This window comes from Stenotrophomonas sp. STEN030, assembly GCF_056759995.1.
On the sequence record NZ_JBRREB010000029.1, the window covers coordinates 1 to 56,041 of the forward strand.

At 58.2% G+C, this 56,041-nt stretch carries 56 protein-coding genes, 1 tRNA gene and 1 pseudogene (1 of these 58 cut by a window edge); 34 read left to right on the plus strand and 24 right to left on the minus strand.

Annotation, left to right across the window (positions count from 1 at the left end):
- Window positions 1–110: 110 nt before the first annotated feature.
- Window positions 111–443, minus strand: coding sequence for an SMR family transporter (locus ACVOLR_RS11515; protein ID WP_481536533.1), 333 nt, complete (start codon window positions 441–443; stop codon window positions 111–113).
- 365 nt (window positions 444–808) lie between these two features.
- On the opposite strand from ACVOLR_RS11515, the gene ACVOLR_RS11520 reads away from it, so the two are divergent.
- The 5 genes from ACVOLR_RS11520 to ACVOLR_RS11540 all read left to right on the plus strand — a co-directional run bounded on the left by ACVOLR_RS11520 (window position 809) and on the right by ACVOLR_RS11540 (window position 5,145).
- Window positions 809–1,156: a DUF3307 domain-containing protein gene (locus ACVOLR_RS11520; RefSeq protein WP_481536534.1), complete on the plus strand. Its 348-nt coding sequence runs from the start codon at window positions 809–811 to the stop codon at window positions 1,154–1,156.
- A gap of 187 nt (window positions 1,157–1,343) precedes the next feature.
- Window positions 1,344–2,351: a tRNA dihydrouridine(20/20a) synthase DusA gene (dusA, locus tag ACVOLR_RS11525; protein WP_481536535.1), complete on the plus strand. Its 1,008-nt coding sequence runs from the start codon at window positions 1,344–1,346 to the stop codon at window positions 2,349–2,351.
- A 198-nt stretch (window positions 2,352–2,549) separates the two neighbouring features.
- Window positions 2,550–2,939, plus strand: a complete 390-nt coding sequence (locus tag ACVOLR_RS11530) for a PepSY domain-containing protein (RefSeq protein WP_481536536.1) — start codon at window positions 2,550–2,552, stop codon at window positions 2,937–2,939.
- Window positions 2,940–3,012: 73 nt separating this feature from the next.
- A complete protein-coding gene (locus ACVOLR_RS11535) occupies window positions 3,013–3,696 on the plus strand; it encodes a response regulator transcription factor (RefSeq protein ID WP_057627010.1) in 684 nt (227 codons plus the stop codon).
- 21 nt (window positions 3,697–3,717) lie between these two features.
- On the plus strand, window positions 3,718–5,145 hold the full coding sequence (locus ACVOLR_RS11540; protein WP_481536537.1) for an ATP-binding protein: 1,428 nt from the start codon (window positions 3,718–3,720) through the stop codon (window positions 5,143–5,145).
- 48 nt (window positions 5,146–5,193) lie between these two features.
- Here the strand turns inward: ACVOLR_RS11540 and ACVOLR_RS11545 are convergent, their stop codons facing one another.
- Complete coding sequence (locus ACVOLR_RS11545) at window positions 5,194–5,982, minus strand: M90 family metallopeptidase (protein ID WP_481536588.1); 789 nt, start codon at window positions 5,980–5,982, stop codon at window positions 5,194–5,196.
- The gene (locus ACVOLR_RS11550) at window positions 5,949–6,233 is read right to left on the minus strand and encodes a hypothetical protein (protein WP_481507829.1); all 285 of its coding nucleotides are present in this window, start codon (window positions 6,231–6,233) and stop codon (window positions 5,949–5,951) included. The genes ACVOLR_RS11545 and ACVOLR_RS11550 overlap by 34 nt, the downstream gene beginning before the upstream one ends.
- 125 nt (window positions 6,234–6,358) lie before the next feature.
- On the opposite strand from ACVOLR_RS11550, the gene birA reads away from it, so the two are divergent.
- The 5 genes from birA to ACVOLR_RS11575 all read left to right on the plus strand — a co-directional run bounded on the left by birA (window position 6,359) and on the right by ACVOLR_RS11575 (window position 10,448).
- On the plus strand, window positions 6,359–7,324 hold the full coding sequence (gene birA, locus ACVOLR_RS11555) for a bifunctional biotin--[acetyl-CoA-carboxylase] ligase/biotin operon repressor BirA (protein ID WP_481536538.1): 966 nt from the start codon (window positions 6,359–6,361) through the stop codon (window positions 7,322–7,324).
- Window positions 7,321–8,058 (plus strand): type III pantothenate kinase, encoded by a 738-nt coding sequence (locus tag ACVOLR_RS11560; protein WP_481536539.1) that lies wholly within the window; start codon window positions 7,321–7,323, stop codon window positions 8,056–8,058. Before birA ends, ACVOLR_RS11560 begins: the two co-directional genes overlap by 4 nt.
- Window positions 8,059–8,067: 9 nt before the next feature.
- Window positions 8,068–8,877 (plus strand): SPOR domain-containing protein, encoded by an 810-nt coding sequence (locus ACVOLR_RS11565; protein ID WP_481536540.1) that lies wholly within the window; start codon window positions 8,068–8,070, stop codon window positions 8,875–8,877.
- A 105-nt stretch (window positions 8,878–8,982) separates the two neighbouring features.
- A tRNA-Thr gene (locus tag ACVOLR_RS11570) sits at window positions 8,983–9,058 on the plus strand.
- A 172-nt stretch (window positions 9,059–9,230) separates the two neighbouring features.
- Window positions 9,231–10,448: a tyrosine-type recombinase/integrase gene (locus tag ACVOLR_RS11575; RefSeq protein ID WP_481536541.1), complete on the plus strand. Its 1,218-nt coding sequence runs from the start codon at window positions 9,231–9,233 to the stop codon at window positions 10,446–10,448.
- A 294-nt stretch (window positions 10,449–10,742) separates the two neighbouring features.
- Here the strand turns inward: ACVOLR_RS11575 and ACVOLR_RS11580 are convergent, their stop codons facing one another.
- The 3 genes from ACVOLR_RS11580 to ACVOLR_RS11590 form a co-directional block, all read right to left on the minus strand.
- Window positions 10,743–11,162, minus strand: a complete 420-nt coding sequence (locus tag ACVOLR_RS11580; RefSeq protein WP_481536542.1) for a hypothetical protein — start codon at window positions 11,160–11,162, stop codon at window positions 10,743–10,745.
- Between the two features lie 171 nt (window positions 11,163–11,333).
- Window positions 11,334–11,663: a hypothetical protein gene (locus ACVOLR_RS11585; protein WP_481536543.1), complete on the minus strand. Its 330-nt coding sequence runs from the start codon at window positions 11,661–11,663 to the stop codon at window positions 11,334–11,336.
- A 453-nt stretch (window positions 11,664–12,116) separates the two neighbouring features.
- Window positions 12,117–12,272, minus strand: a complete 156-nt coding sequence (locus tag ACVOLR_RS11590) for a hypothetical protein (protein ID WP_481536544.1) — start codon at window positions 12,270–12,272, stop codon at window positions 12,117–12,119.
- A 679-nt stretch (window positions 12,273–12,951) separates the two neighbouring features.
- Here ACVOLR_RS11590 and ACVOLR_RS11595 point away from each other — a divergent pair.
- Genes ACVOLR_RS11595 through ACVOLR_RS11605 form a run of 3 tightly spaced genes read left to right on the plus strand, consistent with a single transcriptional unit; the run spans window position 12,952 to window position 16,612 of the window.
- Window positions 12,952–14,175 (plus strand): ABC-three component system protein, encoded by a 1,224-nt coding sequence (locus ACVOLR_RS11595; RefSeq protein ID WP_481536545.1) that lies wholly within the window; start codon window positions 12,952–12,954, stop codon window positions 14,173–14,175.
- The gene (locus ACVOLR_RS11600) at window positions 14,172–14,660 is read left to right on the plus strand and encodes a three component ABC system middle component (protein WP_481536546.1); all 489 of its coding nucleotides are present in this window, start codon (window positions 14,172–14,174) and stop codon (window positions 14,658–14,660) included. The genes ACVOLR_RS11595 and ACVOLR_RS11600 overlap by 4 nt, the downstream gene beginning before the upstream one ends.
- Window positions 14,657–16,612 (plus strand): DUF3732 domain-containing protein, encoded by a 1,956-nt coding sequence (locus ACVOLR_RS11605; RefSeq protein ID WP_481536547.1) that lies wholly within the window; start codon window positions 14,657–14,659, stop codon window positions 16,610–16,612. The genes ACVOLR_RS11600 and ACVOLR_RS11605 overlap by 4 nt, the downstream gene beginning before the upstream one ends.
- A 217-nt stretch (window positions 16,613–16,829) precedes the next feature.
- Here ACVOLR_RS11605 and ACVOLR_RS11610 read toward each other — a convergent pair whose 3' ends face one another.
- Window positions 16,830–17,711 (minus strand): HNH endonuclease family protein, encoded by an 882-nt coding sequence (locus ACVOLR_RS11610; protein WP_481536548.1) that lies wholly within the window; start codon window positions 17,709–17,711, stop codon window positions 16,830–16,832.
- Window positions 17,711–18,979 carry an AAA family ATPase gene (locus ACVOLR_RS11615; RefSeq protein ID WP_481536549.1) on the minus strand — a complete coding sequence of 423 codons (1,269 nt, stop codon included), beginning with the start codon at window positions 18,977–18,979 and terminating at the stop codon, window positions 17,711–17,713. The genes ACVOLR_RS11610 and ACVOLR_RS11615 overlap by 1 nt, the downstream gene beginning before the upstream one ends.
- A 961-nt stretch (window positions 18,980–19,940) precedes the next feature.
- Between ACVOLR_RS11615 and ACVOLR_RS11620 the strand changes: the two genes are divergently transcribed.
- Both ACVOLR_RS11620 and ACVOLR_RS11625 read left to right on the plus strand, forming a co-directional pair.
- A complete protein-coding gene (locus ACVOLR_RS11620; protein WP_481536550.1) occupies window positions 19,941–20,897 on the plus strand; it encodes a DUF932 domain-containing protein in 957 nt (318 codons plus the stop codon).
- Window positions 20,894–21,388: a JAB domain-containing protein gene (locus ACVOLR_RS11625; RefSeq protein ID WP_481536551.1), complete on the plus strand. Its 495-nt coding sequence runs from the start codon at window positions 20,894–20,896 to the stop codon at window positions 21,386–21,388. The genes ACVOLR_RS11620 and ACVOLR_RS11625 overlap by 4 nt, the downstream gene beginning before the upstream one ends.
- 232 nt (window positions 21,389–21,620) lie before the next feature.
- On the opposite strand, the gene ACVOLR_RS11630 is transcribed toward ACVOLR_RS11625, so the two are convergent.
- Entirely contained in the window at window positions 21,621–22,004 is a 384-nt protein-coding gene (locus tag ACVOLR_RS11630) for a helix-turn-helix domain-containing protein (protein ID WP_481536552.1), read from the minus strand.
- A gap of 241 nt (window positions 22,005–22,245) precedes the next feature.
- Here ACVOLR_RS11630 and ACVOLR_RS11635 point away from each other — a divergent pair, with 241 nt between their 5' ends.
- From ACVOLR_RS11635 to ACVOLR_RS11660, 6 genes are all read left to right on the plus strand, one after another.
- Entirely contained in the window at window positions 22,246–22,953 is a 708-nt protein-coding gene (locus tag ACVOLR_RS11635) for a J domain-containing protein (protein WP_481536553.1), read from the plus strand.
- Window positions 22,954–22,975: 22 nt separating this feature from the next.
- A complete protein-coding gene (locus ACVOLR_RS11640) occupies window positions 22,976–23,191 on the plus strand; it encodes a hypothetical protein (RefSeq protein ID WP_481532059.1) in 216 nt (71 codons plus the stop codon).
- A 2-nt stretch (window positions 23,192–23,193) separates the two neighbouring features.
- Window positions 23,194–23,463 carry a hypothetical protein gene (locus ACVOLR_RS11645; protein WP_481536554.1) on the plus strand — a complete coding sequence of 90 codons (270 nt, stop codon included), beginning with the start codon at window positions 23,194–23,196 and terminating at the stop codon, window positions 23,461–23,463.
- 107 nt (window positions 23,464–23,570) lie between these two features.
- Window positions 23,571–24,521, plus strand: a complete 951-nt coding sequence (locus ACVOLR_RS11650) for a toxin-antitoxin system YwqK family antitoxin (RefSeq protein WP_481536555.1) — start codon at window positions 23,571–23,573, stop codon at window positions 24,519–24,521.
- Window positions 24,522–24,625: 104 nt separating this feature from the next.
- Complete coding sequence (locus ACVOLR_RS11655; RefSeq protein ID WP_481536556.1) at window positions 24,626–25,246, plus strand: hypothetical protein; 621 nt, start codon at window positions 24,626–24,628, stop codon at window positions 25,244–25,246.
- Window positions 25,247–25,484: 238 nt separating this feature from the next.
- Window positions 25,485–26,210, plus strand: a complete 726-nt coding sequence (locus tag ACVOLR_RS11660; protein ID WP_481536557.1) for a MobA/MobL family protein — start codon at window positions 25,485–25,487, stop codon at window positions 26,208–26,210.
- Window positions 26,211–26,524: 314 nt separating this feature from the next.
- Here ACVOLR_RS11660 and ACVOLR_RS11665 read toward each other — a convergent pair whose 3' ends face one another.
- The 11 genes from ACVOLR_RS11665 to ACVOLR_RS11715 form a co-directional block, all read right to left on the minus strand.
- Complete coding sequence (locus ACVOLR_RS11665; protein WP_481536558.1) at window positions 26,525–28,012, minus strand: DUF3987 domain-containing protein; 1,488 nt, start codon at window positions 28,010–28,012, stop codon at window positions 26,525–26,527.
- 113 nt (window positions 28,013–28,125) lie between these two features.
- Window positions 28,126–28,530 carry a hypothetical protein gene (locus tag ACVOLR_RS11670; protein WP_481536559.1) on the minus strand — a complete coding sequence of 135 codons (405 nt, stop codon included), beginning with the start codon at window positions 28,528–28,530 and terminating at the stop codon, window positions 28,126–28,128.
- Window positions 28,531–28,540: 10 nt separating this feature from the next.
- On the minus strand, window positions 28,541–28,897 hold the full coding sequence (locus tag ACVOLR_RS11675) for a hypothetical protein (RefSeq protein ID WP_481536560.1): 357 nt from the start codon (window positions 28,895–28,897) through the stop codon (window positions 28,541–28,543).
- A gap of 138 nt (window positions 28,898–29,035) precedes the next feature.
- Window positions 29,036–30,151, minus strand: a complete 1,116-nt coding sequence (locus ACVOLR_RS11680) for a hypothetical protein (RefSeq protein ID WP_481536561.1) — start codon at window positions 30,149–30,151, stop codon at window positions 29,036–29,038.
- A 381-nt stretch (window positions 30,152–30,532) separates the two neighbouring features.
- Window positions 30,533–30,889, minus strand: a complete 357-nt coding sequence (locus ACVOLR_RS11685) for a YkgJ family cysteine cluster protein (protein WP_481536562.1) — start codon at window positions 30,887–30,889, stop codon at window positions 30,533–30,535.
- Window positions 30,886–31,533: a class I SAM-dependent methyltransferase gene (locus ACVOLR_RS11690; RefSeq protein ID WP_481536563.1), complete on the minus strand. Its 648-nt coding sequence runs from the start codon at window positions 31,531–31,533 to the stop codon at window positions 30,886–30,888. The genes ACVOLR_RS11685 and ACVOLR_RS11690 overlap by 4 nt, the downstream gene beginning before the upstream one ends.
- Before the next feature lie 431 nt (window positions 31,534–31,964).
- Window positions 31,965–32,225: a hypothetical protein gene (locus ACVOLR_RS11695; RefSeq protein WP_481536564.1), complete on the minus strand. Its 261-nt coding sequence runs from the start codon at window positions 32,223–32,225 to the stop codon at window positions 31,965–31,967.
- A 1,084-nt stretch (window positions 32,226–33,309) separates the two neighbouring features.
- Window positions 33,310–33,543: an FAD-dependent oxidoreductase gene (locus tag ACVOLR_RS11700; protein WP_481536589.1), complete on the minus strand. Its 234-nt coding sequence runs from the start codon at window positions 33,541–33,543 to the stop codon at window positions 33,310–33,312.
- Between the two features lie 546 nt (window positions 33,544–34,089).
- On the minus strand, window positions 34,090–34,200 hold the full coding sequence (locus ACVOLR_RS11705; RefSeq protein WP_481536590.1) for an NAD(P)-binding protein: 111 nt from the start codon (window positions 34,198–34,200) through the stop codon (window positions 34,090–34,092).
- A 222-nt stretch (window positions 34,201–34,422) separates the two neighbouring features.
- Window positions 34,423–35,475 carry an ACR3 family arsenite efflux transporter gene (arsB, locus tag ACVOLR_RS11710; protein ID WP_481536565.1) on the minus strand — a complete coding sequence of 351 codons (1,053 nt, stop codon included), beginning with the start codon at window positions 35,473–35,475 and terminating at the stop codon, window positions 34,423–34,425.
- On the minus strand, window positions 35,472–35,789 hold the full coding sequence (locus ACVOLR_RS11715; RefSeq protein ID WP_481536566.1) for an ArsR/SmtB family transcription factor: 318 nt from the start codon (window positions 35,787–35,789) through the stop codon (window positions 35,472–35,474). Before ACVOLR_RS11715 ends, arsB begins: the two co-directional genes overlap by 4 nt.
- 37 nt (window positions 35,790–35,826) lie before the next feature.
- Here ACVOLR_RS11715 and arsH point away from each other — a divergent pair, with 37 nt between their 5' ends.
- The 9 genes and pseudogenes from arsH (at window position 35,827) to ACVOLR_RS11760 (ending at window position 42,690) form a co-directional block, all read left to right on the plus strand.
- Entirely contained in the window at window positions 35,827–36,567 is a 741-nt protein-coding gene (gene arsH / locus ACVOLR_RS11720) for an arsenical resistance protein ArsH (protein ID WP_481536567.1), read from the plus strand.
- A complete protein-coding gene (arsC, locus tag ACVOLR_RS11725; protein WP_481536568.1) occupies window positions 36,564–36,986 on the plus strand; it encodes an arsenate reductase (glutaredoxin) in 423 nt (140 codons plus the stop codon). Before arsH ends, arsC begins: the two co-directional genes overlap by 4 nt.
- Before the next feature lie 697 nt (window positions 36,987–37,683).
- A complete protein-coding gene (gene ku / locus ACVOLR_RS11730; RefSeq protein WP_481536569.1) occupies window positions 37,684–38,589 on the plus strand; it encodes a non-homologous end joining protein Ku in 906 nt (301 codons plus the stop codon).
- Window positions 38,590–38,595: 6 nt separating this feature from the next.
- A complete protein-coding gene (locus ACVOLR_RS11735; RefSeq protein ID WP_481536570.1) occupies window positions 38,596–39,219 on the plus strand; it encodes a GIY-YIG nuclease family protein in 624 nt (207 codons plus the stop codon).
- A 219-nt stretch (window positions 39,220–39,438) separates the two neighbouring features.
- Window positions 39,439–39,773, plus strand: a pseudogene (locus ACVOLR_RS11740) (ligase-associated DNA damage response exonuclease); the annotation flags it as partial.
- Between the two features lie 352 nt (window positions 39,774–40,125).
- Window positions 40,126–40,491, plus strand: a complete 366-nt coding sequence (locus ACVOLR_RS11745) for a hypothetical protein (RefSeq protein WP_481536571.1) — start codon at window positions 40,126–40,128, stop codon at window positions 40,489–40,491.
- 241 nt (window positions 40,492–40,732) lie between these two features.
- The gene (locus ACVOLR_RS11750) at window positions 40,733–40,978 is read left to right on the plus strand and encodes a hypothetical protein (RefSeq protein ID WP_481536572.1); all 246 of its coding nucleotides are present in this window, start codon (window positions 40,733–40,735) and stop codon (window positions 40,976–40,978) included.
- 288 nt (window positions 40,979–41,266) lie between these two features.
- On the plus strand, window positions 41,267–41,869 hold the full coding sequence (locus ACVOLR_RS11755; protein ID WP_481536573.1) for a hypothetical protein: 603 nt from the start codon (window positions 41,267–41,269) through the stop codon (window positions 41,867–41,869).
- Window positions 41,870–42,408: 539 nt separating this feature from the next.
- Entirely contained in the window at window positions 42,409–42,690 is a 282-nt protein-coding gene (locus ACVOLR_RS11760; RefSeq protein WP_481536574.1) for a DUF3247 family protein, read from the plus strand.
- A 190-nt stretch (window positions 42,691–42,880) separates the two neighbouring features.
- Here the strand turns inward: ACVOLR_RS11760 and ACVOLR_RS11765 are convergent, their stop codons facing one another.
- The 3 genes from ACVOLR_RS11765 to ACVOLR_RS11775 all read right to left on the minus strand — a co-directional run bounded on the left by ACVOLR_RS11765 (window position 42,881) and on the right by ACVOLR_RS11775 (window position 46,477).
- The gene (locus ACVOLR_RS11765) at window positions 42,881–43,168 is read right to left on the minus strand and encodes a hypothetical protein (RefSeq protein WP_481536575.1); all 288 of its coding nucleotides are present in this window, start codon (window positions 43,166–43,168) and stop codon (window positions 42,881–42,883) included.
- 6 nt (window positions 43,169–43,174) lie between these two features.
- Window positions 43,175–43,384: a hypothetical protein gene (locus tag ACVOLR_RS11770; protein WP_481536576.1), complete on the minus strand. Its 210-nt coding sequence runs from the start codon at window positions 43,382–43,384 to the stop codon at window positions 43,175–43,177.
- Between the two features lie 219 nt (window positions 43,385–43,603).
- Window positions 43,604–46,477: a bifunctional diguanylate cyclase/phosphodiesterase gene (locus ACVOLR_RS11775; RefSeq protein ID WP_481536577.1), complete on the minus strand. Its 2,874-nt coding sequence runs from the start codon at window positions 46,475–46,477 to the stop codon at window positions 43,604–43,606.
- 327 nt (window positions 46,478–46,804) lie between these two features.
- On the opposite strand from ACVOLR_RS11775, the gene ligD reads away from it, so the two are divergent.
- The 4 genes from ligD to ACVOLR_RS11795 all read left to right on the plus strand — a co-directional run bounded on the left by ligD (window position 46,805) and on the right by ACVOLR_RS11795 (window position 52,512).
- A complete protein-coding gene (gene ligD, locus ACVOLR_RS11780; protein ID WP_481536578.1) occupies window positions 46,805–49,333 on the plus strand; it encodes a DNA ligase D in 2,529 nt (842 codons plus the stop codon).
- A 103-nt stretch (window positions 49,334–49,436) separates the two neighbouring features.
- Complete coding sequence (locus ACVOLR_RS11785; RefSeq protein ID WP_481536579.1) at window positions 49,437–49,628, plus strand: hypothetical protein; 192 nt, start codon at window positions 49,437–49,439, stop codon at window positions 49,626–49,628.
- 215 nt (window positions 49,629–49,843) lie between these two features.
- On the plus strand, window positions 49,844–51,109 hold the full coding sequence (locus ACVOLR_RS11790) for a phospholipase D-like domain-containing protein (RefSeq protein WP_481536580.1): 1,266 nt from the start codon (window positions 49,844–49,846) through the stop codon (window positions 51,107–51,109).
- A gap of 347 nt (window positions 51,110–51,456) precedes the next feature.
- A complete protein-coding gene (locus ACVOLR_RS11795; protein WP_481536581.1) occupies window positions 51,457–52,512 on the plus strand; it encodes an SDR family oxidoreductase in 1,056 nt (351 codons plus the stop codon).
- Window positions 52,513–53,248: 736 nt separating this feature from the next.
- Here the strand turns inward: ACVOLR_RS11795 and ACVOLR_RS11800 are convergent.
- Window positions 53,249–56,041: the 3' portion of a TonB-dependent receptor domain-containing protein gene (locus ACVOLR_RS11800; RefSeq protein WP_481536582.1), read on the minus strand. Its footprint extends 72 nt past the window's final position; the window shows 2,793 of its 2,865 coding nt (coding positions 73–2,865); its start codon lies beyond the right edge, outside the window; its stop codon occupies window positions 53,249–53,251.

Sequence of the window (56,041 nt, forward strand, 5' to 3'; positions counted from 1 at the left end):
TCCCCAACCCTCCCCTTCGCTACGCAAAAGGGAGGGAGCGTAGAGCCGAGCCGTGCTCGGCAGGGGTGTTACCGGTAGAGCCTCAGCCGAGCATGGCTCGGCACTACGGTTCAATGCGCCGACGAGCGTGAGAACAGGTTGATCACCAGTACCCCGGCGCAGATCAGGCCGATGCCGACGATCGCCGCCGCATCAAGCTTCTGCTTGAACACGAACAGGCCGATCAAGGAGATCAGCACGATGCCGACACCGGACCAGATCGCATAAGCGATACCGGTAGGGATGGTTTTCATCACCAACGCCAGCAACCAGAAGCACACGCTGTAGCCGGCCAAGGCACCAACGGTTGGCCATAGTCGGCTCATTCCATCAGAAGCCTTGAGCAGGGAGGTGGCGAGCACTTCCAGAGCGATGGCACAGGCCAGTAGTGCGTAGGCGTTCATGACGGTGCTCGAAGAAGTGTCCGCCAATTCTAGCGGCGCAGTTCTTACGTCACCGAACTCTTACGTCATCGAATTAGACTGGGCCTGCCATATCGACCCAGGTCCGCATGGCAGGCGCCGAGACAACAAGCACAAGGAACGGGGAGCAAGGAGCCACGGAACGGTAGTGCCGCAGTGGGCTTGCAATGGGTGCGCAGGGGGCGTGCCGGCAAGCTGGTCTGGTGGCGGCCGTGAGCGGGCCATTGCTTGAGTGCCGGGTTTGCGCGTTGTCGGGTGTAATTTCCCCGGACGTTTGTGCAGCACAGATCGCGCCAGTGCCCCAAGTGGTGCCAGACTCCGATCCACAATCCCAATGCAAACGATAGATGGCCTACTACGCGCTGTTACAGATGTTTGGGTTGTTGATCGTCGCCCATGCCGTGGCCGACTACCCCTTGCAGGGTGAGTTTCTGTCGCGCGCCAAGAACCGGCATGCGCCGGTGGCCGACGTGCCGTGGTACCAGGCACTCGCAGCGCATGGAGTCATCCATGGCGGCGCGGTGGGCTGGATCACCGGCAGCATCGTGCTTGGGGTGCTGGAAACCCTGAGCCACATGCTGATCGACGATTTCAAGTGTGGTCACCGCATCAGCTACAACCTGGACCAGGCCCTGCACGTGGCCTGCAAGGTGCTGTGGCTGGCATTGTTGTTGCTGATGCCGGATCTGCCCTGATCAACGCCCCGGTGGCTGCCTGTCCGAGCTTCCGTGCTGCTGTGATCCACGGGCTTTGGGCGCCGTTTGCAGCCAAATGGCCGCACACAAACCCGGTCGCGAGCTGAAAGCCAGTACCGATATGCCAGCGTGAAGCCGGGACTTGGGCGAAAATAGCCGATCCACGCACCACAAGACCTCGCGCTGCATGCCTTCCCTGCCTCAAAACACCCGCTACGCCGACTCCCTGCGTCTGTCCGTTGCCCCGATGATGGATTGGACCGACAGGCATTGCCGGGTATTCCACCGGCTGCTGGCGCCGGGGGCGCGGCTGTATACCGAGATGGTGCATGCCAATGCGGTGATCCATGGCGACCGCGAGCGGCTGATTGGCTTCAATCCGGTCGAACAGCCGCTGGCCCTGCAGTTGGGTGGCAGCGATCCGGCGGCGTTGGCGCAGGCCGCACGGATTGCCGCCGACTGGGGCTATGACGAGGTCAATCTCAACTGTGGCTGCCCGTCCGATCGGGTCCAGGCCGGGCGTTTTGGCGCCTGCTTGATGCGCGAACCTGAATTGGTTGCTGAATGCGTCGCGGCGATGGTGGCGGCGGTGGATATCCCGATCACCGTGAAATGCCGCCTGGGTGTGGACGAGGACAAGGATTACGAGGTTTTTGCCGGTTTTGTGGACCGGCAGGTACAGGCCGGCGCTGCGATGGTGGTGGTGCATGCCCGTAATGCCTGGCTCAAGGGCCTGTCGCCCAAGGAGAACCGTGAGATCCCGCCGCTGCGCTATGAATGGGCTTATCAGCTCAAGCGTGAGCGCCCGACGCTGCCGTTGGTGATCAATGGCGGTATCGCCACGGTCGAGGCGGCGCAGCAGCATATGCAGCACCTGGACGGGGTAATGCTCGGCCGGGCGGCTTACCACGACCCCTACGTGCTGCATGCGTTGGACTGTGCCCAGACCGGGCAGCCGCTGCGTGGGCGTGAGGAACTGTTGGTCGCGCTGCGTCCGTATGTGGAAGCGCAGCTGGCCGCCGGGCTGGCCCTGAAGCACATCACCCGGCACCTGCTTGGCCTGTTCCATGGGCAGCCGGGTGGGCGCGGTTTCCGCCAGGTGCTGAGCGAGGGCGCACACCGGCCCGGCGCCGACTGGGCCTTGGTCGAGCAGGCGTTGCAGGTCACCCGTCGGCAGGCGGAACGGGTGGCGTGAAGCGTCCGCTGGGGCGGTTGTTCGGCATTTGTCCGGTCAGCTTGCTGAACGAGTGCACGGGGCAGGGGCCGGGTTCAGATCGGATTCACCCCTAAAAATCAAGAATTTGGCTCGATTTCGTAAGGTCTCGGGAAATTTTTCGCGGGCCGTGGTTTACGAATTTTGAACGTTGCCTCGCCGTCCGCTAGGATCTGTCCCATGCATTCGCTTTCCCGTCGTCGTCTGCTGGTCGCCCTGATTGCCACGTTGGTCGTGGCCGGTCCGTGCGTGGTCGTGGCGTCGGCGCAGCAGCCGCAGCAGTCGCGGGGAGATAACGCCCGTGGTGTTGAGGGTGGTGAGCGTGTTGCCCGTGCCGGCCGCCAGGCGGGTACAGACCGCTCGTTGTCCGACGCCGTGCGGCGCGTGCAACGCGAGACCGGTGGGCGCATTCTTGGTGCAGAACGCGTGCCGTATGACGGCCGCGACATCAATCGTGTCAAATACATGGATGACCGTGGGCGCGTACGCTACATGGACGACCCTGCGCCTTCACGAGACCACCCGCGCGAACAGCGGGCGGAGCTGCCACCACGCGGCGATAACTCCTGAACAGCGATAGTGGTTGTGGTTTTTGAATACACACGCTGGCCGCCAGGCCGGCCCAAAGTACTAGGGAGAGTTCATGCGTATCCTTCTGGTTGAAGACGAAGCCCCGCTGCGGGAAACCCTTGCGGCACGCCTCAAGCGCGAAGGTTTCGCCGTGGATGCCGCTCAGGATGGCGAAGAAGGCCTGTATATGGGCCGCGAAGTGCCGTTCGACGTGGGCATCATCGATCTGGGCCTGCCCAAGATGTCGGGCATGGAGCTGATCCGCGCGCTGCGTGACGAGGGCAAGAAATTCCCGGTGCTGATCCTGACCGCACGTTCCAGCTGGCAGGACAAGGTCGAGGGCCTGAAGCAGGGCGCCGACGACTACCTGGTCAAGCCGTTCCACGTCGAAGAGCTGCTGGCTCGCGTCAACGCGTTGCTGCGCCGCGCCGCTGGCTGGTCCAAGCCGACCCTGGAATGTGGCCCGGTGGCGCTGGATCTGGCCGCACAGACGGTGAGCGTGGCCGGCAGCAATGTCGACCTGACCAGCTACGAGTACAAGGTGCTGGAGTACCTGATGATGCATGCCGGTGAGTTGGTCTCCAAGGCCGACCTGACCGAACACATCTACCAGCAGGACTTCGACCGCGACTCCAACGTGCTGGAAGTGTTCATTGGCCGCCTGCGCAAGAAGCTCGATCCGGATGGCGAATTGAAGCCGATCGAAACCGTGCGTGGCCGCGGTTACCGTTTCGCGATTCCGCGCAACGAGGGCTGAGCCCCGTAGGGGCATAGCGTCATGACGGGCCGTCAGTGGCTATTGAAGCGTTGGCGGCCCCGCTCTTTGCAGGCCCGCCAGCTGCTGGCTGCCTCGGTGGGCCTGGTGGCCTTCCTGGCCTTGGCCGGTTACGCGCTGGATGCGGCCTTCGGCCAGACTGCGCGTGACAACCTCAGCGAACGCCTGAAGAACTACGCCACCGCCTATGCCGGTGGCATCGATTTCACCCGTGATGGCTCGCTGTACATCCGCGAACAGCCACCGGATCCGCGTTTTGATTTCCCCGGCAGCGGCCTGTACCTGCAGGTCGTCATGCCCGGCCATGTAGCGAACTCGATGTCGGCCGAAGGGCCGATGCTGCCGGACGTGAGCGAGCGTACGCTCAAGCCGCGTGAGGAAGTGTTCGAAGGCCCATTACCCATCACCCAGATCGACGGCACGCCCGGCGAGGTCTATCGCTATGGCATGGGCCTGGTTTGGGGTGGTGATGGCGCGCCCGAATCCGAATTTCCGTACACCATCTATGTACTCGAGGACTCGCGCGCACTGGGCATGCAGCTGCGCAGCTTCCGTGCGGCGGTGTGGTTCTGGCTGGGTGTTACCGGCCTGATCCTGCTGTTGCTGCAGACGCTGGTGCTGCAGTGGAGCCTGCGTCCACTCAAGCGCGTGATCAACGAATTGACTCGTGTGCAGCGCGGCGAACGCGAGCGCATGAGCGAACTGCATCCGCGCGAGCTGGAGCCGCTGACCGAAAGCATCAACGCCTTCATCGAAAGCGAGCGCGAAAACCTCGAGCGCCAACGCAACACTCTGGCTGACCTGGCGCACAGCCTGAAGACACCGCTGGCCGTGCTGCGCACCCAACTGGAAAGCGGCACCAGCAACGATGCCGAGCTGCGCGAAGAAGTAGGCGTGCAGCTGCAGCGCATGAACAACCTGGTGTCCTACCAGCTGGCGCGTGCGGCATCGTCCGGACACAAGCTGTTCTCGGCACCGGTGCCGATCGAAACCACCGCCGAAGAAATCGTGCGTGGATTGGAGAAGGTCTACGCGGCCAAGGGTGTGTTCTGCGAGTTCGAGGTAACGCCGGGGGTGAACTTCTACGGCGAGCCGGGCGACCTGCAGGAACTGCTGGGCAACCTGCTCGAGAACGCCTTCAAGTGGGCCAACCGCCGCGTCCTGCTGACTGCCAAGCCGATCACCGCAGGCAACGGCAAGCGCGCAGGCTTGGTGCTGGCGGTGGACGATGATGGCCCGGGTATTGCCGAGGACAACATCGCCAAGGTGCTGCAGCGTGGCGTGCGTGGCGATGAGCGCGTGCAGGGCCATGGCATCGGTCTGTCGATCGTGCAGGACCTGATCAAGGCCTATCGCGGTGAACTGCAGGTCAAGCGTTCCGAAGAACTGGGCGGTGCCCGTTTTGAAGTGACCTTGCCGCCGGGTATCTGATTCCGTGCTGGGTCATGGCTTCAGCAGGTCGGCTGCCTGTGCTCAGCCCTACCGCAGCCCAGCTTCAACCGGGCCATAAAACCGCCGCAGATGCTCCGCCACCGCCGGCATCGTCCGCACTAGCAGTTCCGGCGCCGAGAAGTGGTACTCACTGACCACCGCAAAAAATTCCTCCGGTGCTTCCGCCGCATACGGATCAATCACGGTCTCAACATCCGCATCCACCTGCGCGCAGAACGCGTCATAGGCCTGCTGGAAATCCAGCGCCCATTGCCGCTGCCATTCGCGCGGCAACGGCGGCGTGCCATCGATGGCGCCATCCAGCGCATCGATCTTGTGTGCCATCTCATGCACGGCGACACAGAAGCCGGCTTGCGGATCCGCAATGTCACCCTGCACATCGGCCCACGAAAGGATCAGCGGGCCGCTGCCCCATGCCTCGCCGATCAGCTCGTCGTCCCACTCGTGCAATACCCCGGCCGCGTCGGTATGGGTCTGGCGCACGCGAAACGCATCCGGGTACACCACCAGCTCCGACCAACCATGCAGGCCCTCGCGGCCGAACTCGATCAGCGGCAGGCAACACAAGGCAGCCAGCAACATGCGCTGGCCCTCGTCCAATTCCAGCCCGGCCACCGGGGTGATGGTTTTGCGTTGCAGGAACAGTTCCACCAGCGCCCGCAGCTTGCGCTCGCGTTCGGCGGACAATACGGACAGCCACAGGCATTGCCGGCAGGTTTGCTGCCAGAGATCGTCATCGAGCGGAGGCGGTGTGCGCTGCCACCAGCGCAACAACGACTGGATCAGCGGAACATCCCGGGCAGCAGGCGATGCCAGCGCGGTGCACGCAGGCGCGGCAGCAGATCATCGTCACTGCCGCCACCGGCACGCGGGGTGGCGGTCTTGGCCGGGACCGGAGTCGCCGGCGGGGCGTTGGCGATGCTGACGGCGGCGGCCGGGGCGGCTACGCGCTCCACTTCGGCCGGGGCGTAGCTGCACGCACTTTGGCCAGCGCCGCCGAGCGCATCCGAAGCCTGCGCTGCAACTGGCGCCAGCAACAGGATCAGGCAATGAGCGAGGTGGCGCATCGTCAACATCCAAAGGCGGGCTAATTCCCGATTCTAGCCTGCTTTTTCTCCAGAAAAGGGGAGCGGCGCTGGGCGGCCCTCGGGGCATGCCGCATAATTTCCGGGTCTGTTGTGAGGGAACTGTCGTGGATGACCGCCAACTGCTGGCCAAGCTGGGTACCGGAGCCTTGTCCGGTGACGCGCTGGCGCGTGAGCTTGGGCTGACCCGGGCGGCCGTCTGGAAGCGTATTCAAGGGCTGCGCGCCGCTGGCGTGGCGATCGAGGGCCGTGCCGGTGACGGTTATCGGCTGGCCCAGCCGCTTGAGTTGCTGGATCCGGCGCAGATCCGCACCGGCCTGCCGGCGGCGGTATTGCCGCTGCTGTCCGAGCTGGAAATAGCTTGGACATTGAGCTCAACCAACACGGAATTGCTGCAGCGCAGCGCGCCTGAGCGCGGAACCGCGGTGCTGTTGGCCGAACGCCAGACCGGCGGCCGTGGTCGCCGTGGCCGCCATTGGGCCTCGCCGCTGGCCGCGCATGTCTATCTTTCACTGTCGCGCGGCTTTGGCGGCGGCCTGTCGCGGATGGGCGGGCTGAGCCTGGCGGTCGGCGTGGCGGTGGTCGAAGCCCTGCACGGGCTGGGTTTTCGCAACGCCGGCTTGAAGTGGCCCAACGACGTGGTCGTGGACGGACACAAGCTCGGCGGCCTGCTGGTGGAGGGCGGTGGCGAATTTGCCGGGCCGGCACGGGCGGTGATCGGGCTGGGTTTGAACGTGCGCATGCCGCAGGCCAGTGCCGCCGATATCACCCAGCCGTGGACCGATCTGGATACGCTGGCCGGCGCCGAGGTCTCCCGCAATACCGTGGTGACGGCTTTGCTGGCGTCCCTGCTGCCGGCGTTGGAGCAATTCGAGCAGCACGGTCTGGCACCGTTCCTGCCGCGCTATGCGGGCATGGATGTGTTGCAGGGCCGCGCGGTTCGGGTGGAAGAGGCCGGTGTGCTGCACGATGGCGTGGCCTGCGGGCTGGCCGAGGACGGCGCATTGCGGGTGAATATTGATGGGCGGGAAACCTGTTTCCATGCCGGCGAAGTCAGCGTGAGGGCGGCATGAGCGATTGGTTGTTTGATCTGGGCAATTCGCGTTTCAAATTTGCGCCGCTGCACGGCAATCGCGCCGGCAGCGTGCAGGCCTGGGCGCATGGCGCCGAGGCGATCACCGCCAGCGCGCTGGAAGCCCTGCCGCAAGGCGACACCGCCTGGGTAGCCAGCGTTGCCTCGGCGGCGTTGACCGAAGAAGTCATGCAGATTCTGCAGGCCCGCTTCACCACGGTGCAGGTGGCAAAAACCCTGCCGCAGTGTGCGGGCGTAACCGTGGCCTATGCACGCCCGGAGAAGTTCGGCGTGGATCGCTTCCTCGGCTTGCTGGCGGTGGCACCAGCGCAGAAGTCGGTGCTGGTGGTCGGCGTCGGCACCGCGCTTACCATCGACCTGATCGATGCTGATGGCCTGCATCGTGGCGGCCGCATCGGCGCTTCGCCAACGGTGATGCGTGAAGCCCTGCATGCGCGCGCTGTGCAGTTGCCCGCCACCGGCGGCGACTACGCCGAGTTCGCCAACGACACCGCCGATGCGTTGGCTTCCGGCTGCGATGGCGCTGCGGTGGCACTGGTCGAACGCAGCCTGCGCCAAGCGCAGCTGTTGCTTGGCAGCGAGCCGGCACTTGTAGTGCATGGCGGCGGCGCATTGCCGTTGCTGCCGTTGCTGCCTGAGGCCGACTACCGGCCGGCACTGGTGCTGGATGGTCTGGCGCGCTGGGCAGTTCACCACGGCGCGTGCGCCCGGTAGGATCACCGCATGCTGACCCGTCTCCTTATCGTCCTGCTGGCCATCCTCAATGTTGGCGTCGCACTGTGGTGGATGGCGCCGCGTACCGAACCGGTGGCCGCAGCGCCACGTGCCGAGCCCGGCGTCGCCAGTCTGGAAGTGCTGCCGTCACCTGCGCCGGACAACGCCAGTCCCGCGGCCCCGTCTATTACTGAAACCCGGGTTGCAGCGGCAGCGGATGCTGCACCGCTCACCGCGGCGCCTGCGGTAGCTGCAGCTACAGAAGCCAAGCCGGCAGAGCTGCCGCCAACTGCCACTGCAGCGGTCGAAGCCATACCGGCCGAGATCAAGCCTGCCGAGATCAGGCCGCCAGCCGTCGTGCAATGCGCCAGTCTTGGCCCTTACGCCACACAGGCGCAGGCGCAGGCGGCATTGGCCGCGTTGGGTACTGATGCGGCGCGCCCGCGTCTGCGCGAAGTGCCCGGCAAGGCAGCCAACAGCTACCGGGTACTCATTGCCCCGGCCGCCACGCGCGAGGAAGCCCAGGCCACCGCCAAGCGCATCGTCGAGGCCGGTTTCAGCGATTACTTCATCGTCTCCCAGGGCGAGGAAGCCAACGCCGTCGCCCTGGGCCAGTACCGCAACCGCGAAGGCGCCGAGCGCCGTCTGGCCACCCTGACCGCAGCCGGCTTCCCGGCCAAACTGGCCGCCAGCGGCACCGAAATCGCCCCCAGCTGGTGGGTGGACGCTGCCACCGCTGGGACAGCTACCCCGGCCACGTTGAAGCAACGTGCCGCCGCCGCCCAACAACAGTCGTTGGATTGCGCGCGTCTGCGGTAGAATGACGCGCCCCGCCATGTGCGGGACTTGGAAGTGCCGGTTTCTGACCAGCTTTCCTCCGGTTGCAGCGCTACCATCGCGCAACCGCAGCACGTAACACACCTTGCCGCTTTAGCTCAGTTGGTAGAGCAACTGTCTTGTAAACAGTAGGTCATCCGTTCGATTCGGATAAGCGGCACCATCGCCTGATCCTATAGCGTCCGAGCAAGTCCAGAATTCATACTAAGCCCGCAGAAATGCGGGCTTTTTTGTGCGCTTTGGTCCGAGCTTGTCCACGTACATCCAGCGACTTTGGGGGTACAAGTGGGGGTACATTTTGGAAATTGTGGTTCAGCAAGGAGGATGTACCCCCAATGGGTGCTAAGCAACTGACAGATATGGCCGCGCGCAATGCGAAGGCTAAGGAGAAGCCGTACAAGCTGGCAGCAGGTGCAGGTCTTTACCTGCACGTGATGCCCAATGGGGCTAGGTACTGGCGGATGAAGTATCGCTGGGATGGAAAGGAGAAGCTGCTGGCCATCGGGGTCTACCCCGAGGTTTCGTTGAAGGAAGCTGGAGAAGCCCGGGATGAGGCTAGGGCGAAGCTTCGTGCTGGACGTGATCCCTCCGAGCACAAGCAATTGAGCAAGCTCACATCCAAGTTGTCAGTGGATACCCGCTTTCAGGCGATAGCCATGGAATGGCTCGAGTCCCGGGGGGACCTGGCGCAGTCAACGCGAGAGAAGGCGGCGTGGATGCTGGAGACTTATGCCTTTCCTTGGTTGGGTAAGCGGCAGATCCATGAGATCAGCACCGCTGAAGTACTGGCGGTCCTGCGTAGGTTGGAGGCTCAGGAGAAGATCGAGTCCACGCAGCGCCTTCGCCAAATCTGTGGGCAGGTATTTCGCTACGCCGTGGCCACCGGAAGGTTAGATCGCGACCCGACCAGTGCTCTTCGTGGTGCTTTGAAGACGGCGAAGAATAGGCACTACGCTTCAATAACCGATCCAGCGAAGGTCGGTGAGCTGATGCGGGCCATTGATGGGTACACGGGGCAACTTGTCACGCAATGTGCGCTCCGCTTTGCTCCTCTTGTCTTCACTCGTCCGGGTGAGTTGCGTAAGGCAGAGTGGGATGAGTTCGATCTTGCCGCGAAGCAATGGAACATTCCTGCGACGAAAATGAAGATGGGCGTAGCTCACGTTGTTCCGCTATCCAAGCAGGCTGTGGCTGTACTCGAGGAGCTGCGGCCTGTCACGGGAAATGGTCGCTACGTCTTTCCGTCTGTTCGGAGTTCGAGGGATCCAATGAGCGAGAACACTGTCAATGCAGCACTTCGTCGCCTGGGCTACGGGACAGATGACATGACCGGGCACGGGTTTCGAAGCATGGCCTCTACTTTGCTGCATGAGATGGGGTGGACATCAGACGCGATTGAAAGGCAGCTTGCGCATTCTGAGAGAAATCCTATTAAAGCGGCTTACAACCGAGCGGAACATTTGCCTGAACGTAGGAAGATGATGCAGGCATGGGCAGATTACTTGGATAAGTTGAAGGGAAAAGGCCAGCGGCCTCTAAGGTTGGCTGGCTGATTCTCCGCCTGGTGTTTAGATCGCTTTGCGCGACTACTGTCGCGCAGGGCGGCACACCACCCAAGGCGGTCATCTAATGTCCACGAAATGCTGGACAGTTCACTCGGCAGAGTTGGGATGGCCAAATGCTGACGCTATCCCATCGCCGATGGCCCGTGCCCTGCAATATGGACTGAATCAGACCAAAGAAAAGCCGCCAGCAGGCGCCTTTCATAGGAGCTTGTCTTTAGGTTGTGTCAGATGCCTGAGGTTGACGTAACTCCTTTCGCCCAGGCAGGAAGGTGACAGAGATGTCTACCCTGAATACCCGAGCTGCTGCATACCTACAGTCAGGTGTGGAACGGATGCCGGATGCTGAACTTTACTGATCTGCACTAACGCCGCCGTCAGATGCGCCCCTTGGAAAATCGTTTGGTTCTTTCCCCAATAGAGAGAGACCATCTTGATCATGCTGTTCGGCAAAGGAGTGATCTGTGCTTGCCCGGGTGATGTGTAGATATAGATCCAATCGCCAGCTGAAACGGTCAGATTACCTAGCCACAGTGCATTATCGGGCAGAGGTATCGCACTCTGGCCATTTCCTCGTAGTGCCGCGACGATCATGTAGTTGGCGAGACTTGCTGAGCGATTTGCCTGGAGGACGACACGCTCTAGGTTGGGCACCCCCGCATCATGGATGCCAACGAAATTAAGCTCCTCGAATGGGTTATACATCGTTCCTCCCTTTCAGCCGCGGCCACACCCATGAGCCGGCAAGCAGTGCGATTGCGATCCCTCCGGCGATCATAAAGATCGGTGTATTGTTCGATTTGTAGCCATCCACAGCCACCCCAACCAAAATCGAAGCCATCGTCATGCAGTACTGCGTAGCAGTCTGCATGCGGGTCATACCGGAGATTCGTCAGCGAGGCGTGCTGTCTTCTGCCGCTCTTCGGAGAGATCGTCCTTCATTTTTTCAATCTTGTCGGTTTTTCCCGTTGCCTCATCTCTGCTGGCAGTAGCCTCGCATCCTAGTGTCGTTACAAGGCCAAGCATAAGAGTAGCCGCCACGTTGCCGCCCATAGCCTTCGGATTCTCCTCGGCTAGAGTCTTGACGGCTAGGACTATTCCTGCCAGAGAGCTATTCGCCAGCAACTCTTGTAGATTGCTGCTGCCCCTCTCCTGAGTTCCGCTACCCCCAGGGTTGGTGGGTGGAGGCGTATCACTCTGATTCATAAACCGGTCTCGCTCCTGTCCTTGCCATCCGTTGCCTGACTATCGCTAAGGTAGTTCAGCAATATTATCCTGCGGGGCGTCCCACCATGGTCCTCGCTACGCCATAGCTGCCATGGGATGGCGGCAACTATAGCGGTAACTTGGAAGCTGATATCTGAGGAGATCGTTGTTTATAGGCTATTGAGCCTACTACTTGGTAGATGGTGGGTGGTACACGCCCTTTGGATGAAGGCCGAATGCGTGCTGCGCCGAGCGGTGACACCGAAGCTTTACGGTTGGCCTTTGGCGAGCAGGCTGCATGGGTATGAGCGGAAACGGAGCACGACGCGCGTGCAGATTTTTGTGTGGACGGAAGTTTGAAGCGCTCCGGTTTGAAGCCGGCCATCATTCGGGAGCATGTCCGATCCTGGCCGATCCCCGACCCTCTGCAGGACGAGGACTGGCTTTTCGGGCTCAGACATCAGTCTGCTCGGCGATCTCCAAGGCGTCCTCGACGTCTATGCCCAGATAGCGAACGGTGCTCTCCAGCTTCGTATGCCAAAGCAGAAGCCGGACGGTCCGAGGGTTCCGCGTGCGTCGGTAGATCAGCGAGGCCTTGGTCCTGGGCATGATGTGTGTTCCGTAGGATCCCGGCTCGAGTCCGGCATCCTCCACCCAACAATGGACGATCTTTGCGTGTTGCCTGGTCGACAGATGGGGCTAGTTGGCGATTCGGTTTGGAAAGCGGTAGTCCGATGGGGTCAGGTTGGTGTGCGTGATCCAGTTTTGCACTGACTCGTGAACCATTTGCGTGATCTCGAACTGGATCGGTGGACCTGTTTTCTTCTGCATCACCATGGCACGGGAGGCAAGCTTAACAGCGCCAATGAAGTTCGTTGGATTCTGCACAAGGCCGATGCTTACCTTGCAAAAAAATATCTAGTTCGCCGACTGCACTTCCATCTGGTGGTCCCTGATTCAGCGCGTTGTTTCTCGTCGGTCAAGCTGCGGCTCAATGGCACTGTCAAGAAGCATTCGACTTAACGCTACTTCGAAGAACACAGTAGTTTCCAGGATCGAGTCAGGCTCAAGTTCGTGGAAGTGCCCATGCGCTGCCCCAACAGCGAAATACAAAAATGATTCCCCAACTAAGACGATTTGCTACTATTGTTTGGAATGGACAAGCAAGGGCAGGTTTGCGGCCATGGTCGGGGAAAAAGAGAGTAAGACATAACGCATCGAAAGATGCGCTATGTAGCCTTGGCCTATCGTCGTTCCAGACCTCCAAGAACTAGCACAAGGACTAGGCATGGCCGAGGCGCCCACCGATAAGTTTTCAGCCGGCGAGCAGGGTCTGGGATATATCTACCAGGCACGTCTCGCGCTGCTACAACTGCTTCAGTTGCCGGAAGACACTGCAATCTTCCTAGAAAAGGACGACGACCTCGACTTTGTCGACCGCGACGGTGGTAAGTCCTTGGCCTCACTCAAACACAAAGCGGTTGGCGATAGGTTGACCGACCTGTCGACGGACTTTTGGAAGTCCGTCAACATCTGGTTGGCGCGATACAAGCGAGATGGCCGCGCCACATCGAACCTGCGGTTCTTTCTGTTTACCACCGGTACGGTATCGACCGACTCGTTCCTTGCCCGTCTTCTCCCTGATCAGCCCGTCGCCTCGGGCGATACGATAACGCTGACCGAATTGGCCGATACCGCACTTGCCGGATCGACGTCAAAACTGATTGCGCCGATCGCTAAAGCCTTCAGCGAACTGAGTGAACCCGAAAAGCAAGATTTTCTTGAGCGGATCCTAATCCTCGATGGCAGCCCACGCATCAGTGACATTCCGACACTCATAAGGGATAAGCACATGCGAAGCATCCGACGCGAGCATCGTGAGTTCGTCTTCGAGCGGCTGGAGGGGTGGTGGACCGACGCAGTGATCAAGCAGTTGACTGGTGCTAAGTCGGAAGGGATTTTCGGTTACGAAGTCTCGGACAGGCTATCGAACTTCGCCGAGGACTATAAGGCGGACAATCTGCCGATCACTTTCCGTGGAAAGGTGCCAACCGACGAGATCGACACTGATGCCGACCCTCGCCTGTTCGTGGCCCAGCTTCGCGAGATCGGCATATCCTCTAATCGAATCAGGAGCGCGATTCTGGATTACTACCGAGCGTTCGAGCAACGATCGGCTTGGGCGCGCGAGAATCTGCTCGTGCTAGGGGAAGTCGAAGAGTACGAAGATCGCCTCACCGATGAGTGGGGGCGCTACAAGGATGTTGCTTTCGAGAAGCTGAATGACGACAGCGCGGAAGAAGCACTGCGCGAAGCTGGCGCATTCCTCTACAGCTGGGCGGAATTTGAGACAGGGAAGATCGAATCCCTACGCATTCGCGCACGGGTGACGGAGCCTTACGTCCTTCGCGGGAGCTTCCACATCTTGGCGGATGCCACGCCCGAACCCAAAGTTTACTGGCATCCCAGATTCCTGGATCGCCTTGGCGAAGTGCTGAGGGTGGCCTCGTGAAGCGATGGGATCAGCGCCCCTTTGAAATTCGGAACCTGTTCAACCCTGCATTCTGCGGCTTGATCCTTTTCCGCGCCCTGCACGGCTACGAGGAAGAAGACGCCCGCGGCATGCCATTTTCGCTGTCGCTGCTTGTGCTGCCCCTGTGCCTGCATAAGGATTCACGCGAGGTAATCGGCAGCAGTCCACGCAGTTACCTGCTCAAAACCGCAGAGAAGAACCAGCAGATCATGGTGGGCTTCAACGACCGGGTTACGCAGATGCTGCCGTACGCCTTTGAGGGGTTCGGTCTGCTGATGGAAAGGGGCTGCATCGCTGTCGCGGACGACGGTCGCATCCAGACCGTACCCAAGAAAGTCCGAAAGAGCGTCGATGGAACTGCCGAAACCGTTGCCTGCCAGAAAGTGGCACGCATCATCGGAAAGGAATTTGCACGCATCGCCGACCGGGCGACCGTTTACACGACTTTCGGGATTCGTCCATGAAGATCAGATCTATCCACATCTACAGCCATGACGGCGAGCGCCGCGACCTTCAGTTCAAGGTAGACGGACTCAACGTCATTACCGGTCGCTCCTCCACCGGAAAGTCAGCGCTCTCTGAGATCATCGAATATTGCATGGGACGTTCCTCGTTCAACGTCCCCGAAGGCATCATCCGCGACAAGGTGGCTTGGTTCGCCGTGATCTATCAGTTCGAAAGAGAGCAGGTGTTGGTTGCCAAGCCGACCCCGCCTGGGGGAGGTGCCAGCTGCAGCACGGCAATGCTACGAAGGGGCGCTCAGTTGCAGGCGCCCGAGTTTAAAGATCTGGCGGTCAACACCGACGACGAAAGCATCGTCGAACTGCTGTCGCGCCTGCTCGGAATTCCCGAGAACCGCACGGATGTCGCGCTTGGACATAGCCGCGACAGCTACGATGCGAACGTCAAGCACACGTTCTACTATCTGTTCCAGAAGCAGGGCCTGGTTGCCAACAAAGACCAACTTTTCTATCGGCAGAACGAGCAGTTCCAGCCTCAGACGATCCGCGATACGCTGCCAATCCTGCTCGGGGTCTCCTCGCACGATCGCTACCAGCTGGAATCCAAGCTGCGCATAGCGCAGCGCGATCTGAGGATCAGCAACAAGAAGCTGGAGCAGGCGCGCGACGCCGTCGACACGTCGCATGAACAGGCTATTGGCCTCTACTCGGAAGCCAAGACGGTCGGGGTTATCAGCAACACCAACGAGAATCCGAATGCCGACGGGATCATCGACGCATTGGGGTTAGCGCTCTCGTGGAAGCCCGAAATGGTGCCAGACGACGACAGCAGCCGGGTTTCGCTTCTGGAAGATGAACTGGCCCGGTTGCGTCAGGATCGCCGTGATACCCAGGCCCGGATCGATGCGGCACGACAGTTTGCCAAGCGGTCGGGGGGCTACGAAAACGAAGCTGCCGAACAGATAGACCGTCTGGCCTCGATCAAGGCGCTGCCGAAGAACCCCGACAGCGGCGAATGGCAATGGCCGTTTAGCGAGCAAAACTTGGCGCTGGAGTCCCCGGTCGCTGTCGTTCTTCTCAAGGAACTGGAATCACTCGACAAAGAATTGCGCATCGCCACCGGCCAGCGGCCCAAGCTCGAAGCCTACCTGGCCGAACTGACCGGTAAGGCAGACGGGATTGCGGGCGATATCAAACAGAAGGAAGCGGAGCTATCTGCGGCGATCTCGGCCAACGAAGTTATCGCCCAAATGGGCACCCGTAACAACGCGGCCGCACGCGTCGTCGGCCGTATCAGCCTGTTTCTGGAAACGATTCTCCCGAATGAAGATCTTGCCAAAATGGAAGCAGAGAATCGGCGCCTGAACAGCAAAGTCAAGCAGCTTGATGAACAAATCGGCGCCGACGACAGCAACGAACGCCTTACCTCGATCCTCAGTAACGTCTCTGCACAGGTTTCGCGGTACATCCAAAAGTTCAACGCCGAATTCGGTCCTTACCCTGCGCGGCTCAACCTGCCGCAGTTGACAATTACCTTCGATCGACCCGAGCGCCCTGTGCCCATGGGCCGGACCGGCGGTGGCGAGAACCATTTGGCCTACCATCTGTCGGCACTGCTGGCCCTGCATCTATTCGCGGCACAGAACAACCGTCCGATTCCACGCTTCCTGCTGATCGACCAACCAACCCAGGTCTACTTCCCCTCCGAGCAGGTCTACAGGGATGCTGACGGCTCTGTACAAAAGACGGAAAAAGACGCCGATCTCGATGCAGTGCGTCGGCTGTTCGAATTATTGCTGAAGTTCACACAGGAAGATGTCCCAGGCTTCCAACTAATCGTCACTGAGCATGCGAACCTGCGTGAGCAATGGTTCCAGGAGGCGCTGGTCGAGGAACCGTGGACCAAGCCGCCCGCGCTGGTTCCGGAGGAATGGCCGTCAGAAGCGGCTAACTGATCGATCGAGCCGACTTGCAGCGGCCGGTATGGGGAATTGGCGGGGTAGTGTTCCGTCGGCCTCCACTCCGTTCGTTGGGTGGATCCAGCAGAAAGCGGTCCTTCACTAAGGTCCGCTCATGGCCGTAGGGTGCCATCCGACCCAGAGCAGACATTGCTTTTCTATGATTTTTCTAGGGGCGGCCCGCAATAAGTGCACCGAGCGTGGCGCCCAGGAATTATCCGCCTATGAGGCTTTGGGCGAGTTCTCCGTATTTGTTGGCCAGCGCATTGTCGGAATTAAACAGCTTGACGTAATCCCGCGCGCAGGCAGAAAACTCGCTCTTTGCTTCGGTGGTAAGTTGCACCGCGTTTTCGTGGGCTTTGCGGAGAGACGCGGGCAAAGGGCTGTGCTGCAAGGTGCATAAGGTGCGCCAAAGCATGGCGATGATCTGGGCGCGACGCGTCGTAAGGTCTTCGTGGTTCAGTTTAAAGAACTCAATGGTTACGACGGCGCGCTCGAACGCCTTGCCACTCTTCTTCGCCGGGACGGCAAGTACACCATCGAATCGAATGATCTTGGACGGATCGACGTCGAGATTACTCAGCGGATACACGAGCAGAGCATCCTCGCCCTGGAGTTTGGTTGGATCTTCTCCTTTGACGTTTCTTTTCCCACGAACAGGGAAATAGTCCGACTTCAACGTCGAATTGCACCGCGTACACGCTATTGCGTAGTTGAGGGGGTGATACGAGAGCAGGTAGTAGCCCTTGACGCTTTGCCCACCCACAGCACATGGCGAGACGAAGGGCGTAACTCCCTTCTTGGGTTTCCCGGGCCACTTCCTGACCCTTGACTTAGGTCTGAAATGTTCGACTTCATGGACTTTGCTTGCCAGTTCCTTGCCGGCCAGTTTCGTCTCGCAGTAGGCGCATTTCTCATGCTGTAGATCGATATAGACGTTCTTGATATCTCCCCAAAAATCAGAACCGGCATCGGTTGTATAGGATCGTTTCTTTCGGTAGGTAGCTGTCCTCGTTTTTGCCCTCGTAAGCCAATTGGCGTCCTCGGAACCGATCTTGTCGTACAGGTTCTTCGTTGTGGTCCCTATGCGAATCATTAGAGATCTCCACTTGCCAGGAGCTTAAGGTACTCCAAGCCCGCCTCTTGAGCTCCGCGACCACGTTTCGACCGCAGCTTTGCAAGCTCTTGCGCAACATCAGGTGCCCGAGTGGACTCCAGACCAAAGTAGGGGCTGAGCAGAATTTGACCGGCGCTCTTGCCGTGTACGCGCTCTGGGAGGCTCTCCGCCACAGTTCCTTCCTCGGTGACTCTCAATCGCTGAATGTTCTGCCTCTGCAACGAGCCCACCACGAGAGGGCTGTGAGTGGTCACGATGAACTGAGTGTTTGGAAGTGCCTCAGACAGCTTCGGCAAGACGATGCGTTGCCATTCGGGATGGAGGTGGAGGTCAATTTCGTCGATCAAGACGACCCCCTTGTTATCCACTAGCTTTTGCCCCTTGGGAGCACCCATGCATAGATGGAAGAGCATGTCCCCGATCCAGCCAACGTAGGCCCGAAAACCGTCGGACAGAGCGCGGAAAGGGACCTCCACGCCTTCCATGTTGAACATGAACTCTCGGTTATACGGCGTTTTGGCAGGCGTGGTCCGGATTTGGCAACTTTCAGGAAGAAGCTGATTCAGGAGGTTGATGACCTGCTTGTATCGGCCCGGGTTAAGAGTTGCGTACTCAGGCAGCCAGGACGACAAGGGAACCAAACTATAATGCTCTTCAAATAGACCTGCGACGCGCTCATAGCGAATAATCCGTGTCTTGTTGCGGACGGCAAAATCAACCTGGCGGCCTTGCTCCACTCGCCGCGTCGCGCCATAACCAACCAGAAAGAAGGCGCTGCTTTCGCGTCTGTGCTGAACATCCTGGACGATGTTGGCCAAGGTTTTAGGTTGGACCCATTTCAGTCGCTCTAGATCCCCTAGTTTCATGATCTGCGCGGAGAGCAACAACGACGTGCGCGTTCGGGCCGAAGGCAAATCCTGGGGCTCTAGGCTGACAATCGACTCGACCGATGCACCGCGGGGTGCTGGTGCCACTGCCTTCCCGCTCGCGCGCTTCTTCCCATGAGCAACGGGAAGTCTTCGAACGTAGCCATCCGATACAAAGCCAGAGTTTCCCTCCAACACGGGAGCCAACACGCTCATGGCGATGGCGCGAAGGATGGTGGTCTTTCCCGAGCCATTGCTTCCCAAGAGGACGTTCATGTTGGCGTACTTGGTTTTCGCGGGCGCGCAGCCCGGCGCCAAGAACTCTAGGTTTGCGTTGCTGATCGAGCGCAGATCGCGGACTTTCAACGATCGAATGTGCATGCCCTTCCCTCAGATATGTAGATGTACGCTTCGAGCCATTAGGAGCACCAGTACGGCGTGCCGTAGCGCAGCATGATTTCGCCCTAGCTTGCGGATGCCACAAGAAAGGCGGACACATCGAGTATCCCCGGACAAAACCCCACACGCAAATAGCCCTTCGGCTAGCCGGTTGCCCTGCAGCACTCACGTCAACAGAGTTCCACCGGTTTCGCGCCATTGTCCGAGCTCGGTCTTGCCGCTGGCGTTGCCCGGACGAAAACTCATGGCTCCTCTTTCGCGATCCTGATCGTCCACGCAGCGACCGCCGCACCGAACCTCATGTCTGCCCCATCGGCGATAGCGGGCCATGCGGCATCACCGAGGAAAAGGCAAGGGCCCCTGAACGCGTGCTCGCCGCAGCGCGGATTGACGCCGCCGACTATCTTCGCCGCTAGCTGGGGTGGAAAGACGATCGTTTGAGGCACTCGATGTCTGAGTCTTGTGAAATCCATGGGCTCTAGCGGCGTTCAGGCGCACGTCTTGTCGCCAGCCAAGGTCGTGGCGCCTTGCCATTCTTTAAATACTTGCCACGGCTTCTACCAAGTGGATGGCCACTATTGGCCGGAAGCTGCCGGTCATCTGTCCTCCAGAAGACTGCCGAAGTCCTGATAGTGAGACACGTACTGATTTAAAAGTATTTCAGACCCTTAGTACTGCAATGAAGCAGGATCCTCCTGCTTTGCGTATGCGCCGCGCGTAGGCGTATCGCTTCGAGTACTAGGCATGAAAGATAAATCCGAGTTCCTCTATTGCGTCTTCATTGTGGCTGCGGCCATCTTGTCGGCCGTAGCCCGTTGTTCGTTCACCCGCCCCGACCAGTTCGGCCGCGATTCCTACGACTAAACCAACAATCCAGATAGACCCACAAGGCCCGGCACTGTCCGGGCCTTGTGCGTTATGCCGTCTATGAAAGGAGACCGAGATGCATCACGTTGAAACCATGGCCTATGCAGGCCAAGTCCCATGGCATGGCATCGGAAGCCAGTTGGCTCCAGGGCAGTCCATTGAAGTATGGCGCGAGCGCGCCGGCATGAATTGGTCTTTGGAAGAAGCTGAAGTGCGATTCGCCGCCGAGGCTGAAGATCAGTATCCCGTTCGGGCGTTCCCCGGACAGAAGGTGCTTTATCGCTCTGACACCAAGCGACCTTTGGCTGTGGTGTCTAAGCGCTATCAAGTAGTACAGCCCCGGGAGATCCTGGAGTTCTACCGCGACCTGACGCGGTACAGCGGCTTTGAGCTGGAAACGGCAGGCGTGCTTCGTGGAGGGCGGAAGTTCTGGGCATTGGCCCGGACTGGGCAGGGTGTGGCCCTAAAGGGCCAGGATCAGATCAATGGGTATCTTCTTCTGGCTACGGCCTGTGACGGAACGCTGGCTACCACCGCCCAGTTCACCTCAGTTCGCGTGGTATGTAACAACACCCTGCAGATCGCTGTTGGGGATCGAACCGGAGCCATCAAGGTCCCGCATCGCAGTGCTTTCGATGCTGACAGGGTCAAAAGCCAGTTGGGTATTGCTGTTGAGGGCTGGCATGGCTTCGTGGATCGGATGCGGATCCTCTGTGAGACACCTGTGAACCCTGATTCGGTCGATGGGGTGCTGCGGAATTTGCTCACGTACCCGGCTGCTCAGAATGGGAAAGCAGTCGTGAATGAGCAGGCTGTTGCCAAGGTGCGGACGCTGTACGACGGGCAGGGGAGAGGAGCTAGCTTGAAAACCAGCAAAGGCACAGCGTTTGGCTTGCTCAACAGTATCACCGAGTTCGTGGATCACCATCGGCGGGCACAGAGTACGGAGAACCGCTTGGATGCGGCCTGGTTTGGCCAGGGGGCATTGCTAAAGCAGAAGGCTTGGAAGGAACTGTTAGGGGAAGCCGCATGAACTCCTCACTGCAGAAGCAACGACTGGGAGAGCTGTCTGGGTGTTTGAACGAGCGTGACAGCTCCGTCTTGGCTCAAGCATTGGAAATCCTTCAGAGCAGAGCAATGGTAAGTGGCCTTCTATTGGGAGATCCCGATGTTGCCGGAAGGTTCTTCCGTCTGCGTCTAGGGAATGAAGTACGTGAGCACTTCGAGGTGGCATTCCTCGATGCTCGCAACCGCCTGATCGCTGTGGAACGGCTGTTCTCCGGCTCCATAGATGGTGCTGAGATCCATCCGCGGGTTGTGGTCCAACGTGCCTTGGCCCTGAACGCAGCAGCGGTCCTACTGGCTCACAACCACCCTAGCGGACATTGCGAGCCGTCAGCAGCGGATCGAGCCATCACCAAGCAGTTGAAGGAAGTATTGGCGATGGTGGAGGTGAGGGTCGTCGACCACCTTGTGGTGTCGGCGAGCCAAGGCACCTCGATGGCTCAGCTCGGGCAGATCTGAAGACCCGGATACTTAGGAGAACAGCATGAAGGAAGCGGAGACGTCCTGGTCATCGACCAGGGCGGCAATAGCTCGTGCCAAAGCGGCTGATCTAGACCGACAGGCCCGGGAGGTAGAGCGCTCAGCTGCCGATGGAAACTGGCGCATGAGGGCGCGGGGTAGAGAGGCTGCGGAACGTCTACGGCGAATGGCAGGCCGATACTTGGCAAAGGCCCTGAAACTCGAAGAAGGGCTAGATGCCCGGCTTACCCAAGATCTCTTCGAGTAGCGTCTTCCGGCGTACTGCTGGAAGGTTAGCAAGAGCGGCCAAGGCCTGAGCGAGACGAGCTTGCTGTACTTCGCTTTCATGACCTATCAAAAGGATCGCGTCTGCCATAGCGGCGGATGACGCAAGCAAGTACGCGGCCGGCACCTGAAGAGCGTCAGCCAACGAAAATAGTGATTCCAAGCTTATGGCCATGGACTCACTTTCGTAGCGGCTTATGCGTGCCGAGGCAGTGTCCTTATCAAGTCCCATTCGAACTCCGACTTCGCGTTGGCTAAGCCCTCGAAGCAATCGGGCTTGGCGCAGGCGCGCAGCCACTACGCCTCGGGGTTCGAGAGCGGGGCCGGCCATTAGCAGGAGGTGACCGATGTAGTCATACCAACAGGATGACGGATGATCTACGCCCCGGGTAGACTCTACGTATCACGTAAGTTTATTGCAAGCCTTGAACTTGCTCTGTGTTCGCTACTGGCGCTGTGGGGGAATCGAGCGGTCATGTCGAGGGAGGAAAAAGTGGGAGAGCTACGGCCATGGATATAGCCGGCACAACGAAGGGAGGCACATCGATGGCTCATCCTCAGGAGAGGGCCTGATGGCGGATGAAAACCACTACGAAGTCCTCGGGGTGCGCCCCGAGGCACCAGTCTGGGAAATAGAGTTGGCCTACAAGGGCAGACGGAGCCAATACCACCCTGACCGTTACACCGCAGGAGATGAGTCCGCCGTCGCATGGGCGACGGCAAAAATGCAGGCCGTCAATAAGGCCTACGCCGTCCTCAAGGATCCAGGGGAACGAGAAAGGTTTGACCACGGCCGGGCATCCGCCTCAACCGAGGCCGGGCCTGCGCCGAAACCAACTCCCGAGTCCCGTGCTCAGCAGGCTGGGTCCACCCAGCCCCCGCTGCTGCGGTCGCTGCGCCAGGCTCTGGAGGGCTTGGAGTTCGTTAACGAGCCATTCGAGCGCGTGTTCGTCGCTCCCCATATCCCGCGGAAGAAGCTTCTGAGCGCCCTGGATAGTTACGGCGGCGGTATCCGTGCCCAAGACGTGGTCGCGCTTATCGACGACACCGTATTTGGCGGTGCCAGAGAGGGAGTGCTGATCACGGAGGCCCAGATCCGGAGCAAGGCCAAGTTTGAAGGGGTGGAGATCCGGTTATTGAGCTGTCTGACCGAGATCACCGCACAAGGTGCGCACATCCGGATCCATGGCGAGCACTACGCCTCGCTGAGCATCCCCAACCCTGATGACCTGCGAACCCTGTTCGTGGCTGTCAGCCAGTACCTGCAAGAAACCAACTGACTTCAACCAACAAAGGAATGACATGAGGTACCTGATAGGCCTGTACGGCGTGACCGTGCTAATTGCGGCCATCTGTTTCGATATCTGGGGCCGCTACGCGTACAAGGGCTTCTTCTACAACCTCGGACAGGGCCTGATCTGGCCCGCAGTGGTCTTCCCTTCACTAGGGAAGATGATCGGCGGGTTGATCTGGATAGTGGTTATCTTCTGCCTGCTCGTGTTCGTGAGGAGACGATAAGCATGGAATCAAGAGCCAAAAAGATGCTCACGGTTGCACTCATCACGCTGGGCCTGTGCGCGTGCAGCAGCGAGCTGGATAAGGTCCGAGGCCAGTTCATCGACAGCTGCATGAGCGGTGGTGGATCCAAGTCCAACTGCAAATGCGCCATCGACAAGCTGCAGGACCACTACGGCGAAAAGGGTCTTCTAGCTATCGATGCATCGGGCTATCCCCCAGCGGACTTCGTGGACCAGCTCGGAATAGCCGCCAGCCAGTGTCGGAATCGCTAACCGACCATCCGCAATAGATCAACGGCCGAACTGGCGATAGCAGAACGCTTAGCGGCCTGCCGTGCGCCTGTGCGGCCTGCTCTGAATACACACTCACAAGGAATCTCATGAAAGGCATCAAATACGTAGCCGCCGTGACGGCTGCGCTTCTTCTGGCGGGTTGTAGCAAGCCAGTGCTGGACTGGCGTAACGCGGACCTGAGTAACGGCAAGATCTACGAAGCCGGTGCCAACGAACCCTTCGATGGTCAGGTGACGGGGGTACCTCACAGCCAGATCGAACCGCTGTTAGGTCCGCTGCGGAAGATCTTCCAAAACCTCAATACCAATCAGCCCACGAGCATGACGGCGCTGCTAGGGAACATGGACTACGTCTGCGATGTGGACGTAGAGGAGGGCCTGGTAGGACGCCACTACATCTGCCGGTACCCACAATCGCAGGTAGTGGCATATGAAGGTCGACGCACAGATGGCGGTCTTGACGGGGAGACCGTGTTCCACACAAAGGCCGGTAAGCCCGGTGTTGTTCTCGGGATGAAGGATGGCAAGGTCAACGGGCGTATCCAGATCTATTTCGCTGACAACCCGAAGCAGCTGTCCTATGAAGCCGCTGCAGTCGATAGCGCATTGGAGGGCGAGGCCGTCACCTACTACCCGGATGGCAAGGTCAAGACAAAAGGCAGCTTCAAGGGAAGTGTCCCAATTGGCGTGTGGGAGGCCTACTGGGAGCAGAACGGAGCGGTCTCAGAGCGTGTGATGTACGAGAGCGGCAAGGTGGTCTCGCAGGCCCGCTACCTCCAGGACGGCACCGAGTATCTGACAGAGCCAGAGATGTGGGCGCTCCACCGTGCGATCTCCGAGAGCGATGACTTCACGCTGACGCCAAAACAAGACGTACTGCTGGCAGAGGCTGAGAAGCGGTACGGGTCGATTCGCCTGAAGACACCCTCGCAACGCGAGGCTGCGTCCAAGGACAGGCAGGAAAGCATCCGGGCTAGCAAGCTCGCCCGAGGTCTTGATCCGGACTGCTGGGTCTGTGACGGATCCGATAAGCGGTAGTGCTGGGTGGATCGTTCGATAAGGGCGGACGTGCGCAAGCACGTCCGCCTCTACCCCGTGATTTTGTTTTGCCTCATAGAAGCAGGCATAGAGAAGGAATGCTTATGAAGAAGGTAGGAGTAGTGCTGTTGTTGATGTCCGCTGTGATGGCACTGGCAAGCTGCAAGAAGGAAGACTTGCTTACGCAGGCTGGTGACATAAACCTAGCCGGTTGCGAAGTGCCTGCAGGGCTGACCGCAGCACAGGCAGAGGAGGTGGACTGCAAGCCACAGAAGGAAGCGGTTGCGCCAGTTGCTCAGGGAACCACAGCTACAGATGACCAGGTGATAAAGGAAGCCATAGCTCGACAGGCCTTCGTCTACGGCCAAGCGGAAGAGGATGTTGAAGTCAGGCGCTCGTTCCTCGCTGATCTGAATGGAGATGGCGTAGAAGACCTGATAGTGGTCTACATGCTCAATGCCACCGACGGCGGGAACTCGTATGCAACACACATGGTGGTCTTCACGCGAGAGGGTGGTGTGCTGAAGCCCACCAACTCGATGATCGTTGCAGCGTATCAGGAGGCGGTGGGCGACCTGATGGTTCTAGATGGCGTGGTGAATATGGTCAAGCTCGAACAGGGGCCGGATGACGCTGCGTGCTGTCCATCTGTGAAGGTGACGGTTCGCTATCTAGTGCATAGCGGACAGCTGATGGCTCTTAGCCCAACGGCATGGGGCCAGTAAACGGTAGCGATGTGTAAAACGTTACGTGCAGTTGCATAAGGTATGAGAGAAGGCAAGTTGCACAGAGTGTTCAAAGTGATCCCAGCTGGTAGTGACTAAGTAGCTAGTAGTAGGGGGGAATGCGGAGCGCGCACTTACCGTTTCTGTTAATCAGCTATCAAAGTGGCTATCAAGCCAAACCATAGAGGCCAGTGACCGACGTCACTGGCCTTTTTCATTACCGAAACTGAGGTCAACCATGGCAATCTTCCATCTACAACTCAAATCTGGTCCCAAAGGCAAAGCGGCTGGACATGGCGCTTACATTCGCCGAGATGGCAAGAACGGGTCCCGGGAAGACCTCGTCGATACGGGGTACGGAAATTTGCCTGACTGGGCAGAGGACGACATAGGAAGATTCTGGTCAGCGGCAGATGCAAATGAGCGGATAAATGGAGCCGCGTACAGGGAGTTCATCGTTGCGCTCCCCAATGAGCTTATCGACTCCAGATCGAGAGACTTGGTGAAGGATCTCATTCGCTTCTTATCAGGTGCTAAGCCCTATGAGTTCGCAGTCCATGCGCCTGTCGCATCGCTCGAAGGAGGAGTGAACTTGCACCTGCACTTGATGGTGTCAGATCGCTTGCCCGATGGAATCAACCGACCAGCATCGCAGATGTTCCGCAGGTACAACCCTGCTAGGCCTGAAGCGGGTGGGTGCAGAAAGGATGCATGCGGAAGAACGAGCGTGCAGGTACGTGAAAGCTTGATCGAGACGCGGCACATGGTTGCGCACATCATTAACGAGCACCTGCAGCGCAATGGCATCGCAGATCGTGTTGATCATCGGAGACTGGAGGAACAGGGCATTAGACGCAGACCGGAGCGGCACTTGGGGGCATTTCGTATCCGGGAGATGGCGCCAAGTGAAAGAAGCGCCTACGTCGATGCAAGGCGATCGATGCGGTCTGAAGAATGGCTATGACCGAATGGGTGGTGGAAGATCAGGGATCAGCGTGGAAGTCAGGTAAGACGCTTCGCGTGCGAGATGAATTGAAGGTCGGGACCACAGTCGGATCACCAAGGATCAATCTCGGAGTAAAAGCTGTGGAAATCTCGTCCAGGGCAGGGCTGGACATTGCGCTTCCTGAGCGTTGCTCAGAGGGACCGATTTCCTTCTCGTCAGGGGCGGGCAGCCAATCGGAGCCGGTGCTCCGCTGGCCCCCCCCTCTAGGCCGTGCTAATGGTGCAAATGGTTTGCACCATTAGCACGTTTATGCCCCCTCCCTCCTGTCGATCCTACTGGGGCGGCGGGGCGAGGAAGCGGATCTTCTCAGCTGTCTTCCGACGGCCAACCCAATCATAGTGGATCGAAATGAGGCCCTTGCGGACCAGTATTGAAAGCAGGTCATGAACTTTTTTTCCACGCATACGCCTGCACGGAGCGCGTGTCGAGACAGTGCTTACGTAGTCGAGAGAGTACTCCTTTGCGACTCGCACGCCGGCACGGGCAGGTTCGCTGCGTAGTTTCTCGTACAGCCAGGCGTACAAAATATCAGCATCAGCCTCGGCGGGGTCGACTTTCGCGAATGTTTTAACGTACTGCTCCGAAGAGTAATCCCAGATACGGATGGAAGTCATCAGGCATTCCATGCCGATTTCATCACCATCGTAGCGTTCGGTTACGTGAAAAGCTGCCGCCATTCGAGCGACATTGTCAGGCAGCTTGGCGGCGAAGTCGCCAGCATGTTGATAGCGACCGCCAGCGCGTCTCTGCTCTTCCACGTAGTTGTAGTACAGCGTCCAGGTCTTGCTAGCTGCCTCATCAAAGCGCAGCATCCTGCGCTTGTACTTGTTGGCACGCATGGCAGCGATGCCTTCGAGAATCAGCGTTTTGATATTGCGAGTGAACTCGTCACGATGGGTGCTTCCCACAGGCGCGGTGTTGTTATCAAGGACCAGGAAGCGCTTTCCCTGGGTTGAGACTGCATCGCAGTACAGCGTTCGGCCGAAATAGCCCGAGTCGATGGCGCCTTGGCCGCTTTTGGATTTCAGAATCGACGTGAGCTTGTCTGGCTGAATCATAAGCAGGCTAGTGAGGCGTGGCTGCTCACAGTAGTAGCTAGCGACCGTGATGCGAGGATCGTCAATCTTCTCGCCGCTCCAAGTGTCACAGAGCATAGTGTCGTTAGGAAGAACTACGTCGCGTAAGTAGGCGGCGCAGTCACCAGATACGATCGATAGGCAAGGGAAATTGGTCAAAGCGCGCTTGAGTGACGCTATTCCTGGCTCCTTGAGTGAGGCGTGGATCTCACTCGGGGGGATGGGTTTGCGCGCATCATGATCATCCATCTGCTGAAGTATCTCGTCCTTGTCGAGACCTTTTGCCGACTTCAAGTCGTACGCGAGTGATTTCTCCTTGCGCACCCATTGGCGAAGGTTAGCTTCGTAGTTAGCGTGTTCCAGAGTGGAGTGTGCCTTGAGCTCGACATCGACTTGGTCGAAGGCACCAAAGAAATCTCGCCGCACATCGGTCTTGCGTTCGCCAGGTGGGGCGCTGATCAGGGCGTACACGTTAGTTCCGACGATTCCGCCTGCAGGCTTGGTGACGTCAACCAACGCCTGCGCTGCTGCACAGCAGGCAGTTGCTGCAGTGAAATAAGCCAGCTCGGGCGGAACCTTACGATCAAGGGTGCATTCTTCCGCTGCCGTATCGAAGCGGCGTAATGGTAGCTCACGGGGCTTAGGTAGCAGGTGGAACGGGAAATGGTGTTCGAAGGTAGTCATTGGATTTCATCCGGGAATATCTACCCTCGGCCCTAAGGCCGAGGGTTTGAGTGAGTTGGGCTTTGGACGGGCGCGAAGCACGCGGCCTTTAGTTTTTGCGTCGGCTCGGGCGACTAGGGGTGCGTGAGCGTCGTGTACGGTGCTTCCGAAGTCGGTTCGTCACTGCGAGCAGTGTCTTCGGATTTCCCAATACTGCTTGGGCCGATGGGCGGCGTGATTGGCAGGCTCTGGCTACAGAGCTTGCAACAGGGCTGCCCTTCGCTACTCTCCATCGCCTTCATCAGCTTTTCGAAAAGGCCTGGATAAAGCTTCATACCGCCGTCTGCCAAGATCTTGATGATTTGCTTGGTCTTCATACCTTTCTGGCGTGCGACTGCCACTGCTGGGTAGAAAGCATGGAAGTCCTGCAGTTTCGCCTGCAGGGGGTCAACGGCAGTCGTTTCAAGCAGGCGGATCACACGCGCTGCGCGCGTTTCGCGAGCATCGGTACCCTTGGATGGGATCTTTTCGTTCTTCATGGATTCCCCCTCAGGCACTCGCTGCATTCGATTCGCACAGCTGCAGCCAGGCGACAATCGCGCCCAGCTTCCAGCGGCGCGGGCCGCGGCCCGTGGTTGAGGACGTGATCGGACTCGGGAACAGCGGGTCGTAGCTGGAGTCCTTGGGGTTCTGGCGCGCGTAGAACGTGCTACGGCCCTCATCCAGAAATTCCCAGGCGTGGCGCGCTGTCAGGCGCTGCTCCATGTGCGGATACTGAATATCCACTTGCTTCGTACTGGAACCGCAGCCCTCTGCGCGAGCGAGGGCCGTGGTGCGCTCGCCCAGCACGCGGCTGATGCTGTGAGCGGGGTTGGAATGTGAAACGAGTTTGGTACGGAAGGTCACTACGCTTGCTCCAGAATTGAACGGACGTTGCGGTTGCATTGCAACGATGGTGATCGTCGCCGTCTGGAGTTTTTTTCGCCCGCCTTAGCTGGCTAAGCATTCCAATTAATGCTGGAATGTGATAAGTGCCTTGGCTGACTAGGGGGCGGGTGCCTTGGGGTGGTATCGGCTTTTATTCGACGACTTCAATTCCTTTATGCGCTTTAAGCGAGACTTGGGCCGACGTTCTTCGAATTCGGGGGCGCAGACGTGCTCTGGTCGTATCAGTGTTGTTGCGTAACTGGCTTCATTGCGCCCGGTTAATCCCATCCTTTTAAGGGAACCAGCAATGTCATCTCGGTGGGGATAGGTCTCCCTTGAGTATCCTCTGGCTAGGTGGGGCGACCAAAAAAGCTTTGCCGCCGCGAGCAACGTTAGTACTCCCGGGGTGAGGTAGGGGTGGTCGTTTGTTCTCATTGAAATTGGTATCAGCGTCGGGTCGCAGAGTTCCATGGCGAGTTCCAACATTGAAGCGGGTTTCGATTTCTTGTCGCAAGCCTGCAGGAACTTGCCGTTGAAGAACGCCTTGGTTTGCTTGCGCCGATCGACCCTTTCCGGTGCGCTCAATTTCTCGTGATCGAACCAAAAATCCCTGTTGGCTTTCAAGATCTGAGCGAGTTTGGTAGAGACGTATGGAGGAAGCTTCCCAACGACCTCGCCATCCACAAATAGTTCGCTTAAGAAACTGACGGTTCGTAGGCTTCGCGAAAATTGAGCAACGTCTCTGCTTCGGACCCGAAGCGCTTTCGAATTTATTTGTACACGGAGTGGCAGGCGAAGGAAGTCGTTGCCAACTTCTGTTTTTGTGGGCTCGTTGTATGCCGCAATGAACCAGCCTTCCATTGGTAACGTGCTTAAAAAGCTCCTGGGTAGTGGATAAGCTATCTCTGTCCAATCGGAGTCTCTGAAGATTAACGATGAGAACAAAGAGCATTCGACGCATTGGCCTGAAGCCAGGCGATCAACGTCATGATTGGATACTGCCAGGCCTGCGATGTCTCCAAATTGCATTTGTATCGGAAGCGAATCGGCAGCTTCCGGTTCAATCTTTTCGATGAATTCAGTGTGTACGGAATAGTACGTAATGCCATGTCGCGGAAGCGATGTATAGAGGGGGAGATAGCCGCGTGAACTATGGTGAAGTAGCGTGCTTACAGGGATGCCTAGCTCTTTCGATACGTAGGTCAATCTTCTAACTTCTTCGGTGCTATACATGGCCTGTCGGTAAGTGCAATGTTGGTATCGTTTTGGATTCTAATACTCAATAGCGTGGAGGTGAATTTCTTGCGATGACGAGGAAATTCTTTACTGCAGGTTAGAAGTAGACACAGAGAAATCACCTTGTGTCACGATTTAGGTTCAGTTCGCTTAGGAGCAGCCGCGCCATCTGTTGTGGCGCGGTAGGGCATACGGCCATTAGTCGTAACCTTGGTAACAGGAGGCTTCCACCGGAATGGTGTGTTGCCGAGCACTTCAATTTTGCCTCCCGATGTCTGAAATTCTGCGACATCTTCGGCGATGCGGTCGTGACTTAGATCATTGGCATGGGCCGTCGGGGCGTAGACCGAGTCCGACCTTGTAGCCGGGTATCGGCCTTTAGTACGCTTTATTGCCGTCATGACTTGTTTCTCCTATGAGTTGAATTCCGATGAGGCGAGCACTGTGCTTAGCATGCTCGTCGCGTTCAGCGCGGCAGTAGGGGCCGCCCATGGCAAAGGACCTGCAGACGATAGGTCTGCTGGCATAAATTCGACACTTCATCTGTTTCCCATCTAGTGCTGCGCACCACCCATCTTGGTCCTTGGTCATGACATGCAAGCCTCCGACCTGATGGGTTGTTAGATGGGAAGGCACTGAATCTTCTTTTCCCAAAATTACTGTGAGTCTGCAGCACAGTGAATCACACGTAGTGCACGTGATCTTGGCGTTGCCTTCTCGCTCAACTCTGTTCATGTCGTGGCAGTGATGACGTTGCGTGAGTAGTGCAATAGCTGGCCGCGATATGGCTCTAGGTCGGAGTCATGCATTCGACATCTTGTCGATTTGAGGGCGAACATTTGCTTGATTAACATCCGGCTGAATTCTTCGCTGCTACTCAAGCCCGGATCTGTTATCACGACCTCGGCTCTAGGTTTAGCATGGTGTAGCACGATATTCGCTATGACCTCGGATTGCGATCGATCATGTAGAACGTCACTGGCTATGATCACGTCAAAATTGCCTAGCGTGGATAGCTCCCGCCCATGACGGAGTTGATGAAACTGTACGGGTGGCAATCCGTTCAGTGCGGCATTGTGAGCTAGGAAAGGCTCGGCCAATGGATGCTCGTCGCAGGCAATCACCTCGACTCCGCGTCGCATCAGCACAATGCTAGCGAGTCCAATCCCACAAGAAAGCTGAAGTATGCGTTTGCCCTCGATGTCGAAGCGGCACATTGCCTGGGCAAGTAGTTGACCCGATGGCCACAGCTGACCGAACAAACCCCATTGTGCTGAGGAAATATGAAGACGCTTCCTGTGCCCCTCCAAGTCGCTGACTTGTTGCTTATCGCTGACGATGCGTAGCAAGTAGGAGTCGCCACCGATGGTGACTTTCACGTTGCGTGTCTTAAAGCCGGGCATTGCGCACTCCCGTCGAGCGACCACCCATGGATCTGGGCAGGTAACGCATGAGAAGGGGCGATATGCGTAACTGTCGAAACAGCTGCACCGAGCGCGAAGCAGGCTGGACCTGTGATTTGATGCTAGCACGTCTCAGGATTGATCCGCTTTGGCCCCACGCATGGCAGAGACGAATTCAGTACCCGTGTTCTGCAAATAGCTCTTCGTTCTTCGTGACGGTCACCCAGCTGGGCACGAAGGCTTTGGGAAATTCGGGTACGCCAAAGGCGTGGCTGCCTCAAGCAAGATGAAGTAGGTTGAGAGATACGCCTATGTCCCGCCTTTTAGCGGAAAAGAGCTTTGGGTGCTGAATGCGCTCCAGCAGCCAATGAATGGGGTGAATTCCGCACTGGAATCGCGTTGCTGGCTCAATGCCGATAGTTGCTTCTCAGCAACTCGAGCTGCTCGGTAGCCGCCAGCATGCTTTTGATCCTATCCAGCACTGCTTCAATGCCATTTCGGCGCTCGGCTTCATTGGGTAGCCCTACTATCGAGCGCAGTGCCTTCTTTGAGAGAATTTCCAGAGAGCGCAAGGTGTCCAGCCGTTTGGAATAGTTCCAAGAATGGGTAGACGCCATCATATCGGCCGCGAAATCATCTAAGTCGGCCCGTGCATCGTCATGGTTCATGGCTGATCCGTGCGCGAAGTGCGCGTTTGAACAACCACCATAGGCTCTTTCTAGCGTTCGTGTGTGACGAAGCTGGGTAGTGCCAGGTAGCGAGGTTGCCCTTAGGCAACCGGAATGGGAGCTGCCTGATGATCAAAGGGGCCGTTGCTGCCTTTTTCGCGTTGGTTCTCAGCTTCTCGTACTTGAGTGGTTTCTCTGTTCCACTGTGGACGTCCGGTTCAGAGTCAAGTGTTGTGACAAAAACTCCGACGCCGATGGCGCGCCTGTGCTGGTGACGAGAGAAGCGTCAGCTACTTGATGCGTAGAAATAGGCGCCCAGCACGGTACATTCCGGTCGCTCTTTTGTACTACAACGGAGGGTTCAGCACGTGTATGAATCTAACCTCGGGCCTGGATTTTCTACGAGTACCGGACTGCGAGTTCGGCAGACTACTCTGGTTCGCCGAGTAGCAGCGTCCAGACAAGTGACGAATCCTTGTAGCGATAACGCAGGCCCTCGACATCGATCTGCGTCGCCATGTGACCGCAAATATCCTCAAGCACATTGCCTACAATTACTTGGCCCGGGCAAGAGGATGTGCCGACACCCATAGGTCCGACGTCTATGTCCGCTTTGGCTACCATTTGCACTGCCCGTCTTTCTCCGCACGGACCTTCTATGTACATCACCTTCAGCAAAGCCGTTCTCCCTACGCCAAGCCCCAGTGGCTGCAGATGAGCAATAGTCCTTCCTTTGTTATGCCAAGGCGAAATGTTGGATGGTGGCGTGAACCTCGCCCAAAGCTTTTTTTTGGAAGCTAGCATCGGCCAGGCAAATCCAGCTATAGAGCAGTTCGAGTGCTTTTGATCGCGTAGTTGGCTACTACTAGTGCCTTAGATGTAGCGCTATGGTGTGTTCGACGGGTGCAATCGTCCATTGCTGCGACGATGCTTTTGATCTTCGAGTTTTTTAACCCGTCGGATGCGGCGAAGAGTCGCCAACGCCAATGCGAAGTTCTTAACCCTTTCAAGGCCATCCCTTGATTTCTGGACAAGACCTGCTCAAGTGAAAATGAATTGGAAATTACGCGGCAGTTCTTATCTTCTAGGAACGGCGGGGCACTACGGGCAGGGCTTTGTGAATTGCACTAGCAGCAACGGCCGCATGCCCGAACGCTACGGCAATTTGGTTCAGGTCTGTTACTAGGTCGCCAATGGCGTAGAGCCCAGTACGCGTGGTCTCCATGTGTTCATTTGTCAGTACTGCGCCTTCTTCGTTGACGCAAGCTCCCGCGTTGATCGCCAGTTCCCCCCCGTGCTGGCGCCCCCATAGCCGCATATACAAGATCAAATCTGTGGACGTACCCCAATGCGTCGGTCACGTCCCAACCATCATCCGTGCAGGCTAGGCTTCGTAGTTGGGGAAGAACCTGCAAGCCTTCAATATCTGAATTTCCAGCCAGCCCTAGGTTGGCTTCTTCCAGGGGAGCTATGGTGACGCGGGAAGAGAATGCGGACAGGTAGCGGGCATTGGGTGCCGCCCTGGCCAATGGCCCCACTATCGCAATCCGAAGGTCGTTGGCCTCGTAGCCGTCGCAAAGTGCGCACGACCTTAGGAGTCCTTTGCGCAGTGATTCTTCGGCATCACCCGAAGCCAAAGTTGGCAGACAGTCCACAACCCCGGTCGCCAACAACACTATAGGCGCTGACCACTTCTCAATCCCTGCCATCACCTGCCATCCTCCGGCTAGCTCATGGTGATTCGTTTTTGATGAATCGTTGCGCCATACCTGGACGCTTGCTCACGCAATCGATGAAGAAGTTCTGTCCCGGATACGCCCAATGGGAACCCGGGACAATTATGACTCTCCGGGATCCAGCGAGCTCAGCTACAGCCATCATCAAAAACGATGACACGCCGGTGCAGGCGTCGTAGGTAAGTAGCTGCGGTGAGTCCGGCCGGCCCTCCGCCGATGATGATGCAATCGAGATTCATGGTCGTGGCATAGGAGGTGTAGATGGCGCAGCCTGCCACGAACAAAGACTGTATGCACTAATTGCTGAAGCGGCTTCACTGCGAAGCGAAGCTTCCAAGTGCATCTGCGCCAATCCAACTATTTAGCCCGCTTGGCGGAATAGTGAAAATGGCCAGCATTACCGAGGTGGACATTCCAGCGATAGTGGACGCTTCCCACCTATGTGCATCCTTGAGGAGGCACTACGCGAAATTGCGCTGCTTCAGCCGGAGCGCGACGTTCACCAAAAGGAGCAGAACCGGCACTTCGATCAGGGGGCCAATGACGGCGGCGAACGCGACCGGCGAACTGATGCCGAACGCTGCTACCGCTACGGCTATGGCGAGCTCGAAGTTGTTGCCCGCTGCGGTAAACGCGATGGCGGTCGTGCGCGGGTAATCTTTGGCGATCAGCTTGCCCATGAAGAAGCTGACGGTGAACTGGACCACAAAGTAGATTGTCAACGGGATTGCGATTCGCAAAACGTCCCACGGGAGTTTGACCAGATCTCCGCCCTTCATAGCAAACATAACTGTGATCGTGAACAATAACGCGACCAAGGTTATCGGGGAAATGATGGGCAGGAACCGGTGCTCATACCAATGAAGCCCCTTCGATCTGGTCAACGCCCGGCGCACTAGATACCCGGCGGCGAAGGGGATGCCCAGGTAGATCAGAACAGCTTCGGCAACTGGCCAAAATCCAACATTGAGTACTACTCCGTGCAGCCCAAGCGCAGCCGGCAACCATGAAAGAAAGAACCAGGCGTAGACGCTGAAGAACGCGATTTGAAACAGTGAATTGGAGGCGACCAATCCGGCGACGTATTGATTGTCACCTTTTGCCAGCTGGTTCCAGACAAGCACCATCGCGATGCAACGGGCTAGGCCGATGAGAATGAGGCCTGTCATGTAACCCGGTTGTTCGCGCAAAAAGATCACTGCCAAGACGAACATCAACGCTGGGCCTATCAGCCAGTTCTGGATCAGGGATAGCGCCAGCACACGCTTGTCCTTGAAGACCACGCCCAGTTGCGCGTAGTCCACCTTGGCAAGCGGCGGGAACATCATCAGGATCAGGCCGATGGCGATCGGCACGTTGGTGGTGCCGATGCTCAGCGTATCTATTCGGTACTGCAGGGCCGGGAAGGCGACGCCCAAGCCCACGCCGAATGCCATTGCCAGAAAGATCCAGACGGTCAGGAAGCTATCAAGAAACGACAGGCGCTCGGCAGGCGCCTCTGCTCTTTCGTTCATCTGCAGCGCGTCGCAGTGCCGCAGGTTTGATCGTCCGCGCAGCAGTTCTCGGTCAGGTAGTCGACCAAACTGGTCATCACGTCGAAGTTGGCGCGATAGCAAACGGTGCGGCCACGCTGCTCGGAAGTGACCAAGCCAGCGCCGGCCAGCTCCTTCAAGTGGAAGGATAGGGTGGCGCCGGGAAGTGTCAGTGCCTGGGCGATCTCGCCGGCCAACTTGCCACCGCGACCTGCCTCTACCAACAGACGGTAGATCGACAGCCTCGTTCCATGACCAAGAGCGGCCAGTGCTAGCGTTGCGGACTTATGTTCCATAAAACTAGAATAATGGAAATGACTACCAGGAGCAACCATGCTCGACCTTCCCAATATCCACCCCGCCTCCCTGCAACAGCCCGTCAGTTCCGACCTGGAGATCATCAGCGCCAGCAAGCACTGCCCGCGCATCCTGATCCTCTACGGCTCGCTCCGTTCCCAGTCCTATAGCCGCAAGCTGGCTTTGGAGGCACAGCGCCTGCTGCAACACTTCGGTGCAGAGACCCGGTTGTTTGATCCCCATGACCTGCCAATGCTGGACGCGGTGCCGGCCGATCACCCCAAGGTGCGCGAATTGCGCGAGGCATCGTTGTGGTCCGAGGGTCAGGTCTGGATCAGCCCGGAAAGGCACGGGACATTGACCGCTGTGCTGAAAAACCAGATCGACTGGCTGCCGCTGGAGGAGGCTGGCATTCGTCCCACCCAAGGCCGCACGCTCGCAGTGATGCAGGTCAGCGGGGGTTCCCAATCCTTCAATGTGGTGAATGCGTTGCGCGTGCTGGGGCGTTGGATGCGCATGATCACCATACCCAACCAGTCGTCGGTACCCAAGGCGTGGCAGGAGTTTGATGAGCAGGGGCGGATGAAACCGTCGGCGTATTACGACCGGGTCGTCGACGTGATGGAGGAACTGGTGAAGTTCACGCTGCTGGTTAGGGATCGCAGTGACTATCTGGTCGATCGCTACAGTGAGCGCAAGGGTGACGCAGCGATGACGGCTCTTGCGGCGGCCTCTGGTGCGAATTCTCCTCAAACGGCCGCAGGAGGCGGAGCATGAAGGCAACCATCTACCACAACCCCAGCTGCGGAACCTCCAGGAACGTGCTGGCTCTGATCAGGCATGCGGGCATCGACCCATTGATCGTCGACTATCTGACCGATACGCCATCCAAGGCGCGATTGGCTGAGCTCATCGATAACGCTGGAATAACCGTGAGAGAAGCAATCCGGCAGAAAGGAACGCCCTATTTTGACCTGGGCCTAGACGATGCGGAGCTTACCGACGATCAGTTGATCGATGCCATGCTGGCGTATCCCATCCTGATCAACAGACCATTCGTGGAAACTGACCTTGGTGTGCGGCTTGCTCGCCCGTCAGAGGCCGTTCTTGCAATCCTACCGGCGATAGCCACTCCCTTCGTAAAGGAAGACGGCGAGGTGGTGATTGATGAGCGAGAGAGAAGACCCACATCTTGATCTTAACGGAAGCGCAACCGCTGCAGGACAGACGACGAAAACTTTCAAAACAACTCCCTGACCGTCACCGTCTTGTCCTTGCTGAAGGGCGCCGTACTACCTGGAAGAGGATGGTGGGCATAGGTTTCCGGTGGTCTTTACGAAGAAGATGAACTCATCGATGTAGTGGGTGTAGAGCGGCATTCACCAGCAGGCCTGCCAAGTTCAATGGCGGTCGCGAAGAGTCATTGAGGAATGGGCTACAGCTCGGTTCTGGTGCGTCATGCGGAATGGTTAGTAACCAGCGCGGGCATCACCGAGCTTTTCTAATGACTACCACGGCAACGGCCTTGTTCGAACGTTGCAGGTACCGATGCTTGCCCCGGACGGAAGCGCCGGAATCAATCGCTAAGTCGCAGCAGTTCGCTGGTTCATATCCTAGAACTGCGGCATTCATGGTCAGGAATTTATAGCGATGATGTTTTCTTCTAGTCGGGAGCGAACATCGCCAAGGCAGTGGTTTAGGGCGCGTTATCGGGTGTAAAGGTTGTGTTGTCGTCTTGTGAAAAGATGCGGCGTCAGGACGAGAAACACTGATTCCTTCCAAGCTTTTTAGAACGCGCTGAGGGGGCGGATTCGGTATTATTTTGCGCGTCTTCACAGAAAATTTAGGTGCACTTGGCCAGCGTTGGTTTTCACCTTCATCGGCCAAATCGCCATGGCACGCCCTATCTGGACTGGAACACTGTCATTTGGCTTGTTGAACATTCCTGTTTCGCTGATGTCTGGTGAGCACCGTGTGGATTTGAGCTTTCGCATGTTGGATTCCCGCGATAAGAAGCCCATCCGCTTCGAACGGGTCAACGCCGATACCGGTGAAGAGGTTCCCTGGAAGGATATCGTCAAGGCATTCGAGTACGACAAGGGTAGCTATGTGGTGGTCGAGAAGGAGGATATTGCCTCTGCTGCGCCACAGACACATGAGTCGGTTGATGTGGAAGCCTTCGTCGACCGGGACGAGATTGGCATGCGGTTCTACGAGAAGCCCTACATCTTGGTGCCCGGAAAGAAGGCAGAAAAGGGTTATGTGCTGCTGCGTGAGACACTGAAAAGCACGGGCAAAGTTGGCGTCGCGCGGGTAGTGATCCGGACGCGCGAGTATCTGTGTGCCGTTGTTCCTGAAGATGATGCGTTGGTGTTGATGATGCTGCGTTACCCGCAGGAGCTGGTCGAACCGGACGACTACAAGCTACCCACCGGCAAACCCGGCGACTACCGTATCGCACCGAAAGAAATGCAGATGGCCAAGGATCTAATCACATCCATGGAGGCGCATTGGAAGCCGGAGACATATCACGACGAGTTCCGTACACGCTTGGAGGCGATCATCAAGAAGCGCATCAAAGCGAAGGGTGCAACCACGAAGATCGTGGAGCACGAAGCTGACGGTCACGAAGACGCCGCGACCAATGTCGTTGACTTCATGACGCTGCTGCAGAAGAGCCTGGAGAGCAATCGCCGTACACCGGCAAAAACGAAATCTGCGGCCAAGAAACCTGCCAGGAAGGCGACAGTGAAAGGAGCGAAGAAGACTGCGAAGAAGGCGGTACGCAAGACGTCCTGACAGCCCATGAGCAGGCGAATCGTGCCACTGGAGGGGCTGGGTACGGGCCCGCGAGGACGGACGTATCTCTACGCGTTTCCCGTTGCCGGTGAGGATTTTGGCAAGCTGGGCATAGCGCGGGATCCTCTGGTTCGGTTGCAGGCATTCTCCCGCAGGTATTACGACTTCTTCGATCTGACGCAAGGCTGGTTGGTGGAGGCCGAATCCATAGGCGAAGCGCGCAGCTGGGAAGCACGCTTGAAGCGGCTATTGCGGCTTCATGCAGCACCTGCGCCAATCGAAGTGCCTTCGCGCGCCGGTGGCAGGACGGAATGGTTTCGCGGCGCCTCTCTGCAGCTGGTAGCGGCGCGGGAGCAATTGGCGGCGCAGGGATTTCAGGTTCACGCGCCGTTATCGACCTGGGTTGCGGACCAGTTGCTGCCATGGCGCGATCAACTGGATGGCCTGGAGCGTGGCTTGGTCGCACAGCTGGGGGCCGTCGAGAACTGGCCCGCGGCGTGGACTCATCCGGTATTGATCGCGCTGCGGGACGCGTTGGACGCCTGTGCCGTGCTACAGCTTTTCCTGGACGGCGCAGTCTCGCCGGCGTTGCAGGCTTGGCACAGGCGCAACAGCCTTTCGCCATCATGACCGGAAATCATTCAAACGCCCCATCAGCCGCTTTGTCGGCGTTGGTGATCGCCAACTAGCTGAGCGGCACCCATATTCCGGACCTATGGCGTTGTTTCTGCGTGACGCGCGAAAGGCAGGACCTCATGACGCCTTACCATCGTCATTGCACATTGCGGTCAGCTCAATCGTAGGAACGCGCGTGGCGGACGGCGATCTCATGTACTGAGGCCTGAGGGCATGTATTGCTCGGCAGGTGCTTTCTATATCGATCCGTCCAAACTGGTCGGGTGTGCGGGCATCACGCACGGGCACGGCGATCACGCGCTTGCAGGCAGGGGTGCTATCACCTCGCTACCGCCAGCTTGCCTATCCTGGAATGGCGTCTGGGTGTCCAGCAGTACGTGTGCCATGCCTACGGCGAGCCTTTCAGGTTGGGGGTGGCGACGGTGTCGTTGTACCCAGCAGGCCATGTACTTGGCTCTGCCCAGGTGCGGGTTGAGGTGGACGGGCAGGTATGGGTCGCATCCGGCGACTCCAAGCGTCGGTTTGATCCTACCTGTGCGCCTACCGAGCCGGGTAAGGCGCCTGCTTATACGCTGTGCGGCCATCTGCACCCGGTGCTGAAGCTGCCTGCGATGGGTGCGCATCAGCTGTTCTGGATCGGCGATCGATGCACGGTATTGCCTGCATTCTCCCGGTTCACTGGCGGACTACAGGTCGAAATCCGCCAAGCGCGGGGCAGCGTGCTTTGCAACGGGCGGGATCTTCTGGAGCTTGAGTGACAGTGCTGGCCATAACTCTGGAGTTGGTCGTTGGGCAGCGGCCAGCCTGTCATTGTTCGAGTTCATCGGTCGCCATTGAGGCCATCGGGGTTCGCGGCTGCGATAGCAGTGAAGCAACCTTCACCCGACGCGAAATATTTGGATGAGATCACAGATCGAGCGTTTTTCCAGTCGTTTTTTCCCGATCTTCACATGCGCGATTCTATATACGATCAGCCGGAAAACAGGGGCAACATCAGGAGACCCGGTTGTGAAAAGCATGAAACTCTATCTGGAAGGGCCAGGGCGAGAGAGGCGTCCTGTCAAGGTCGTTTCGACAGAGAGGAAAAGCTTCAGAACCATGCTGGATGTCCCAGGCAGGCGCGCAGTAGCCGCTGGATTGGATCGCATGGTCGAGGTGAATAGCTTGATGGATGAAGAGGGGAACCTTGCACAGCAGATTGATAGCGAGGGCTTCAGATACAGGTTCAATGGATCTGAATTGCCTTGGTCATTGATCGTCGGTTGATTGTGGCGGGCTCCGCGAGGGGCCCGCTTATCTAGGTCGGGCCGTCGGCGTCGCAACGGGGAAGGCGATTGGAACTACAGATACACGTAGCTGAGTCCGAGTACCAGCACTTCCATATGAACGGCAGCGCTTTCAAAGCGTCGATATCTAGGTGAATAAAGTCAGGCTCTGAATTCAGACGTTTGTTTGCTGTATACCAGTGATGCTAGTACAGGGTGGATCCCGCAAAGGGAGAAGTATCTTGAACGGATTGAACATGTTCCTGGAAGGTCCAGGGCTGGAACGTCGCGCAGTGCAGCTACTGCGAACCGAACGCGTTCCGCTTGAATCCCTGCTGTACCACGCGACAAGCAGGGCGGCGGTAGCGCTGATCGATCTTCATGTATTGATCGACAACCGGGGCAACGTAGCCACGCAGGTCGACAATGAAGGCCTGCGCTACCGATTTCCAGAATCCAATGCCCCTTGGGCGTTGATTGTTGGCTGAGAAGCCGGGGTTGCGGATGGAAGCCGCTACCGCTTGTTGTCAGGGGAACCTGCACCTCTCACGCATGATTAGGCTGGTTCCCCTTTCCTAACGCTGCGATGGCGCCGCAACCGCAGGATCCTCTGTGTCCTGCAGCCCACGTAACCCTCCTCGATGATTTGCGGGGAACGATAGGCAGTAGTTGCAGTCTACAAATGGCCGCTGGTCCTCGCGTTGAATTCACGCACGATCACGCTTCGCTATCGCTACCGCCGATACAAAAGCACGCTCATCCTCAGGAGAGCCACCATGGCCAGAAGAACAGATAGCGCACAGGTCACCGAGTTGCTGTTGCAGGCGCTGGAGACAGAGCGAGGCGGTCAGAAAATCTATGCAGCCGCCTTGCGTGCGGTGCAGAACGACGATCTGCGCGGAGAATGGAAGGGCTATCTCGAAGAGACCCGTGGTCACGAAGAAATACTTACCCGCGTTTTCGAGCAACTCGGCCTCGATACCGAGATGGACAGCCCCGGCCGACAGGTGGTGGCTCATCATGGGAAATCGCTGGTAGCGGCCATCCAGATGGCAATCAAGAACGACACCCCGACCGCTGCGGAATTGGTTGCAGCCGAGTGTGTTGTTCTGGCCGAAACCAAGGATCACCAGAATTGGGAGTTGATCAGCAAGGTTGCCGAACAGGGTGGGCCGTCAGCAAAAATACTCAAACAGGCATATGACGCCGTTGAGAAACAGGAAGACCACCACCTGTATCACACAACCGGTTGGGCCAGAGAGCTTTGGCTGCAGAGTCTCGGCATCCCTGCGGTTTTGCCTCCGCCCGAGGAACAGAAGGACGTGGAGACAGCCATTGGCGCCGCGCGCGCCGAGAAAGCACGCAAGGACTATCTCTGAATCCCCCTTCATAGGAGGTCGTAGATGATACCGACGTCTCTCGCGCGTGTTTTCTGCCTGGGGACCGCTGATGGTGTGGAAACCTATCGCCGCATCTTTCCGATGGCGATGATCCAAAGCTGGCGTGGGCCGCAAACCCGACCCACGCCAACCTGGTTAGTCCGGAGCTTTGGCAGGAACGAATGGAGATACCGGGTCACTGGCCGGGAAAGTCTCCTCCAGCGCCTCATCATGATTTGAACTCTCATGATCTTTGCGCTTGCGACGCTCATGGCTTGACTCTGGGCAGTCACGCTCCTCGGAAGGCTCTGGTGGGTCCTTGCGGTCTCGTATCATCTTGGTGGCTCCTGTAGTCGAACGGTGCCTGCAATGACACTCACTGTGTTGCTGGCAAGAAAGAATCTGATCTACGTGTTGCTAGCAACGCGTGGAGAACTGGGAGGGCGTTGTGAAGGTAACGCTCAATGATTCGGGGCCTGCCTTTATTCAGGGCTAACGCCCGCGTAGGGTTGCAGCAAGGTCGAACAGAGGATACGGCGATGGCGCGCACGGCACCGCAGGTTCATACCGCACAAGCAGACATAGAACAGCTCAAGGCCTTGCAGTTGGCGCTTGATGCAGAGCTCGTCGTCGAACTCCGCATGAAAGACGGGAGAGTATTGAGGGGTACGGTGACTGAGCGACCCGCTGTGCAGCAGTTTCGCGGCCCCGATGAGCAGGAAGGAACAAACGGTCAGGTTCCGCTCGATGTGCCCGGTGAAGGGGTCCAATTGCTATGGCTGGATGAGATTGAGCACGTAACGCGCTTGGGGAGCAATTGATCAATCGCTCCGATCGGCGCACTCGGTAGACCGAAAACGCCACGTTTGGTCTCAGTCAGGCTGTCCGGTAGACGGACGATATTGAACTAGATCGTGCGCATGGTGACCGGTGGAAGCGGTTGATGGCAGGGATCCGACGCCCGTCCGGCTTGGATACCGTGTCGAAGTTTCGTCCCGGCAGACGGACCCATCACTGCTCGGTCGAGCTGGCACGCCTACGCTTGCTAAGTGACACCCATTGACCCGCCAGCGCGGTAAGCAGCAGGCAACTGTTGGTGACAACAAAGATCGCATTCCCCACCAGGACGGAGTAGATGACAAACAGCGTCGAAGCGGCTGCCTGCCCAACGAACAACCAGGTGGAGATTGCCCCCGGGTGTTCGGCTTTGGCCTGTTTGAAAATCTGCCGGATCAAGGTGGCCAGCAGGATCACCGAAGCCGCCCAACCCACGCATTCTGTCAGCAGCTCGTCATCCATGGCTCTTTAGACAAAGAGTGCGGTCTCGGTGACGCCGAGTTGCAGGGCAAGCCTAGCCAGCTCACTGGCAGCGACAGCTCCGTCAACGTGCTGCGAGACGGTATCCAGTATGTCGCGATAGGCCCCCCAGAACTCTGGCCCGCTACCATGCCGTTCGTGCGATGCATTCAGGCGCATCCACTGATCGGTTGAAATCACCTGTGCGCTGAATTCCATGATCAGACTGCCTGAATGAACGATGCAAAAGCTGCGCCGATTGCCAAGCACAACAGGGCGGTTTTTCGCTGAAGATTCCGTGTAGTGGTCATGGTGCTGGGTCCGTGCGGGTCTAGCGGCATGTTGCCAAGCGCGGAGTTAAGCGCTCGTCCCCGACTGCCTCCGTTTTAAGAACACTTCTTCACAAGTCGCGGCGGCCCCCGAAGCAATGGGTGAAGGCTAACGCTGGAACGCCACTCGTTCGGGCCGATGCAGGCCAAAGCCTTGGGCATAGTCCACTCCCAAGGAACGCGCTGCGTCACACAGATGCCCGGAACTCACACCTTCGGCCACAACCTTGAGGCCGCGCTGGTGGCCTATCTTGGCGATGGCGCTGATGATGGTGTGGCTGATCGGATCGGTATCCAGATCAACAATGAAACTGCGGTCGATCTTGATCAGGTCCAAGGGGAGGTTTTTGAGATAGCCAAAAGACGACATGCCAGCGCCAAAGTCATCGAGGGCGATGCTGCAGCCGGCACAACGCAGGCGTTCAACGATGCTTGCTACCTTGACCAGGTTGCGAACTGCGACGGTCTCGGTGACCTCAAAGCAAAGCTGCTGTGGCGGAACTCCGTGTTCTGCAATGCAGCCAAGGATGAAATCGGCCAAGGCCTCGTCCTCGACGCTGGCGCCTGACAGATTGATCGCACAGCTACCAAGTGTCTGCGCAGTGACGTGGAGGTTGTTGAAGTTTGACAGGGCTGTTCGGATCACCCAACGGTCAATCGCAGGCATCAAGCCATAGCGCTCGGCGGCAGGTAGAAATACGCCCGGTAGCACGATGCTGCCATCTTCATCGCGCAGGCGCAGCAGCAGTTCGATGTTGGTAGCGGTGTCCGTGCCGGTGAGGGAGATGATCTCCTGGTAGTCAAGCAGCAGCCGGTCCTGTTCCATCGCCCAGCGCAGCCGGTTGACCCATTCCATCTCGCCCTGGCGCCGGCTGGTCTCGTCGTCCTCACGATACACATGCAAGCGATTGCGCCCGTTCTCCTTGGCCAGATAGCAGGCCGTGTCTGCCCAAGCCAACAGATCCTTCAGGGTGGGCAGCTGCTGGTCGATCACCACCATGCCGATGCTGCAGCTGACTTTGTAGCTGCGCTCCTGCCACGCGAACATTAGGGTTTCGATGCCGCCGCGGATCTGTTCGGCCAGTTTCAGGGCCCCGTCGGCATCTGCATGGAAGGTCAGCAACCCGAACTCATCCCCGCCCAAACGCGCCAAGACGTCGCCGCTGCGCAGCTGCTGGCGCATGATCAACGCGAGTTGCTCCAGCAACTGGTCGCCGGCGATATGCCCGGACACGTCATTGATCAGCTTGAACTGATCAAGGTCGATGTACAGCAATGCCCACATGCCGTTGATCGCTGTTGTGGACCGGTTGTTGAGTATCTCTTCCAAGCGGCGCTCGAACTCGCGACGGTTGTAGAGGCCGGTCAGCGCGTCGTGTGCGGCTTGGTAACTCAGGCGATCGGTCAGTTCGCGCTGCTCGGAATTGTCGGTAGCGACCAACAATAAATGCGGGGTGCCATCAACATCCACTTCAGCAATGGATGCATTTGCCCAGAAGCTGGTGCCATCTGCCCCTTGCAGCTCGGCCTCTAGTCGGTTCCAGCCGCTGCGCAGATCTGCTGGATCCCGGGACCGAGCTTGCAATTGTTGATCAAGAAACAGCGAAGACAGCTGCAGGCCGGTGGGGTTACCCAGACGTTTGCGCGCTGCCTGGTTGGCGTACACGATCTTCCAGTCGCGGGCATCGACGAGCAGCACCAATGCTGGGAGTAGTTCATTCAGGGCGCGAAAGCGCAGCTCGCTCTCGCGGTAGCGGGAACTCATCTGCGCGCCCAAGGCCAGCGCCTTGCGCCTGGTTACCGCCAGCGACCACAGCAATGCGGACAGCAGCAAGCTGATAATGGTTCCGGCGATAACGATGGTATCCAGCCGGCCAACGGCAAAGGGCTGCGGACGGGGCTGCATCTCCAGGTGCCAGCGCCTGCTGCCAAAATCCAATTGTCGGCGCTGCACAGGCAGCCCGGCAGCAGCCACCGTGCCGGAATCATAGAAAGGCTGGGCGTGCACATCCGTATCGCGGATCCTTATCCGGAAACCATCCAGGATGGGCGGTTCCAGCGCGCTTTCAATCAGTGGCTGCAAGCGGATGCCGATAGCTAACGCCCCGATCTCCCGAGCCTGCCGCTCGCTTGCCGACGCCGGTGTTGGCCCCTTGGAATACACCGGTAGGCGAAGCGTGACGCCTAGCGGGCTCTGTTCAGGAGACGTATGTTGGCGCAGGATAAACGGGGCTGAAACAGTGACGGTGTCGGTATCCCTGGCGCGTAGCAGGGCTGCCAGGTTGGCCGCTTGGGTGACCATGTCAAAGCCCAACAGGCTGGTATTGCTCTGGTACGGGGACACGAACTCATAGCGGTAAGCCGCGTTGTCGGTTTGCGGTCGATCCACCTGCGTGCGCCGGGCAAAGGCGACGGAAGTGTAGGCCTCGCTACCATTGTGCAAACGCCCGTAGTACTGACTGAAGCCGGTCTGATCCATCCGGTCGTTGGCCAGGAAGACCGTCTGCATCGCACGCAGGATGGATGCTGCGCGTTCGAGCGGCACCTGCAGTTGAGCAACGGCGGTGTCGGCCAGGGCTCTGCGTGCGTCTGCCGCCCGATGCTGCAGGTCTGACCATTCGCGATACGCGATGATCGCCGTGCAGGTCAGGCCGAACAACAGGCCTGCAACTGCCCAGGCAAGCGGCGGCAAGCTGCCACCATGAGCGGGCAAGGTATGCGCGGATTCTTCGTGCTCTGGCTGGATAAAATTCACTTGCCCGTTCGGCTCCTGCGGAATGTTGTGCCATGAGGAAAATGCAGCTTGCCGCGTCCGGGCCAGCTGCAAACAACAGTCAAAACAACGCGAAAGCCACCGTGACGCAACTCCCGACTCTTCCGGGCCGAGTATGGATATCGGCTTAGACCCGGCGATCTTGATGGAGCGGCAGATAGATTTGTGACGAGAGCGGTGGCACCAGGTCCGGGAAACAAGGTACCGCAATTTGGCTGACAGGCAGTCATCGTGCAGATACCTGATTTCACGCCACCGTAGCCACTCCTAGACTTGGCGATGACATTGAAGGCGTAGATTGTCTATCAAAGCATCCATGAACCGATGTGGATCCGACCGTCCGGAGCGGGCCATGAGCGATAACAGGGACACGCTGACCCCCACAGCAGGTGGCGGGCCTGTCTCAATCAAATTGATGGGGTCAGGTAAGCCTGCAGTGCATCAGATTGCTGCTTCATGCGGCTGTGTACGTTCGTCAAATGGCGGGGATCCAGTGTTGCTGCAGTGCAGCGACGCCTACACCGGTTGGACGCCAATATGAGTCTGGCCGACTACCGTCGCAAACGCCACTTCGAACATACGCGTGAGCCTGAATCAGACAAGCCGTTGCCAAAAGGGCGACGTGCAATATTTGTCGTGCAACTGCACCACGCGAGTCGCCGCCACTATGACTTCCGCCTGCAGGTTGGGGACACGCTGAAAAGCTGGGCGGTGCCCAAGGGGCCCAGCTACGATCCGTCGATAAGACGGATGGCGGTCGAGGTGGAAGACCACCCTATCGCCTATGCGGACTTCGAGGGAGAAATCGCCAAAGGGCAGTATGGCGGGGGGCATGTGGCGCAGTTCGACCATGGTATCTGGGCAACCGAAGGCGACCCGGAAATGCAGCTGGCCGAAGGGCATCTGCGGTTTGAATTGTTTGGCAACAAGTTGAAGGGCGGCTGGCATCTGGTGCGTTCAGGCAAGCCTGCACGCCAACCGCAATGGTTGTTGTTCAAGGATCGGGACGCGTTTGCCGGCGCGCTGGAAGCCGACGACCTGCTGGATGATGTGACGCCAGCGCCGGAAAGCGACAAACAACGCGCCGGCCGCGGTAAGACCGCAAAGAAGGAGCTTGCGACCGTGCCAGTGAAGTCGGGTCGGCGCAAGGATTGGTCCAAACGGGCCTTGACCTTGAACAGTGCTCGCAAGGGCAGGGCGCCGACAGGACCATTTCAACCGCAACTGGCAAAGCTGGGCCAGATCCCTCCCAAGGGAGAGCACTGGCTGCACGAAATCAAGTGGGACGGTTATCGGATCCTGGTCACCGTGGCAAACGGCGAAGTACGTCTTTGGTCGCGTAACGCATTGGATTGGACGGATCGACTGCCCGATATCCGCGAGGCATTGGACGGGCTGCGGCTGGACTCGGCATCGCTGGACGGCGAGCTCATTGCAGGAAGCGGGGCACAAGAGGATTTCAACCTACTACAGGCGACCCTTTCAGGAGAGCGGCAAGGCCGACTTACCCTGGTGCTGTTTGATGTACTGCACCTGCAAGGCGTAGATGTCGCCAACGCGCCGCTGATCGAGCGCAAGGCGCTGCTGCAGGACCTGCTGAAGGGTGCATCGCCCCATCTTGCTTTCAGCGCTCATGTAGACATGGATGGCGAGGCCGCGTTTCGGGTGGCCGCACAACATAACTTCGAAGGGGTGATATCCAAGCGCTTGGACCGGCCCTATCACCCCGGCCGCAGCGACGACTGGCGCAAGACCAAGCAACTGGCGTCGGAGGAGTTCGCCGTGGTGGGTTTCACCGCGCCGAAGGGCGCGCGCACAGGCTTTGGCTCCCTGCTGTTGGCTAGCCCGGATGCCCGTCATGGCTGGCGCTATGCAGGCAGGGTAGGCACTGGGTTCGACGATGCGATGCTGAGGCAGCTGATGCGCAGGCTCCGTGGCGGGGACAGCAAACCCAGCGTCCATGTCGGGGCCACCGAGACCGACCTGCGCACGGCCAAGTGGTTTGCTCCCCGCTTCGTGGTCGAGGTGTTCTACCGTGGAAAAGGAGGGCAGACCTTGCTGCGGCAGCCCTCGCTCAAGGCCCTGCGGCTGGACAAGGACGTGGGCGATCTCCTCAACAGCGATCACTCGCTCATGTCTCAACAGAAAGCGGCTGCGGCCAAGCGCAGCAAGCCGGCGACCAAGGCTTCGAATACCGTGCTGCCAGCACTCTCCAGCCCCGGCAAGCGGCTGTTTCCCGCGGACAACATCAGCAAGCAGGACGTGTGGGAATACTACCTGGCAATCGCCGATCATCTGCTGCCGGAAATTGTCGGGCGTCCCTTGTCGGTGATCCGCTGCCCGGCTGGCATAGAGCGCCAGTGCTTCTTCCAGAAGCATATGACTACCGGTATCGAACGGGTTTCCACCGTCAAGCTCAAGGAACAGTCGGGATCACAGGCCGGTTATCTGGTGGTCGATGATCTTGCTGGCTTGATGGAGCTGGTCCAATTCAACGCCTTGGAGTTCCATCCCTGGGGAGCGAAGGCCGACACACCCGACATCGCTGACAGAGTGGTGTTCGACCTGGATCCAGGGCCCGATGTGCCATTCGCGGAAGTGAAACGCGCTGCGATGGACATACGCAAGCTGTTGGTTGCCATCGAGCTCGAATCTTTCCTGCGTGTATCTGGTGGTAAAGCCCTGCATGTGGTGGTGCCGCTTGCACCGGGCTGTGATTGGGAGCTGACCAGACGCTTCGCACACGGCTTTGCCGATGCATTGGCCAAATCACAACCGGATCGGTTCCTGGCGACTGCCACCAAAAGTCGACGAAATCGCCGCATATTCATTGACTACCTGCGCAACGGACGAGGTGCAACGGCGGTCGCGTCCTATTCAATGCGCGCGCGTCCCGGTGCACCGGTGGCGTTGCCTCTGGCATGGAGCGATCTGGCCAAGGTGCACAGGGCCGATGCATTCACCATCAAGGATGTGCCGACGAAGCTGAAGCGGCGCAGGGAGGACCCATGGGCCGGAATGGATTCGCTCAAACAGAACCTGTCGCGGTGGGCCGATGACACATAGTCGCAGGTCCCGGTCCGAAGCCCTCTGGCTTCGCCCATCTGCCCTAAGAAACTACAGCCGCAGCACGCGAAAGCGCAGCGTCAATCCAATCGAGGAAATAACGATGACAAACGACAAGTCCACTGCCGGACCGAAAGAGGAAAAGACGCGCGCCGACGGAACCCCGGGCACGGCCGCAGCACGCGAGCAGGACATGAAGGAGCAGGCCGACCAGAAAAAGCAGGAGCAAAAGCTGCGACAGTCCGACCAGATAGACAAGGGGCCCTCGGCATGCAATCCAAGTGGGCGCCGCTAGTCGCTCGTGCGAGCTTGATGAGTGTTCTTGAGCCTGCGAGATAGTGAAGCCTCGATGAAGAATCTGGGAACCGGAAGCTGTACTCCGGCGCGGCAAGAGGCACCGAGGCAGTTCAACCTCGATCGGCTTCACGTAAGGCTGACCAGGTCTGCAGTTAGCTTGTTCACCACTCAAGCGGGCTACTCCTCATGGACAAGCATTGGAGTCGCAAACGAATGATCTGGACGATCCTGATCACCGTCTTGGTCACGCTGCTGGCGACGGTGGTGGCGACGAACTTCAAGACGTCGGACAAGAAGCTAGAGCGCAGGATCGAGCACCTCTACGCCGCGGATACACCACAGTTCCGCAGGGAGATGGCAGTACTGCTAGGACCCGGAATGGTGCTAGGAAATCGCGTGACCGGACTGCAGAACGGTGACGCGATATTTCCCGCGATGCTGGAGTCCATCCATTCGGCACAGAAGACGATCACCTTCGAAACCTACATCTATTGGTCGGGGCATATTGGTCAGGAATTTGCAAATGCTCTTGCCGAGCGCGCCCGTGCAGGTGTGAAAGTAAAGGTAATGGTGGACTGGATGGGTAGCTTGAAGATGGATCGCAGCCTGATTGATCAGATCAGGAATGCTGGCGCGGAGGTACATCAATACCGTCCACTCAAGTGGTACAACCTGGGGCGCCTCAATAACCGGACCCATCGAAAGTTGCTGGTCATCGATGGCCGGGTTGGGTTTACCGGTGGAGTAGGGGTAGCCGACCAATGGAGCGGACATGCACAGGACAGCGAGCACTGGCGCGACATGCACTTCAAGATCGAGGGCCCGGTTGTGGCGCAGGTGCAGGCGGCGTTCAACGACAACTGGATCAAGACCACCGGTGAGGTGCTCAATGGCGTGGATTACTTCCCCCAAATCACGCCTGTCGGCGAGATGGATGCTCACATGTTCGTGGCATCACCGTCTGGCGGTAGTGAAAGCATGCATTTGATGTACCTGATGGCCATCGCAGCAGCCGAGCACAGCATCGACCTGCAGGCGGCATACTTCGTTCCCGACGAGTTGATCATCAAGGCGCTGATCACTGCACGACAGCGAGGGGTGCGGGTTCGCGTTACGGTGCCTGGCAAACACATTGACTCGGAGACGGTTCGCTTGGCCTCGAAAGCACATTGGGGGGAGTTGTTGCTGGCTGGCATCGAAATATACGAGTACCAGCCTACGATGATGCACAACAAGCTGCTGATCGTGGACGGGATAATGAGCTCGGTGGGTTCCACGAACTTCGACGTGCGAAGCTTCCGGCTCAACGATGAAGCGAGCCTCAATGTCTACGACGCAGCGTTCGCTGCACGGATGACCGAGGTATTCGAGGCCGACCTGAAACCGACGATCAAGTACACCTATGCGATGTGGGAGCAGAGGCCGATGAAGGAGAAAATGATCGAGAAGTTCATTCTTCCGATTAAGTCGCAGCTGTGACAAGGCGAACTGCATTGAGCTTTCTTCACATTGCATGACTTCAGACTAACGTTGGCGTGCGCAAGGTAGGGGCTGCGATACCACCATCGCGCCGTTACATGAGGTGTGCCGTGAGCACTCCCACGCCAACCGACCCGAATGCGCCCCGCGAACCAGGAACTCCAGACCCAATGCGGGATCCTCGGAATCCTGATCGCCCGAACCCCGACCTGCCTGGCAACGACAACCCCGATTTGCCACCCGTTGATCCGGAGAGAGGACCTCCAGTACCGGATCAACCAGACAAAGACAGCGCAACTTGAACCCATTCCGGGACGCTTGCCAACTGATGCTATGAAGGCCCAGTTATGTCTGAATCCAGGAAATCCGCTGCCAAATCAGCCTCAAAAAAGCCGCCCAAGAAGAACCCAACAAAGCCCGTTGCGACGGGCGGTGAGGATGAAGACGCCCAGAGTACGGCGGCGAGGCAGCGGAAACTTCAGAGCAGGGCGAAGAAGCTGGATGCCAAAGCCGGCAAGCCAGATAAACCGGCGCCGGTACAAGCGGGTACACGCCAGCAACCAAGTCGCATGCCTGCTCAGAGCATCCGAAAACCCGGCGCGGAAGGCGAGCTTGATCTGGCCCCGCGCTACATGGCGCCCGACTACGTGGGCAGCGGGAAGTTGCGAGGCCTGCGCGCGATCATCACCGGTGGTGACTCGGGCATAGGCAGGGCAGTGGCGGTTCTTTTTGCGCGTGAGGGCGCAGATGTCGCCGTCTTGTATCTCAGCGAGCACGAGGATGCGAAGCTGACCTGTAGCAAGGTCGAGAAGGAGGGCACACGAAGCCTGGCCATCAGTGGCGATGTGCGTGATCCTTCCTTCTGCAACAAGGCAGTGAAGAAAGTCGCCAAGGCGTTCGGTGGGGTCGATCTCCTAGTCAACAACGCCGCGTTCCAGCTGCATTGTCATCGGCTGGAAGAGCTCGCGGATGAGCATCTGCAGGAGACGCTGCAGACCAACATCGCCGGATACATCCATATGGCGCGGGCGGTGCTGCCCTACATGGAGGAGGGTAGCAGCATCATCAATACCGGATCGGAAACCGGAATATTCGGCAGCCCATCGCTGATCGACTATTCCACGACAAAGGGTGCTATTCATGCCTTCACCAAGGCGCTGGCAACCCAGCTGCTGCCGCGCGGAATCCGTGTGAACTGTATTGCTCCAGGCCCGGTATGGACGCCGCTGAACCCTGCTGATAAAGCAGCCGATGAGGTTGCTCAATTCGGCGCCGACAGCGACATGAAGCGACCCGCACAGCCTGAGGAGCTGTCACCGGCATACGTATTCCTAGCCTCTCCAGTTACCGCCAGCTACATCAATGGCGTCGTTCTTCCCGTGATGGGTGGGCCGCATTGGTGAGAGACCTTTCGACTTATCTTGTGTCAGGAATGCGATACAAATTCAGGTTGTCAGCGGTCTTGATTGAAACCGGCGCTCCGATCCCGCTTGATCGGGCTGGTTCAGCCGCTCGGAAGCTACCGGGAGAACTGAGGCTCATGCAGATTCAGAAGTATGAAGAGCGACTTCGAGTTGCCATGCTGCAAAGTGACTAGCTGCACTGGACGAACTAATTGACGATGATCTGCTTTTCGTTGGGCCTAGGGGCAAGGTCGACACGATGGCATCTGACGTGTGGTTGTAGGTAGCGTGTCGGTGATTGCTGCTGAGAACGCTCAATAGGTGAACCCAGAGTATCCACGTCGATTGCCTGAGTTGGTTGGGGATGTTTACAGAAGGAGAGCGCACGTTTACTTGGGCGGAAGCGGACATTTGATCTTGGCAGAACGCCTTGATGTCATTTCAACAATGGAGAAAGAGCGTCCGCATTGATGGAATTCCTCAGCGGAAGCGTATGAAGCCCGTTGCTGCAATTTGTCACAGCAGCACTCGGCCGCTTCATGTCCAATCTCCGTCTCGTTGGGGATTGAACTCAAAATCACCGCACTACTCAAAAAACCGGGGGGCGTCGGGAGAATTGAACAATCCTGGATTGCAGTCGGCAGAGGCGAAGAGAGCATTTTGTAGTCAAAAACGTCGACTCGAAAAAGTTGGGCCGGATCAATGAGCGGGTGCGCTGAGCTTCAATAACGTAGATCTAGAACCGATATGTCGCAGCGATCGTGAAGTAGCGCCCATAAACGTCGTCGACCGCAGTGTTGTAACCTCCGGTGTAGAAGCGATAGTTCATGGGGCGCTTATCAAGGAGGTTGTTTACAACGAGCGCATAAGACCAATCTTCTGGACCTGAGTAGCGAACATTAAGGTCCAACAGCGTCCCGGGAGGATTTCTGCACTTGCCGACATCACGATTTTCCTTGGGGCAAACTTCGTCGGCGGGATAGGCAAACGATGAGCCGAAATGGCGCATTGTCAAGCTCGTCGTCCAGTGACCGAGTCGCCATTGCACGTCACCTAGTAAGGTCAGCTGAGGCGTTTCATGCCCGGCGCGTTCGACGGGCTTAGGCTCGATGATGGTCGTAGTGATGTACTGGCTGAGATAGTGTGCAGCTACGTGGAAGCGAAGCTCACCAAACTCGTCGTGCCGCACCAGATAGTTGCTCTCGAGTTCCCATCCTTGGGTCTCGGATCTACCGATATTGGCGAGGTAGCGATTGGCACGATAGAGCACGCCATCGGCGTTGCGCACAAGGCCATCTGGGAAAAGGGAGGGGTAGCTGAAAGCATCTGCAATACCGAATTCGTCGCTGCGGGAAACCTGATACCAGTCCAAGTTGGCGCTGAATGCATGCGTCGGAGCCCAGGCCATGCCGAGGGTGCGGCTGCGCGAGAACTCGGCACGCAAGTTGGGGTTGCCGCTCACGCCGTATTCAACTCGGCATCGATCCGAGCCTACACGGATGCAGGGCATCAGTTGAGGAGTGACCCGCATTGACAGGGTTTGGGTCATGCTGTCGAACGGCACGCGCGCATCATTCAGGCTGGGTGCCCGGTAGCCTTTGCCAAAGCTCGCGCGTGCCAGAAAGGTTTGGCTTGGTGCCCATTTGAAACCAATGCGCGGGGAGATATTGGATTGGAAACCTTGGTGATGATCCAGGCGCGCAGCCAGGTCTATCTGTAGTTTCCGATGCAATGGCAAGGTCAGTTCAGTGAAAATGGCGGAGTCGCCACCATGAAGGTTGTACGGCTCAATGACAGTGGAGCCCAGCGCAACGTCATCATTGATCTGCAGGGGGTCTGGGGTGCTCCGACGCCGGGTGAAGCTGACTGCTGTCCCCACCACAATCTGTGCGGCCATATCAAAGGCTTCATACAACGGGCGGTTCGACGTGGCTTCCAGTGTGCTGACCGAATAGTAGCCAGCAGGGTGAATGGAGCCCCGTATCGCGTTTGCGATCACGCTGTTATCCGATCCATCGAGGCGGAGATAATTGATATTTTCCTCCAACTTCGATCGAAGCAACACGTTATCAGTTGTACTTCGCGCCCGACTCTCGCTATGAGATAGGGCAATGTTCCAGTTCCATCCGAGAGCTAACCCATCCATGCCGATGGATACGTCATTGGTAATGTTGACGGTGCGGTTTCTAGGGACCCCGAGTTCATAGAAGGCGTAATCGACATCCAAGCCCGGGGCGGGAGCCAATGCATAGTCCGGATGGGAGGGGCTGATGCGGAAAAAGCCGTAGACAGGAGAGGACTGCAGTGTCTGCTCGCTCTGCGTGCGTAGGCCGAAGAAATAAAGTGACCTTGAGTTGTCCAGGTCCTGATCCCACCGGATATATGCGGATCTATTCTGCGTTGCTGGCTGCAATGTACGGTATCTAGCGGAGTCAAAACGGCAATAGGGAGAGTCAGGGTTCTCTCCCGTGGCTTGGCATAGCGGAAGCGAGCCTAAACGAATCCCGGATTGGGTCGAGAACCCGATGAGAGGACGGTCGTCCGATAGTCCGAATCGGGAACGATTATTGGTGTGCCAATCGCGGTGGTCGCCGCCGAGTTCGTCCTGCGAGGAAGCATCCGCCGCAAGCAATAGATGCCCGCCTGCCTGTGTTCGCATGCCAAAGATTGCCGACGCTTGATGTGATAGCGCATCTCCTCGCTGAGACATGCCAACGCGCGATGAGACCTCGCCTCCCTCACGATCCTTCTTCAAGATGATGTTGACGGTTCCAGCCATTGCGTCTGCCCCGTAGATCGCGGAGGCACCACCGCGCAGAATCTCAATGCGGTCAATGAAACTCAAGGGAATGCTGTTCAGATCGACGAGCCCACCGAGATCGTTGGAAGTGAGTCCGAATGAAGCGATACGTTTGCCATTCAATAAAAAGAGCGTTGCCCTCGGGCCGAGAGAATAGAGGCTGGCGCCTGATGCAACGACAGTAGGGTAGTTTCTTCCTTCGCTGGAGACGCTTATGGGGTGATGGCTCACGAGCCCAGGGCGGAGACCCAACAGATCGTAGAGGCTTTCCTGCCCGCTACGCTCGATGTCGTCCGCTGTTATGACGGTCAATGGGACAGACAACTCTAGGGACGCCTGCGGTATGCGCGTGCCGGTTACGGTGACCGTGCCGAGCTCGGCCACGCCCGCTTCCGGACTGCTGACTGCACTGACTGCAGGTGCCTGCCTCTTGGTGCTTCGCAGGAGATAGGTGTTGGAGTCCGCGGCGACGGCCGTCAATCCGTGCTCGGCCAATAGCCGTGCGAGTGCGGCGACAACGCTGTGACTACCGTGCAAACCGCCACTGTGTTTGCCGCGCACCAGCACGGACGAATAGAGCAACTGGACCCTTGACTGGTGCGCAAAGGACTGCAGCGCCTCATCAAGTGTGCCCGCGCCTATCTCATACTTGGAGGGTGCGGGAACGCTTGCCTGTCCTGCGACGGCGCCTTGCGTGGCAATCGCCATAGATGCCAGAAGGAACAGCCG

Coding starts and splice junctions, on each gene's coding strand:
- ACVOLR_RS11515 (WP_481536533.1), bottom strand. CDS start 443: ATGAACGCCTACGCACTACTGGCCTGTGCCATCGCTCTGGAAGTGCTC.
- ACVOLR_RS11520 (WP_481536534.1), top strand. CDS start 809: ATGGCCTACTACGCGCTGTTACAGATGTTTGGGTTGTTGATCGTCGCC.
- dusA (WP_481536535.1), top strand. CDS start 1,344: ATGCCTTCCCTGCCTCAAAACACCCGCTACGCCGACTCCCTGCGTCTG.
- ACVOLR_RS11530 (WP_481536536.1), top strand. CDS start 2,550: ATGCATTCGCTTTCCCGTCGTCGTCTGCTGGTCGCCCTGATTGCCACG.
- ACVOLR_RS11535 (WP_057627010.1), top strand. CDS start 3,013: ATGCGTATCCTTCTGGTTGAAGACGAAGCCCCGCTGCGGGAAACCCTT.
- ACVOLR_RS11540 (WP_481536537.1), top strand. CDS start 3,718: ATGACGGGCCGTCAGTGGCTATTGAAGCGTTGGCGGCCCCGCTCTTTG.
- ACVOLR_RS11550 (WP_481507829.1), bottom strand. CDS start 6,233: ATGCGCCACCTCGCTCATTGCCTGATCCTGTTGCTGGCGCCAGTTGCA.
- ACVOLR_RS11560 (WP_481536539.1), top strand. CDS start 7,321: ATGAGCGATTGGTTGTTTGATCTGGGCAATTCGCGTTTCAAATTTGCG.
- ACVOLR_RS11565 (WP_481536540.1), top strand. CDS start 8,068: ATGCTGACCCGTCTCCTTATCGTCCTGCTGGCCATCCTCAATGTTGGC.
- ACVOLR_RS11575 (WP_481536541.1), top strand. CDS start 9,231: ATGGGTGCTAAGCAACTGACAGATATGGCCGCGCGCAATGCGAAGGCT.
- ACVOLR_RS11580 (WP_481536542.1), bottom strand. CDS start 11,162: ATGTATAACCCATTCGAGGAGCTTAATTTCGTTGGCATCCATGATGCG.
- ACVOLR_RS11585 (WP_481536543.1), bottom strand. CDS start 11,663: ATGAATCAGAGTGATACGCCTCCACCCACCAACCCTGGGGGTAGCGGA.
- ACVOLR_RS11590 (WP_481536544.1), bottom strand. CDS start 12,272: ATGCCCAGGACCAAGGCCTCGCTGATCTACCGACGCACGCGGAACCCT.
- ACVOLR_RS11595 (WP_481536545.1), top strand. CDS start 12,952: ATGGCCGAGGCGCCCACCGATAAGTTTTCAGCCGGCGAGCAGGGTCTG.
- ACVOLR_RS11605 (WP_481536547.1), top strand. CDS start 14,657: ATGAAGATCAGATCTATCCACATCTACAGCCATGACGGCGAGCGCCGC.
- ACVOLR_RS11610 (WP_481536548.1), bottom strand. CDS start 17,711: ATGATTCGCATAGGGACCACAACGAAGAACCTGTACGACAAGATCGGT.
- ACVOLR_RS11615 (WP_481536549.1), bottom strand. CDS start 18,979: ATGCACATTCGATCGTTGAAAGTCCGCGATCTGCGCTCGATCAGCAAC.
- ACVOLR_RS11620 (WP_481536550.1), top strand. CDS start 19,941: ATGCATCACGTTGAAACCATGGCCTATGCAGGCCAAGTCCCATGGCAT.
- ACVOLR_RS11625 (WP_481536551.1), top strand. CDS start 20,894: ATGAACTCCTCACTGCAGAAGCAACGACTGGGAGAGCTGTCTGGGTGT.
- ACVOLR_RS11630 (WP_481536552.1), bottom strand. CDS start 22,004: ATGGCCGGCCCCGCTCTCGAACCCCGAGGCGTAGTGGCTGCGCGCCTG.
- ACVOLR_RS11635 (WP_481536553.1), top strand. CDS start 22,246: ATGGCGGATGAAAACCACTACGAAGTCCTCGGGGTGCGCCCCGAGGCA.
- ACVOLR_RS11640 (WP_481532059.1), top strand. CDS start 22,976: ATGAGGTACCTGATAGGCCTGTACGGCGTGACCGTGCTAATTGCGGCC.
- ACVOLR_RS11645 (WP_481536554.1), top strand. CDS start 23,194: ATGGAATCAAGAGCCAAAAAGATGCTCACGGTTGCACTCATCACGCTG.
- ACVOLR_RS11650 (WP_481536555.1), top strand. CDS start 23,571: ATGAAAGGCATCAAATACGTAGCCGCCGTGACGGCTGCGCTTCTTCTG.
- ACVOLR_RS11655 (WP_481536556.1), top strand. CDS start 24,626: ATGAAGAAGGTAGGAGTAGTGCTGTTGTTGATGTCCGCTGTGATGGCA.
- ACVOLR_RS11660 (WP_481536557.1), top strand. CDS start 25,485: ATGGCAATCTTCCATCTACAACTCAAATCTGGTCCCAAAGGCAAAGCG.
- ACVOLR_RS11665 (WP_481536558.1), bottom strand. CDS start 28,012: ATGACTACCTTCGAACACCATTTCCCGTTCCACCTGCTACCTAAGCCC.
- ACVOLR_RS11670 (WP_481536559.1), bottom strand. CDS start 28,530: ATGAAGAACGAAAAGATCCCATCCAAGGGTACCGATGCTCGCGAAACG.
- ACVOLR_RS11680 (WP_481536561.1), bottom strand. CDS start 30,151: ATGTATAGCACCGAAGAAGTTAGAAGATTGACCTACGTATCGAAAGAG.
- ACVOLR_RS11685 (WP_481536562.1), bottom strand. CDS start 30,889: ATGAACAGAGTTGAGCGAGAAGGCAACGCCAAGATCACGTGCACTACG.
- ACVOLR_RS11695 (WP_481536564.1), bottom strand. CDS start 32,225: ATGAACCATGACGATGCACGGGCCGACTTAGATGATTTCGCGGCCGAT.
- ACVOLR_RS11700 (WP_481536589.1), bottom strand. CDS start 33,543: ATGCGGCTATGGGGGCGCCAGCACGGGGGGGAACTGGCGATCAACGCG.
- ACVOLR_RS11705 (WP_481536590.1), bottom strand. CDS start 34,200: ATGAATCTCGATTGCATCATCATCGGCGGAGGGCCGGCCGGACTCACC.
- arsB (WP_481536565.1), bottom strand. CDS start 35,475: ATGAACGAAAGAGCAGAGGCGCCTGCCGAGCGCCTGTCGTTTCTTGAT.
- ACVOLR_RS11715 (WP_481536566.1), bottom strand. CDS start 35,789: ATGGAACATAAGTCCGCAACGCTAGCACTGGCCGCTCTTGGTCATGGA.
- arsH (WP_481536567.1), top strand. CDS start 35,827: ATGCTCGACCTTCCCAATATCCACCCCGCCTCCCTGCAACAGCCCGTC.
- arsC (WP_481536568.1), top strand. CDS start 36,564: ATGAAGGCAACCATCTACCACAACCCCAGCTGCGGAACCTCCAGGAAC.
- ku (WP_481536569.1), top strand. CDS start 37,684: ATGGCACGCCCTATCTGGACTGGAACACTGTCATTTGGCTTGTTGAAC.
- ACVOLR_RS11735 (WP_481536570.1), top strand. CDS start 38,596: ATGAGCAGGCGAATCGTGCCACTGGAGGGGCTGGGTACGGGCCCGCGA.
- ACVOLR_RS11745 (WP_481536571.1), top strand. CDS start 40,126: ATGAGATCACAGATCGAGCGTTTTTCCAGTCGTTTTTTCCCGATCTTC.
- ACVOLR_RS11755 (WP_481536573.1), top strand. CDS start 41,267: ATGGCCAGAAGAACAGATAGCGCACAGGTCACCGAGTTGCTGTTGCAG.
- ACVOLR_RS11760 (WP_481536574.1), top strand. CDS start 42,409: ATGGCGCGCACGGCACCGCAGGTTCATACCGCACAAGCAGACATAGAA.
- ACVOLR_RS11765 (WP_481536575.1), bottom strand. CDS start 43,168: ATGGATGACGAGCTGCTGACAGAATGCGTGGGTTGGGCGGCTTCGGTG.
- ACVOLR_RS11770 (WP_481536576.1), bottom strand. CDS start 43,384: ATGGAATTCAGCGCACAGGTGATTTCAACCGATCAGTGGATGCGCCTG.
- ligD (WP_481536578.1), top strand. CDS start 46,805: ATGAGTCTGGCCGACTACCGTCGCAAACGCCACTTCGAACATACGCGT.
- ACVOLR_RS11785 (WP_481536579.1), top strand. CDS start 49,437: ATGACAAACGACAAGTCCACTGCCGGACCGAAAGAGGAAAAGACGCGC.
- ACVOLR_RS11790 (WP_481536580.1), top strand. CDS start 49,844: ATGATCTGGACGATCCTGATCACCGTCTTGGTCACGCTGCTGGCGACG.
- ACVOLR_RS11795 (WP_481536581.1), top strand. CDS start 51,457: ATGTCTGAATCCAGGAAATCCGCTGCCAAATCAGCCTCAAAAAAGCCG.